Annotated in this window: 50 protein-coding genes (1 of these 50 only partly in view); 23 read left to right on the top strand and 27 right to left on the bottom strand. The window is 64.6% G+C overall.

The genetic code is table 11. The features are described 5' to 3' along the window. Positions 1 to 2,584, top strand: partial view of an aminopeptidase N gene (gene pepN / locus J4D28_RS19765; RefSeq protein WP_103330969.1) — the 3' portion only. The gene continues 74 nt to the left of window position 1, outside the view; only the last 2,584 of its 2,658 coding nucleotides appear in the window; its start codon lies off the left edge, out of view; its stop codon occupies positions 2,582 to 2,584. 28 nt (positions 2,585 to 2,612) lie between these two features. On the opposite strand, the gene J4D28_RS19760 is transcribed toward pepN, so the two are convergent. Next, positions 2,613 to 4,265, bottom strand: coding sequence for a SulP family inorganic anion transporter (locus J4D28_RS19760; protein WP_038632067.1), 1,653 nt, complete (start codon positions 4,263 to 4,265; stop codon positions 2,613 to 2,615). A gap of 387 nt (positions 4,266 to 4,652) precedes the next feature. On the opposite strand from J4D28_RS19760, the gene J4D28_RS19755 reads away from it, so the two are divergent. The 8 genes from J4D28_RS19755 (at position 4,653) to J4D28_RS19725 (ending at position 11,117) form a co-directional block, all read left to right on the top strand. Beyond that, positions 4,653 to 5,702, top strand: coding sequence for a YCF48-related protein (locus J4D28_RS19755; protein WP_053268911.1), 1,050 nt, complete (start codon positions 4,653 to 4,655; stop codon positions 5,700 to 5,702). 47 nt (positions 5,703 to 5,749) lie between these two features. Then, on the top strand, positions 5,750 to 8,125 hold the full coding sequence (locus J4D28_RS19750) for an RND family transporter (RefSeq protein ID WP_028682268.1): 2,376 nt from the start codon (positions 5,750 to 5,752) through the stop codon (positions 8,123 to 8,125). Positions 8,126 to 8,403: 278 nt separating this feature from the next. Beyond that, the gene (locus tag J4D28_RS19745; RefSeq protein WP_016704661.1) at positions 8,404 to 8,697 is read left to right on the top strand and encodes a DUF5629 family protein; all 294 of its coding nucleotides are present in this window, start codon (positions 8,404 to 8,406) and stop codon (positions 8,695 to 8,697) included. Beyond that, entirely contained in the window at positions 8,684 to 9,856 is a 1,173-nt protein-coding gene (locus tag J4D28_RS19740) for a lactonase family protein (protein WP_009048726.1), read from the top strand. The genes J4D28_RS19745 and J4D28_RS19740 overlap by 14 nt, the downstream gene beginning before the upstream one ends. A gap of 167 nt (positions 9,857 to 10,023) precedes the next feature. Next, positions 10,024 to 10,203: a hypothetical protein gene (locus J4D28_RS19735; RefSeq protein ID WP_007923220.1), complete on the top strand. Its 180-nt coding sequence runs from the start codon at positions 10,024 to 10,026 to the stop codon at positions 10,201 to 10,203. Positions 10,204 to 10,415: 212 nt separating this feature from the next. Next, positions 10,416 to 10,541: a hypothetical protein gene (locus J4D28_RS30470; protein ID WP_256587583.1), complete on the top strand. Its 126-nt coding sequence runs from the start codon at positions 10,416 to 10,418 to the stop codon at positions 10,539 to 10,541. Between the two features lie 115 nt (positions 10,542 to 10,656). Then, positions 10,657 to 10,863, top strand: coding sequence for a hypothetical protein (locus tag J4D28_RS19730; RefSeq protein ID WP_009048729.1), 207 nt, complete (start codon positions 10,657 to 10,659; stop codon positions 10,861 to 10,863). Continuing rightward, the gene (locus J4D28_RS19725) at positions 10,860 to 11,117 is read left to right on the top strand and encodes a hypothetical protein (protein ID WP_038632071.1); all 258 of its coding nucleotides are present in this window, start codon (positions 10,860 to 10,862) and stop codon (positions 11,115 to 11,117) included. Before J4D28_RS19730 ends, J4D28_RS19725 begins: the two co-directional genes overlap by 4 nt. Positions 11,118 to 11,260: 143 nt before the next feature. Here J4D28_RS19725 and J4D28_RS19720 read toward each other — a convergent pair whose 3' ends face one another. From J4D28_RS19720 to J4D28_RS19690, 7 genes are all read right to left on the bottom strand, one after another. Next, a complete protein-coding gene (locus J4D28_RS19720) occupies positions 11,261 to 11,860 on the bottom strand; it encodes a glutathione S-transferase (RefSeq protein ID WP_038632073.1) in 600 nt (199 codons plus the stop codon). After that, the gene (locus tag J4D28_RS19715) at positions 11,857 to 15,498 is read right to left on the bottom strand and encodes an AAA family ATPase (protein WP_103330970.1); all 3,642 of its coding nucleotides are present in this window, start codon (positions 15,496 to 15,498) and stop codon (positions 11,857 to 11,859) included. The genes J4D28_RS19720 and J4D28_RS19715 overlap by 4 nt, the downstream gene beginning before the upstream one ends. After that, positions 15,495 to 16,739 carry an exonuclease SbcCD subunit D C-terminal domain-containing protein gene (locus tag J4D28_RS19710; RefSeq protein WP_038632077.1) on the bottom strand — a complete coding sequence of 415 codons (1,245 nt, stop codon included), beginning with the start codon at positions 16,737 to 16,739 and terminating at the stop codon, positions 15,495 to 15,497. Before J4D28_RS19710 ends, J4D28_RS19715 begins: the two co-directional genes overlap by 4 nt. Positions 16,740 to 17,057: 318 nt before the next feature. Next, complete coding sequence (locus J4D28_RS19705; RefSeq protein WP_038636559.1) at positions 17,058 to 17,975, bottom strand: AraC family transcriptional regulator; 918 nt, start codon at positions 17,973 to 17,975, stop codon at positions 17,058 to 17,060. An 82-nt stretch (positions 17,976 to 18,057) separates the two neighbouring features. Next, positions 18,058 to 18,315: an Atu4866 domain-containing protein gene (locus tag J4D28_RS19700; RefSeq protein ID WP_031286649.1), complete on the bottom strand. Its 258-nt coding sequence runs from the start codon at positions 18,313 to 18,315 to the stop codon at positions 18,058 to 18,060. A gap of 23 nt (positions 18,316 to 18,338) precedes the next feature. Continuing rightward, positions 18,339 to 18,629, bottom strand: a complete 291-nt coding sequence (locus tag J4D28_RS19695) for a hypothetical protein (RefSeq protein ID WP_080710531.1) — start codon at positions 18,627 to 18,629, stop codon at positions 18,339 to 18,341. A gap of 177 nt (positions 18,630 to 18,806) precedes the next feature. Next, a complete protein-coding gene (locus tag J4D28_RS19690) occupies positions 18,807 to 19,571 on the bottom strand; it encodes an SDR family NAD(P)-dependent oxidoreductase (RefSeq protein WP_038632080.1) in 765 nt (254 codons plus the stop codon). Between the two features lie 297 nt (positions 19,572 to 19,868). Here J4D28_RS19690 and J4D28_RS19685 point away from each other — a divergent pair, with 297 nt between their 5' ends. Together J4D28_RS19685 and J4D28_RS19680 are read left to right on the top strand one after the other, a co-directional pair. After that, complete coding sequence (locus J4D28_RS19685; RefSeq protein WP_038636564.1) at positions 19,869 to 20,813, top strand: AraC family transcriptional regulator; 945 nt, start codon at positions 19,869 to 19,871, stop codon at positions 20,811 to 20,813. Between the two features lie 182 nt (positions 20,814 to 20,995). Further along, the gene (locus J4D28_RS19680; RefSeq protein ID WP_038632082.1) at positions 20,996 to 21,730 is read left to right on the top strand and encodes an SDR family oxidoreductase; all 735 of its coding nucleotides are present in this window, start codon (positions 20,996 to 20,998) and stop codon (positions 21,728 to 21,730) included. Positions 21,731 to 21,841: 111 nt separating this feature from the next. Here J4D28_RS19680 and J4D28_RS19675 read toward each other — a convergent pair whose 3' ends face one another. The 12 genes from J4D28_RS19675 to J4D28_RS19620 all read right to left on the bottom strand — a co-directional run bounded on the left by J4D28_RS19675 (position 21,842) and on the right by J4D28_RS19620 (position 34,619). Next, positions 21,842 to 22,264, bottom strand: coding sequence for a hypothetical protein (locus J4D28_RS19675; RefSeq protein ID WP_053268915.1), 423 nt, complete (start codon positions 22,262 to 22,264; stop codon positions 21,842 to 21,844). 123 nt (positions 22,265 to 22,387) lie between these two features. Further along, positions 22,388 to 24,037, bottom strand: coding sequence for a BatD family protein (locus tag J4D28_RS19670; RefSeq protein WP_101282350.1), 1,650 nt, complete (start codon positions 24,035 to 24,037; stop codon positions 22,388 to 22,390). After that, entirely contained in the window at positions 24,034 to 25,794 is a 1,761-nt protein-coding gene (locus tag J4D28_RS19665; protein WP_103330971.1) for a VWA domain-containing protein, read from the bottom strand. The genes J4D28_RS19670 and J4D28_RS19665 overlap by 4 nt, the downstream gene beginning before the upstream one ends. Further along, positions 25,791 to 26,867: a VWA domain-containing protein gene (locus J4D28_RS19660; RefSeq protein ID WP_101282351.1), complete on the bottom strand. Its 1,077-nt coding sequence runs from the start codon at positions 26,865 to 26,867 to the stop codon at positions 25,791 to 25,793. Before J4D28_RS19660 ends, J4D28_RS19665 begins: the two co-directional genes overlap by 4 nt. Next, positions 26,860 to 27,354, bottom strand: coding sequence for a DUF4381 domain-containing protein (locus J4D28_RS19655; protein WP_009048743.1), 495 nt, complete (start codon positions 27,352 to 27,354; stop codon positions 26,860 to 26,862). The genes J4D28_RS19660 and J4D28_RS19655 overlap by 8 nt, the downstream gene beginning before the upstream one ends. Continuing rightward, on the bottom strand, positions 27,351 to 28,295 hold the full coding sequence (locus tag J4D28_RS19650; protein ID WP_009048744.1) for a DUF58 domain-containing protein: 945 nt from the start codon (positions 28,293 to 28,295) through the stop codon (positions 27,351 to 27,353). The genes J4D28_RS19655 and J4D28_RS19650 overlap by 4 nt, the downstream gene beginning before the upstream one ends. Before the next feature lie 5 nt (positions 28,296 to 28,300). Continuing rightward, complete coding sequence (locus J4D28_RS19645; RefSeq protein WP_009048745.1) at positions 28,301 to 29,260, bottom strand: MoxR family ATPase; 960 nt, start codon at positions 29,258 to 29,260, stop codon at positions 28,301 to 28,303. Positions 29,261 to 29,482: 222 nt separating this feature from the next. Next, on the bottom strand, positions 29,483 to 30,175 hold the full coding sequence (locus tag J4D28_RS19640; RefSeq protein WP_256587584.1) for a formyl transferase: 693 nt from the start codon (positions 30,173 to 30,175) through the stop codon (positions 29,483 to 29,485). Between the two features lie 534 nt (positions 30,176 to 30,709). Continuing rightward, positions 30,710 to 32,050, bottom strand: a complete 1,341-nt coding sequence (locus tag J4D28_RS19635; protein WP_038632093.1) for an MFS transporter — start codon at positions 32,048 to 32,050, stop codon at positions 30,710 to 30,712. A gap of 63 nt (positions 32,051 to 32,113) precedes the next feature. Further along, positions 32,114 to 33,307 carry an L-2-hydroxyglutarate oxidase gene (gene lhgO, locus J4D28_RS19630; protein WP_028682261.1) on the bottom strand — a complete coding sequence of 398 codons (1,194 nt, stop codon included), beginning with the start codon at positions 33,305 to 33,307 and terminating at the stop codon, positions 32,114 to 32,116. A gap of 113 nt (positions 33,308 to 33,420) precedes the next feature. After that, positions 33,421 to 34,131, bottom strand: a complete 711-nt coding sequence (locus J4D28_RS19625; RefSeq protein ID WP_009048748.1) for a FadR/GntR family transcriptional regulator — start codon at positions 34,129 to 34,131, stop codon at positions 33,421 to 33,423. A gap of 134 nt (positions 34,132 to 34,265) precedes the next feature. Next, positions 34,266 to 34,619: a hypothetical protein gene (locus J4D28_RS19620; protein ID WP_009048749.1), complete on the bottom strand. Its 354-nt coding sequence runs from the start codon at positions 34,617 to 34,619 to the stop codon at positions 34,266 to 34,268. 508 nt (positions 34,620 to 35,127) lie between these two features. Here J4D28_RS19620 and J4D28_RS19615 point away from each other — a divergent pair. Then, positions 35,128 to 39,999 (top strand): NAD-glutamate dehydrogenase, encoded by a 4,872-nt coding sequence (locus tag J4D28_RS19615; RefSeq protein ID WP_103330973.1) that lies wholly within the window; start codon positions 35,128 to 35,130, stop codon positions 39,997 to 39,999. Between the two features lie 295 nt (positions 40,000 to 40,294). Here J4D28_RS19615 and J4D28_RS19610 read toward each other — a convergent pair whose 3' ends face one another. From J4D28_RS19610 to J4D28_RS19600, 3 genes are all read right to left on the bottom strand, one after another. Continuing rightward, a complete protein-coding gene (locus tag J4D28_RS19610) occupies positions 40,295 to 40,717 on the bottom strand; it encodes a cupin domain-containing protein (protein ID WP_103330974.1) in 423 nt (140 codons plus the stop codon). Between the two features lie 97 nt (positions 40,718 to 40,814). Then, complete coding sequence (locus J4D28_RS19605; protein WP_009048752.1) at positions 40,815 to 41,096, bottom strand: putative quinol monooxygenase; 282 nt, start codon at positions 41,094 to 41,096, stop codon at positions 40,815 to 40,817. 181 nt (positions 41,097 to 41,277) lie between these two features. Further along, positions 41,278 to 42,711 carry a PLP-dependent aminotransferase family protein gene (locus J4D28_RS19600; RefSeq protein ID WP_103330975.1) on the bottom strand — a complete coding sequence of 478 codons (1,434 nt, stop codon included), beginning with the start codon at positions 42,709 to 42,711 and terminating at the stop codon, positions 41,278 to 41,280. A 329-nt stretch (positions 42,712 to 43,040) separates the two neighbouring features. On the opposite strand from J4D28_RS19600, the gene J4D28_RS19595 reads away from it, so the two are divergent. Beyond that, positions 43,041 to 43,481 (top strand): carboxymuconolactone decarboxylase family protein, encoded by a 441-nt coding sequence (locus J4D28_RS19595; protein ID WP_103330976.1) that lies wholly within the window; start codon positions 43,041 to 43,043, stop codon positions 43,479 to 43,481. A gap of 36 nt (positions 43,482 to 43,517) precedes the next feature. Beyond that, positions 43,518 to 44,147, top strand: coding sequence for an FMN-dependent NADH-azoreductase (locus tag J4D28_RS19590; protein ID WP_103330977.1), 630 nt, complete (start codon positions 43,518 to 43,520; stop codon positions 44,145 to 44,147). A gap of 119 nt (positions 44,148 to 44,266) precedes the next feature. Here J4D28_RS19590 and J4D28_RS19585 read toward each other — a convergent pair whose 3' ends face one another. Further along, complete coding sequence (locus J4D28_RS19585) at positions 44,267 to 44,614, bottom strand: hypothetical protein (RefSeq protein ID WP_038632110.1); 348 nt, start codon at positions 44,612 to 44,614, stop codon at positions 44,267 to 44,269. 281 nt (positions 44,615 to 44,895) lie between these two features. Between J4D28_RS19585 and J4D28_RS19580 the strand changes: the two genes are divergently transcribed. Genes J4D28_RS19580 through J4D28_RS19570 form a run of 3 tightly spaced genes read left to right on the top strand, consistent with a single transcriptional unit; the run spans position 44,896 to position 47,042 of the window. Next, positions 44,896 to 45,510: an STN domain-containing protein gene (locus J4D28_RS19580; protein ID WP_080684176.1), complete on the top strand. Its 615-nt coding sequence runs from the start codon at positions 44,896 to 44,898 to the stop codon at positions 45,508 to 45,510. Then, positions 45,507 to 46,052: an RNA polymerase sigma factor gene (locus J4D28_RS19575; protein WP_009048758.1), complete on the top strand. Its 546-nt coding sequence runs from the start codon at positions 45,507 to 45,509 to the stop codon at positions 46,050 to 46,052. Before J4D28_RS19580 ends, J4D28_RS19575 begins: the two co-directional genes overlap by 4 nt. Positions 46,053 to 46,091: 39 nt before the next feature. Beyond that, entirely contained in the window at positions 46,092 to 47,042 is a 951-nt protein-coding gene (locus J4D28_RS19570) for a FecR domain-containing protein (RefSeq protein ID WP_016704691.1), read from the top strand. Positions 47,043 to 47,240: 198 nt separating this feature from the next. Here J4D28_RS19570 and J4D28_RS19565 read toward each other — a convergent pair whose 3' ends face one another. Both J4D28_RS19565 and gspH read right to left on the bottom strand, forming a co-directional pair. After that, positions 47,241 to 47,864 (bottom strand): type II secretion system protein J, encoded by a 624-nt coding sequence (locus tag J4D28_RS19565; protein WP_103330978.1) that lies wholly within the window; start codon positions 47,862 to 47,864, stop codon positions 47,241 to 47,243. Then, entirely contained in the window at positions 47,861 to 48,322 is a 462-nt protein-coding gene (gene gspH, locus J4D28_RS19560) for a type II secretion system minor pseudopilin GspH (protein ID WP_063430399.1), read from the bottom strand. The genes J4D28_RS19565 and gspH overlap by 4 nt, the downstream gene beginning before the upstream one ends. Before the next feature lie 108 nt (positions 48,323 to 48,430). Here gspH and J4D28_RS19555 point away from each other — a divergent pair, with 108 nt between their 5' ends. Next, positions 48,431 to 48,862, top strand: a complete 432-nt coding sequence (locus J4D28_RS19555; protein ID WP_009048762.1) for a type II secretion system protein N — start codon at positions 48,431 to 48,433, stop codon at positions 48,860 to 48,862. A gap of 177 nt (positions 48,863 to 49,039) precedes the next feature. Here the strand turns inward: J4D28_RS19555 and gspI are convergent, their stop codons facing one another. Continuing rightward, the gene (gene gspI, locus J4D28_RS19550) at positions 49,040 to 49,468 is read right to left on the bottom strand and encodes a type II secretion system minor pseudopilin GspI (RefSeq protein WP_103330979.1); all 429 of its coding nucleotides are present in this window, start codon (positions 49,466 to 49,468) and stop codon (positions 49,040 to 49,042) included. A 148-nt stretch (positions 49,469 to 49,616) separates the two neighbouring features. Here gspI and gspG point away from each other — a divergent pair, with 148 nt between their 5' ends. Genes gspG through gspD form a run of 5 tightly spaced genes read left to right on the top strand, consistent with a single transcriptional unit; the run spans position 49,617 to position 55,254 of the window. Continuing rightward, complete coding sequence (gene gspG / locus J4D28_RS19545; protein ID WP_009048764.1) at positions 49,617 to 50,096, top strand: type II secretion system major pseudopilin GspG; 480 nt, start codon at positions 49,617 to 49,619, stop codon at positions 50,094 to 50,096. 8 nt (positions 50,097 to 50,104) lie between these two features. Then, on the top strand, positions 50,105 to 51,088 hold the full coding sequence (gene gspK / locus J4D28_RS19540; RefSeq protein ID WP_016704696.1) for a type II secretion system minor pseudopilin GspK: 984 nt from the start codon (positions 50,105 to 50,107) through the stop codon (positions 51,086 to 51,088). After that, positions 51,085 to 52,278: a type II secretion system protein GspL gene (gene gspL, locus J4D28_RS19535; RefSeq protein WP_103330980.1), complete on the top strand. Its 1,194-nt coding sequence runs from the start codon at positions 51,085 to 51,087 to the stop codon at positions 52,276 to 52,278. The genes gspK and gspL overlap by 4 nt, the downstream gene beginning before the upstream one ends. Next, the gene (gspM, locus tag J4D28_RS19530) at positions 52,271 to 52,837 is read left to right on the top strand and encodes a type II secretion system protein GspM (RefSeq protein ID WP_053268930.1); all 567 of its coding nucleotides are present in this window, start codon (positions 52,271 to 52,273) and stop codon (positions 52,835 to 52,837) included. Before gspL ends, gspM begins: the two co-directional genes overlap by 8 nt. Further along, positions 52,834 to 55,254, top strand: a complete 2,421-nt coding sequence (gspD, locus tag J4D28_RS19525) for a type II secretion system secretin GspD (protein ID WP_103330981.1) — start codon at positions 52,834 to 52,836, stop codon at positions 55,252 to 55,254. The genes gspM and gspD overlap by 4 nt, the downstream gene beginning before the upstream one ends. Positions 55,255 to 56,322: the final 1,068 nt, after the last annotated feature.

Raw genomic sequence — 56,322 nt, 5'->3', positions numbered from 1 at the left:
CCTGACCTTCGAGTTGTTCGAGGACCACAGCCTGGTCCATGCGCAACTGGTGATGCGCCGCAACCCAGTGCATGGCGGTGGCCTGCCGCCGCTGGTGCTCGACGGCCAGCAGCTGGAACTGCTGTCGGTGTCCCTGGGCGACCGCGAGCTGACGGCCGCGGATTACCAGCTGAATGCCAACCACCTGACCCTGCAGCCGACCAGCGAATCCTTCACAGTCGACACCAGCGTCAAGATCCACCCGGAAAGCAACACCGCCCTGGAAGGCCTGTACAAGTCCAGCGGCATGTTCTGCACCCAGTGCGAGGCCGAGGGCTTTCGCAAGATCACGTACTACCTCGACCGCCCGGACGTGATGAGCAAGTTCACCACCACAGTGGTCGCCGAGCAGCACAGCTATCCGGTGCTGTTGTCCAACGGCAACCCGATCGCCAGTGGGCCGGGCGAAGACGGCCGGCACTGGGCGACCTGGGAAGACCCGTTCATGAAACCGGCCTACCTGTTCGCCCTGGTGGCGGGCGATCTGTGGTGTGTCGAGGACAGCTTCACCACCATGAACCAGCGCGAGGTCGCGCTGCGCATCTACGTCGAGCCGGAAAACATCGACAAGTGCCAGCACGCCATGACCAGCCTGAAGAAGTCCATGCGCTGGGATGAACAGACCTATGGCCGTGAGTACGACCTGGACATCTTCATGATCGTCGCGGTCAACGACTTCAACATGGGCGCCATGGAAAACAAGGGCCTCAACATCTTCAACTCCAGCGCCGTGCTGGCCCGCGCCGAGACCGCCACCGACGCCGCGCACCAGCGGGTCGAGGCGATCGTCGCCCACGAATACTTCCACAACTGGTCGGGCAACCGCGTGACCTGCCGCGACTGGTTCCAGCTGTCGCTCAAGGAAGGCTTCACGGTATTCCGCGATGCCGGTTTCTCCTCGGACATGAACTCGCGCACGGTCAAGCGCATCCAGGACGTGGCCTACCTGCGCACCCACCAGTTCGCCGAAGACGCCGGCCCCATGGCTCACGCCGTGCGCCCGGAAAGTTTTATCGAGATCTCCAACTTCTACACCCTGACCGTGTACGAGAAGGGCTCGGAAGTGGTCGGCATGATCCGCACCCTGGTGGGCGCCGAAGGCTTCCGCAAGGGCAGCGACCTGTACTTCGAGCGCCACGACGGCCAGGCCGTGACCTGCGACGATTTCGTCAAGGCCATGGAAGACGCCAACGGCATCGACCTCGCCCAGTTCAAGCGCTGGTACAGCCAGGCCGGCACCCCGCGCCTGGCGGTCAGCGAAGCCTATGACGCGGCGGCGAAGACCTACAGCCTGACCTTCCGCCAGAGCTGCCCGCAAACCCCGGACAAGGTGGAAAAGCTGCCGTTCGTGATTCCGGTCGAGCTGGGCCTGCTGGACGCCAAGGGCGCGGCCATTGCCCTGCGCCTGGCCGGCGAAGCCGCCGCGCAAGGCACTTCGCGGGTGATCTCGGTGACCGAGGCCGAGCAGACCTTCACCTTCGTCGACATCGCCGAACAGCCGCTGCCGTCCTTGCTGCGCGGCTTCTCGGCGCCGGTGAAGCTGAGCTTCCCGTACAACCGCGACCAGCTGATGTTCCTCATGCAGCACGACAGCGACGGCTTCAACCGTTGGGACGCCGGCCAGCAACTGGCGGTGCAGGTGCTGCAAGACCTGATTGCCCAGCACCAGCAGGGCCAGGCACTGGTGCTGGACCAGCGTCTGGTCACCGCGCTGGCGACGCTGCTGGCCGATGACAGCCTGGACCAGGCCATGGTCGCGGAAATGCTCTCGCTGCCGGGCGAGGCCTACCTGACCGAGATCAGCGAAGTGGCGGATGTCGAGGCCATTCATGCGGCGCGCGAGTTCGCTCGCCAGCAATTGGCCGATAGCCTGTTCGACGCGCTGTGGAAGCGTTACCAGGCCAATCGCGAGGTCTCCAGGAGCACCGACTATGTCGCCGAGTCCGCGCACTTCGCCCGTCGCGCCCTGCAAAACATCGCGCTGTCGTACCTGATGCTCACCGAGAAGCCGCAAGTGCTGGCGGCGGCCATCGAGCAGTTCGACGCCGCCGACAACATGACCGAGCGCCTGACAGCGCTGGCGGTGCTGGTCAACTCGCCGTTCGAGGCCGAGAAGGCCAAGGCCCTGGCGGTGTTCGCCGAGCACTTCAAGGACAATGCCCTGGTCATGGACCAGTGGTTCAGCGTCCAGGCCGGCAGCACGCTGCCGGGCGGGCTGGAGCGGGTCAAGGCGCTGATGCAGCACCCGGCGTTCAACATCAAGAACCCGAACAAGGTGCGCGCCCTGATCGGCGCCTTCGCCGGCCAGAACCTGACCAACTTCCACGCCGCGGACGGCTCCGGCTACCGTTTCCTGGCCGACCTGGTGATCCAGCTCAACGGCTTCAACCCGCAGATCGCCTCGCGGCAACTGGCGCCGCTGACCCGCTGGCGCAAATACGACAGCGCCCGCCAGGCGCTGATGAAAGGCGAGCTGGAACGCATCCGCGCCTCCGGCGAGCTGTCCAGCGATGTGTTCGAAGTGGTCAGCAAAAGCCTGGCCTGACCCTTGTAGGAGCGGCCGGTCGACGCTCCTACAGGGGAGTGGAGCTGTCCGGCTCGCTCTGCAAGGCGTCAGGCAGATCCCGGTGATAGTTCTGCGCGCCGATGGCGTGCAGGATGCCGACCCGTTCAAGCTTGGTGTGGACCTTGAGGTTGGCTTCGCACAGCTTCACCACAATCCCGCGCTTGTGCAGTTGGCCTATCACTTCCTCCAGCATCTGCAAGCCCGTGATGTCCATGAAAGGCACGTGTCTCAGGCGAATGATCAGCACCTGCGGGTCGCTGTGGGTCTGCGCCAGCGCGCGCTCGAAAGTCTCCGCGGCACCGAAGAACAGCGGCCCCTCGATGGTGTAGATCAGCACGCCCGGTGGCAGATGCAATTGGCCGTTGCCGTGCAGCTCGTGTTGCAGGTCCTGCTCCACCACCTGTTGCACCTCCACCGAGGAGGCCATGCGCCGCAGGAAGTGCAGCATCGCCAGGATCACCCCGATATTCACCGCGATCACCAGATCGCTGAACACCGTGAGGACAAAGGTAGCCAGCAGAATCGCCACGTCCGCCCGGGGCGCCCGTTGCACCATGCGCTTGAAGTGGTGCAGTTCGCTCATGTTGTAGGCCACCACGAACAGGATCGCCGCCAGGGCGCACAGCGGGATATTGGCCGCCAGTGGCGCGAGAAACAGGATGATCAGCACCAGGACCAGCGCGTGGATGATGCCCGCCAGCGGGCTGCTGCCGCCGTTGCGGATATTGGTTGCGGTGCGGGCAATCGCGCCGGTGGCGGCGAATCCGCCGAACAGCGGGGTGGCCAGGTTGGCGATGCCCTGGCCGATCAGTTCCTGGTTGGAGTCGTGGCGGGTGCCGGCCATGCCGTCGGCCACCACCGCCGACAACAGCGACTCGATGGCGCCGAGCATGGCGATGGCGAAGGCCGGACCGATCAGGTCCAGCACTCGCGGCAGGCTGATTTCAGGCAGCTGCAACGCCGGCAACCCCTGGGGAATACCGCCGAAGGCGCTGCCGATGGTGGCCACGCCGTCGAACTGGAACAGGGACTGCAGGGCCGTGGCCAGGGTCATGGCGACCAGGGGCGCCGGCAGGCGTTTGAGCTGCGCGATCCTCGGCACGCCCCACAACAGCGCCAGGCTGAGCAGGGCCAGCAAGGTGGTGGCCAGGTGCAGGTCGGGCAGGGCTTGCAGCAGGTGCCAGAGCTTCTGGTGGAAGTACTCGCCGCCGACGGCGGGCAGGCCGAAGAAGTCCTTCCACTGGCTGACCCAGATGATCACCCCGATCCCGGCGGTAAAGCCGAGTATCACCGGGTCCGGGATGAACTTGATCAGCGCCCCGAGGCGACTGATGCCCAGCAGGAACAGGATGATCCCGGCCATCATGGTCGCCAGTTGCAGGCCGTCGACCCCGTACTTGGCAGTGACCCCGGCCAGAATCACGATAAAGGCCCCGGTGGGACCGGCGATCTGCAAGCGGCTGCCGCCGAACAGCGACACCAGCAGGCCGCCGACGATGGCGGTGTAGATCCCCTGTTCGGGCTTGACCCCGGAGGCGATGGCGAAGGCCATGGCCAGGGGCAGCGCCACCACGCCGACAATCACCCCGGACACCAGGTTGCGGGCCCAGTGCGCGCGTCCCAGCAATCCGGCTTTCCACGCCTCGCGTATGGCAATCATGGCTCACTCCCGACATCCGACTCGCAGATCACGCTGCTCATCATAGCCAAAGCCAGGAGGCGCGGCCCATGGCCTGAGTCAGTCTTTGCGCGGCTATCGGCTGCAGCCACTGGGATCGAGGAGTGCAGTCCGCGGCGTTGGTGTTCTTGCCTCAGCTACGCTTCGTACACCACCCCCAGTATCGACTGAGCAGTCAGGTTCCAGGCTGGGGCGATGGTTAACAAAAGATAACGTGGCGTCGATTGTCAGACGTTTCGAAAGCCCGATAGGATAGGTCAGCTTCCGAAGGGGCTCTAGATTGCAGGTTTCAGGACATTGTCCTAACCGCCCCGAACGGCGCCCTGTAAAGGTTGAACGACCTAACAATAATAAATGGGGGAGAGGTCTATGAGTGAGCCTGTCATGGGTGTGAGTTCCTGCCGCCCGCCGGCCTTGCGCAGATTTGCGTTGCTGGCTACAGCGCTCTCGCTGTTGGGGGTCGCCCTGTTGTCGGCCCCGGTCCAGGCCGCCGCGTCCGCGGCGGACACTGTCTATTCCACCGAATCGGCCAAGGCCAGCAAGGGCCTGATGCTCGATGTCGTGCATGCCGGTCCGCGCCTGGTCGCCGTCGGCGATCGCGGGCACATTCTCTATTCCGACGATCAGGGCCAGACCTGGACCCAGGCCAAGGTGCCGACCCGGCAGCTGCTGACCGCGGTGTATTTCGTCGATGCCAAGCACGGTTGGGCCGTCGGCCACGATGCCCAGGTGCTCGCCAGCGAAGACGGTGGCCTGACCTGGACCAAGCAATTCGAAGACCTCAAGCGTGAAGCACCGCTGCTGGACGTGTGGTTCCAGGACACCAGCAACGGCTTTGCCGTGGGCGCCTACGGCGCGCTGCTGGCCACCACCGACGGCGGTAAAACCTGGGAAGACGCCAGCGACCGCCTGGACAACGAAGACCAGTACCACCTCAACGCCATCGCTGCGGTGAAGGATTCCGGCCTGTTCATCGTCGGCGAGCAGGGCAGCATGTTCCGCTCCGCCGACTGGGGACAAACCTGGGAACGCCTCGAAGGCCCTTATGAAGGTTCGTTCTTCGGCGTGATCGGCACCGCCCAGCCCGCCACGCTGCTGGCCTACGGCCTGCGCGGCAACCTCTATCGCTCCACCGACTTCGGCAGCACCTGGGAGCAGGTCGAACTCAAGGCCGCCCGCGGCAGCCTGGAGTTCGGCCTGTCCGGCGCCACGCTGCTGGACGACGGTTCGCTGGTGATCGTCGGCAACGGCGGCAGCGTGGTGCGCAGCACCGACAACGGCGTGACCTTCAGCGTCTACAACCGTCCGGACCGGATCTCCCTGGCAGCGGTGACGGCAGCCGGCAATGGCAACCTGATTCTGGCGGGGCAGGGCGGTGTGCGCTCGACCTCGTCGAATGGCGCCGATCTCGGAAAATAATCAGGGCAAGCAAGCCGGGCCAATAATAAGAAGGCGGGAACACTTCCATGAGCAGTCATCAAACCGACAAGGCGACGTTTCTCGAGCGTCTGATTTTCAACAACCGCCCGGCAGTGATCGTCATCTGCCTGCTGGTCAGCGTTTTCCTGTTCTGGCAGGCCACGCTGATCAAGCCGTCCACCAGCTTCGAAAAAATGATCCCGCTCGAGCATCCCTTCATCGAGAAGATGATGGAGCATCGCAACGACCTGGCGAACCTGGGCAACACCGTGCGCATCTCGGTGGAGGCCAAGGACGGTGACATCTTCACCAAGGACTACATGGAGACACTGCGGCAGATCCACGACGAGGTGTTCTACATCTCCGGCGTCGACCGCTCGGGCCTCAAGTCGCTGTGGAGCCCCAGCGTGCGCTGGACCGAGGTGACGGAGGAAGGCTTCGCCGGCGGCGAAGTGATCCCGCAGAGCTACAACGGCTCGGCCGACAGCCTCGATCTGCTGCGCAACAACGTGCTCAAGTCGGGCCAGGTCGGGCGCCTGGTGGCCAACGACTTCAAGTCGAGCATCGTCGACATTCCGCTGCTGGAGTCCTACCCGGACCCGCAGGACCAGGGCAAGCTGCTGGCCCTGGACTACCAGAAGTTCTCCCATGAGCTTGAAGAAAAGATCCGCGACAAGTTCGAGGCGCAGAACCCCAATGTGAAGATCCACATCGTCGGTTTCGCCAAGAAGGTCGGCGACCTGATCGACGGCCTGATCATGGTGGTGATGTTCTTCGGCGTCGCCTTCCTGATCACCCTGGTGCTGCTGTACTGGTTCACCTGGTGCATCCGCAGCACCATCGCCGTGCTCATCACCACCCTGGTGGCGGTGGTCTGGCAACTGGGCCTGATGCACGCCGTGGGCTTCGGCCTCGACCCCTATTCGATGCTGGTGCCGTTCCTGATCTTCGCCATCGGCATTTCCCACGGCGTGCAGAAAATCAACGGTATCGCCCTGCAATCCAGCGGTGCCGACAACGCCCTGACCGCGGCCCGGCGTACCTTCCGCCAGCTGTTCCTGCCGGGGATGATCGCGATCCTCGCCGACGCCGTGGGCTTCATCACCCTGCTGATCATCGACATCGGGGTGATTCGCGAGCTGGCCATCGGCGCGTCCATCGGCGTGGCGGTGATCGTATTCACCAACCTGATCCTGCTGCCGGTGGCGATTTCCTATGTCGGCATCAGCAAGCGCGCAATCGAGCGCAGCAAGAGGGACGCTACCCGCGAGCATCCGTTCTGGCGCCTGCTGTCGAACTTCGCCAGCCCGAAAGTCGCCCCGGTGTCGATCTTCCTGGCCCTGCTGGCCTTCGGTGGCGGCCTCTGGTACAGCCAGAACCTGAAGATCGGCGACCTCGACCAGGGCGCGCCGGAGCTGCGTCCGGACTCGCGCTACAACAAGGACAACAACTTCATCATCAACAACTATTCCACCAGTTCCGACGTGCTGGTGGTGATGGTCAAGACCGCCTCCGAAGGCTGCTCGCGCTACGAAGCCATGGCGCCGATCGATGAGCTGATGTGGAAGATGCAGAACACCGAGGGCGTGCAATCGGCGATTTCCCTGGTGACCGTGTCCAAGCAGATGATCAAGGGCATGAACGAGGGCAACCTGAAATGGGAAACCCTGTCGCGCAACCCGGATGTGCTGAACAACTCCATCGCCCGTGCCGATGGCCTGTACAACAACAATTGCTCGCTGGCGCCGGTGCTGATCTTCCTCAACGACCACAAGGCCGAGACCCTCGACCGCGCGGTGCATGCGGTGCAGGAGTTCGCCAAGGAACACAACAAGGACGGCCTGGAGTTCCTGCTGGCGGCGGGTAACGCCGGGATCGAGGCGGCCACCAACGAAGTGATCAAGCGCTCGGAACTGACCATCCTGGTACTGGTGTACATCTGCGTGGCGGTGATGTGCATGATCACCTTCCGCTCCTGGGCGGCGACCCTGTGCATCGTGTTGCCGCTGGTGCTGACCTCGGTGCTGGGCAACGCGCTGATGGCGTTCATGGGCATCGGCGTCAAGGTCGCGACCTTGCCGGTGGTGGCGCTCGGGGTGGGGATCGGCGTGGACTACGGGATCTACATCTACAGCCGCCTGGAAAGTTTCCTGCGTGCCGGCCTGCCGTTGCAGGAGGCCTACTACCAGACCCTGAAATCCACCGGCAAGGCGGTGCTGTTCACTGGCCTGTGCCTGGCCATCGGCGTCGCCACCTGGATCTTCTCGGCCATCAAGTTCCAGGCCGACATGGGCCTGATGCTGACCTTCATGCTCCTGTGGAACATGTTCGGCGCGTTGTGGCTGCTGCCGGCGCTGGCGCGATTCCTGATCAAGCCGGAAAAACTGGCGGGGCAGAAGGGCCACTCGCTGTTCGCCCACTAATCCCCTAAGCTCCAAGCAAAACCGCGACCCAGGTCGCGGTTTTTTATTGCCCGGCCAGACACCACCGGCCCCTGTAGCCGCTGCCGAGCCCGCGAGGCTGCGATCGACCGGCACGCTCGCAGCGGTGTTCCTGGTGCAGGAGGGCCTTCGGCCCTGGCGCAGCTGCGCCAGCGGCTACAGAATTTGTAGCAATGGTTCGTGCGAACTTTGCAATGCCACTACAGCCGCGCCGCGCCGGACCCGCTATCATGGCCGCTTTCCATTGCTGACTGACGACTATGACTGCCGCTACAGACACTTTGCTGACTGCCCTCCAAGCCTGCGACATGCTGGAAATCGACGGGCTGCATGCCTTCGACTTCACCCTTGACGACCAACAGCTGCTGATCGAATGCATGGACGGCCGTGCGGCCAAGCGCTGGAGTTTCAGCCTGGCCCAGGTCAACGCCGCGACCTTCGACGACACCCTGCAAAGCTGGACCATCGTCGGCGACTCCGGTGAGCACCGCCTGGTGTGCATGAGTGCTTTCAGTGCCCGTAACGATGAGGAGGATGAACATGAGGATGCGTAACTTCTGGCCACTGCTGATGGCTGGCAGTATCGGCGCCATGGCCGTGCAGGCCGCGCCGGTCGAGACCCAGGAACTGCTGGTCGGTTCCTACACCCAGGGCCAGAGCGAAGGCATCTACCGCCTCAAGTTCGACGGTCGCACCGGCAAGATCGAGGCCAAGCCGCTGCAGGTGGTCAAGAGCGCCAACCCGTCCTGGCTGACCCTGTCCAAGGACCAGAAGCAGCTGTTCGTGGTCAATGAGAACGGGCCTGGGCAAGCCGACCCGATCGGCCGGGTCAGCAGCTTCAGCATCGAAGCCAAGAGCCGCAAGCTGAACCCGATCAACCAGGTGCAGAGCCTGGGCAACGAGCCGACGCACTCGAGCCTGAGCGGCGATGGTCGCTACCTGTTCGTCAGCAACTACTCGGTGGTTGCGGATCCGGGCGGCAGCCTCGCGGTGTTGCCGGTCGGTACCGATGGCAAGCTGTCGCCGGTGGTCCAGCTCAGCAGCCACCCAGGCAGCCGGGTCAACCCCGAGCGCCAGGTGGCGGCCCACGTGCATTCGGTGGTGTCGTCGCCGGACGGCCAGTTCGTGTTCGCCAGCGACCTGGGCGCGGACAAGGTCTTCGTCTACCGCTACGACCCCAAGGCCAACGCCGAACGCCCACTGACCGCGGCCGAGCCGGCGTTCGTCGAGCTGCCGCCGGGCAGCGGCCCGCGCCACCTGCTGTTCAGCGCCGATGGCAAGCACGCCTACCTGACCCTGGAAATGAGCGCCCAGGTGGCGGTGTTCGACTACCAGGACGGCAAGCTGACCCAGAAGCAGATCCTCGACTTGACCAGCGGCGGCAAGGACAAGAAGGCGGCGGGTGCGCTGCATGCTTCCAAGGACGGCAAGTACCTGTACGTGAGCAACCGCGGCACGGCCAATCAGTTGCTGGTGTTCGCCATCGACGAAGCCACCGGCCAGCTCAAGGAGATCCAGCGGCGTTCGGTGGAGGGCGATCACCCGCGTGAGTTCAGCCTCGATCCGAGCAACAAGTACGTGCTGATCGGCAACCAGAAGAGCAACGAAATCGTGGTGATCGAGCGCGACGCCAAGACCGGTTTCCTCGGCAAGACCGTGCAGAAACTGCCGTTCGATTCACCCAGCGATATCAAATTCCTGGTGCGTCAATAGGCCGCAGGCCCCGGTTGACGGGGCCTGCGCCTTTCTATTAATGACGCTGATATCTGCTACTGCTGGAAAAAATTTCAACCCGCCAACCCTCGGGCGTAGTTTTGCTTCACGGCCCGGCGCATCAAGGCTTCCGGGCAAACAAGCCGACTGCATACGAGGGTTACCCAATGAACTTCAATCTCTTCTCCGTGATCGCCGCTTCCGCCATCTCCGCTACCGTGGCCCTGCCAGCCAGCGCCAACGTGGAAATCAGCGAGAAAAAATCCGCGACCAACACCTACACCCAGAAATACCTGCAACAGAGCGCCAACTTCTACGCCGCGCTGGATCACAAGATCCAACACTGAAATTCCCCGCACCGCCCAGGTATGCAGGAGCGAAGTCACTGGCTTCCCTGAATGGACTCGTTCATCCGGTGGATCAGCAGTGATGTCGCTCCTGCATTACCTGTATGCGACGTTTTCCCCCATGCCAGGCAAATTAGCTTGGTAATGTCATATCGCCATATGTTTAAATTTGACGCTAATTAATTGACTCCTCCTTTCCAAGGATCGACAGCATGGCGATGCGTCTGGCAGTGGTTCTTCTGTTCCTCTATTCCACCCCGATTCTCTCGGCTGCCCAGCCCATTGAAGGCGAGCCGGAAACCTCCCGCGAGCGAATGCTGACCCTGCTTGAGGATTGATTGGCCGCGGACCAACGATCAATCCAACTGATGGTGACTATGCACCGAGGTTGTTTCTGCGGCGGGCGTTTTTAACGGATTCTGTGGGCACTGAAACATGCCCACGGAGACCACCATGGCCCACTCGATCCTCACCTCTGCCAAGCGCGGCGCCTATGTCGCCATTGGCCTGTACCTGGCCATGGTCCTCCTGGTCAGCCTCTCGGCCCAGACCCCGTCGACGGTGCAACCGCCGATCCAGGTCGCTTACCCGGCCATCCAGTTCGAACACCGCGCGCAAGCCGCCGAACAGGTTCCTGATGCGGGAGTGGCGCTGCTATGAAAGGACGCAGGTTCTGGGTCATTGCCGTCCTGGCGTTCATGACCAATGGCGCTTCCTTGCTGGGGATCGGGCAGGGCTCGGCGGGCTCGCTGGCCCGGGCCATCGAATGCAATCACAACATCGCCCACAACATTGAAACCGCCAAGGCCCAGGGCCTGCTGGCCGGCAACCCGCCAGCCAAACCCAGGGCCGCGTTCTTCGGCCCGTTCAGCGTCGATTGCTCGGCGTTGCAGATGTGCAGTGTGCTGAGTTGAACGCAACACAGTCTTCTGTAGGAGCTGCCGGTCGACGCTCGATTGCTCGCGATCGCTGCGCAGCAGCGCTCTATCCATCGCATCGCGTTATCGTTGCGGATTTATCGCGAGCAAGCTTCGCTCCTACATAACAGGTGTCAGGCTCAGGCCTTGGCCATGACCGCGACAAACAGCTCCGACTCCAGGAACCGCTGCAACCAGCGCTGCAAATGCCGGTAAGGCGTCTGCGCAAACCACTCGCGATCGACATGGGCGAACTGCCGCACGAAAGGCGCCAGGGCCATGTCCGCCAGGCTCGGGTGATCTGCCAGCAGGTAATCGTGCTGGCTCAACAGTTCATCCAGCTGCCGTAGAAATACTTCCCCCTGACTGCGGTAATGCTCCATCGGCTGTTCGGGGTAACGCTCGGCGTATTTGTAGCGATTGAGGTGCAGCTTGAACACTTGGTCGTTTTCCGCGATCAGCGCCTCGATCCGTTGCTGCGCCGGCCCATCGTCCTTCAGCAGCCAATCCTGCGGATCGTGCTGGGCCAGGGCCCAGCGCATGATGTCCAGGCTTTCGTCGATCACCCGTCCGTCAGCGTTGAGCACCGGCACCGTGCCCTTGGGCGACAGCGCCAGCATCTCGGCCGGCTTGGCCTTGAGGTTGACCTCGACTATCTCCAGCGGCACTCCGCTGTAGCGCAGCGCGAGGCGGGCGCGCATGGCGTAGGGGCAGCGGCGGAACGAATACAAAGTATTCATTTCACCTCCAGGGTGCTCAGGCCATTGCCTTGGCGCCGTACCTGGATCTGCACCGGAATCCGCTCGTGCATTTCCTGCACATGGGAAATCACCGCCACCTTGCGGCCCTGGGCCTGCAAGCCGTCGAGGGCGTCCATCGCCAGTTGCAGGGATTCCGGATCGAGGCTGCCGAAGCCTTCGTCGATAAACAGCGACTCGATCTTCAGCGTGCTGGAGGCCATGGACGCCAGGCCCAGGGCCAGCGCCAGGGACACCAGGAAGGTCTCGCCGCCGGACAGGGAGTGCACCGAGCGCAGCTCATCGCCCATTTCCGTGTCCATCACCAGCAGGCCGAGCATGCTGCCGCCGCGCTTGAGGCGATAGCGCCGCACCAGCTGGCGCAGTTGCGCGTTGGCGTGATGCACCAGCAGATCGAGGTTGTAGGCCTGGGCGATCTTGCGGAAGGTGTCGCCGCTGGCCGAGCCGATCAAGGCATTGAGCCGCGCCCAGCGTTGCCATTCGGCGTAGGCCTGGGCGATCTGCTCGCCCAGCGCCTGGTTGGCGTCTTGCCGGCGCTGGTCCTCGGTCTGCTGGGCGCGCAGTTCGGCGCTCAGCTGTTCGCTGGCGGCCAGCTGGCTGTGCAGTTCACTCAGGGCGCTGGCCAGTTGTTCGGCGTCGAGCTGGCCGTCGTGCTGGGCCTGATGGCTGTGCAGGCGTTGCTCGCGTTCGGTGACCAGGACCTTGGCCTGTTCCACCGCCTTTTCGCGCTCTTGCAGTTGTTGGCGCAACGCGGCGACCTGCTGGTCGTCGAGGCTGAGCAACTGTTCCAGGCCGCCGTCGTCCAGCTCCGGGTGCTGCTGGCGCCAGTCGGCGATCTTGCTGCCCAGCGCCTGCTGTTCGGCTTCCAGGGCCAGCAGGCGTTCCTCCTTGCCTTGCAGTTCCGCGCCCAGTTGCACCAGCAGGCTGCGGACCTCCTGCAACTGCTGGTTGGCCTGCACATCGGCGGCGCGCGCCTGTTCCACGGCCTGTTCCAGATGCTGCTGCCACTGCTCGGCACTGGCGTGTTCGCCCAGCAGTTGCGCGAGCTTGTTGCGGGCGGCCTGCTGTTGCTCGGCCAGGGTATTGAACTGCTCCTGGGCGGCTTGCAGTTGCTGCACGCGGGTCTGCTGGCGGTCCTGTTCCTTGTCCAGGGCCAGCTGGCGCTGTTGTTGTTCCTGCTGTTCTTCCTTCTGCTGGTCGAGCTGTTCCAGGCGCTGCATGACCTGCTGGTCGATCTGCATAAAGGTCGCGGCCGGGTCGCTGCGCAGGGCTTCGAGGGTATCGGCCGGCAGCAGGGTGGCGAAGGCCGACAGCTCTTCCTCCAGGCGCTGGCGATCCGCGCCCAGCTGCTGTTGCTGCTGGGTCAGCTGTTGCGTGGCTTCCTGGCTGGCCTCGACCGCCGCTTGCAGTTGCTGTTGCAGGCGCCCGGCATCCTTTTGCAGTTTCAGCAGGGCGCCTTGGCGCTGTTCGTCCTGCTGGATGCTTTGGTTCAGCTGGCTCAGTTGCTGGTTCAGCCAGGCGTCGCGCTTGCCGGCGTCCTGGTCGAGCAGCGCCGCCGACAGCGGATGGGCTTCGATACTCGGCGCCAGGGCCTGCTGCTGGCTTGCCAGTTGCTCCTGTTGCTGGAGGAATTCCTTTTGCTGGGCGATCAGGCCGCCGACCTGGCTGCGCAGTTCGGCGAGCTTTTCCTTGAGTTCATCCACCGCCTTGCGCGCGTTGGCTTCTTCGCTTTCGTCGTGGCGACCCAGGCTCTGCAACAGCGCCTCGGGCTGATGGTAGGGGTGCTCGTGGCTGCCGCAGACCGGGCAGGGCTGGTCGTCCTGCAACTGCTCGCGCAGCTCTTCGACACTGGCGCTACGCGCCAGGCGCTGGCGTTCCAGCAGTTGCTGGGTCACCGTCAGGGTCTGTTCGGCGATCGTCAGTTCGGCCTTGCTCTGCAAGCCGATCCGGTTCAGTTCTTCGCGCTGGCGTGCGGCGGTCTGCAGCTTGTCCGCCAGTTCCGCGCCGCGCTTGTCCAGTTCCTGCTGGCTGGCCCACAGCCGCGCCAGTTCTTCGAAGGCGCGCTGTTGCTTGCGGTTGTCCTGCAGCAGGTCGCTGAGGATCTGCAACTGTTCGGCCACCGCATGGGGCTCGGCGCCGGCCTCGCTGTACAGCACTTGCAGCTCATCGCGTTGTGCGGCCAACTGCTGCGCCGCGCTGGCGGCCCGTTGTTGCAGGCCGGGCAGTTCTTCCTGGCCCTTGTTCAGCCGGTTGCCAGCCAGCATCAGCTGTTGCAGGCGATCGCGGTAGGCATTCCAAGCATCGCTCAGCGGCGCCAGATGGGTGCTGTGTTCCAGCTGTTCGGCAATCCGCTGCAGGCGTTCGCCCACCAGGCGCTGCTGTTCGAGCATGGCCTGGGTCGCCTGCTGGCCTTGTTCGCTGGCCTGTTGCAGTTTGTCCTTGAGCTCGCCGGCTTCGCCGCAGGTCTTGCCCAGGTGGGCGAGGGTGCTTTGCTCGGCAAAGGCCTCGCGCAGCAGCGGGGCGCCGGCGCTTTGCTGTTCCTGGGCGGCGAGCAACGCGGCCTGGGCCGTGCTCAGTTGTTGCTCCAGTTCGCCCTGGCGTTTTTGCTCTGCGCCTTGTTGCTGGCGCTGTTGCCGGATCTGCTCGCGCAGCGGCGTCAGTTGCTGGTTCAGTTCCACCTGCCGGGCGAACTGATGGCGTTGCGGCGCCAGCTGTTCCAGGCGGGTCAGCCTGGTCCGCTCGCTGCCCAGGCCTTCCCAGGTCGTTTGCGCCTGTTGCAGTTGCTCGGCGGCGCTCCGCTGCTGGTCCTGCAGCTGCTGCAGTTCCTTGAGCCAGGCGTGTTGCAGCTCCAGTTGCTTGAGCTGCGCCTGCTGGGCCTTGAGCTGCTGCTGGGCGGCGTCGAAGCGCTGGTCCAGCTCGGCGCGGGCCTCGGGCTCCAGCGGGGTGATGCCGCTGGCCTGGGCCTTGAGGGTCTTGTGCTGTTCCTCGGCTTCCTTGCTCTTGCTGTAGGCGCGCCGCCCGAGCTGGCTGTAGATCGAGGTGTTGGTGAGCTTTTCCAGCAGCTCGCTGCGTTCCTTGTCGTCGGCCTTGAGGAAGGCGCTGAACTCGCTCTGGGCCAGCATCACCGCGCGGGTGAACTGCTCGAAGTTGAGCCCCAGCTTGGCTTCGATCAACTGCTCGTAGTCGCGCTTCTGGCTGGCCAGCAGTTGATTGCTGTCCAGGTCGTGCAGGCTCTGCTTGCTGGCCTGCAGCTTGCCGTTGGCCTTGTCCCGGGCGCGGTTGGTTTCCCAGCGGGCGCGGTAGCGATGGCCGTCGATGCCGACGAAGTCGACCTCGGCGTAACCGCTGCCGGTGCCACGGCGCAGCAGGGTGCGCGGGTCGCTGGTGAGCATTTCGCTGTCCACCTCCGGCACCTTGGTTTCGCGGCCGATATTGTTCAGCCGCGGCACCGCGCCGAACAGCGCCAGGCACAGCGCATCGAGCAGGGTGCTCTTGCCGGCGCCAGTGGGCCCGGTGATGGCGAACAGCCCGGCGCTGGCCAGGGGTTCGGCGCTGAAGTCGATTTCAAAGGGGCCGGCCAGGGAGGCCAGGTTCTTCAGGCGGATGGCAAGAATCTTCATGGCTGCTCCTCCTCGTGCTGCACTTCCTGGAGCAGTTGCGCGAAGTCCTTGAGGGTCTGTTCGTCCACCTCGCTGCCGTAGCTGTCCAGCCAGGCGCGGCTGAACAGGTCCTGCGGGCTGAGCTGGTCCAGCTCCACCAGTTGCGCGGCGCCGTCGTCGCCCTCGCGTCCACCATTGCCGGCGTATTCGGCGGCAATCCGCACCAGGCGCACGGCCTTGCCCTGCAGGGCGCTTTCCACTTGCTGGCGCAGGTCTGGTTGCGGCTCGTCCAGGCGCACCCGTACTTCCAGCCAGGGCTGGCGCTGCTCTTCGGCCAACAGGTCGATGTCCGGCAGTTCTTCCAGTTGCAGCAGGATCTCCGCCAGTGGCGCCGGGCCCAGGCGTTGCAGGTTGACCGCCCGCGGGATCAGCCGCGGCTCGACGCTGACCAGGGTTTCGCCGTCGAGCTGGATATCGAGGATCTGGTGCTGGTAGTCGATCTCCGAGAACGACAGCGGAATCGGCGAGCCGCTGTAGCGGATGCGTTCCTCGCCGTTGACCTTCTGCGGCTTGTGCAGATGCCCCAGGGCCACGTAGCTGATGCTCGGGCCGAACAGACTGGCGGGCAGGGCCTCGGCATTGCCGATGATCAGGCTGCGCTCGGAGTCTTCCGACACCGAACCGCCGGCCATGTGCGCGTGACTGATGGCGACCAGCGCCTGGCCTGGCTGACGTTTGGCGTTGGCCGCGGCGATCAGCCACTCATGCACCTGGCCGATACCGCGCAGGTAATCGTCGCCCAGGTGCGGGCCGGTGACTTCCGCCGGCCGCAGGAACGGCAGCGCCAGGCACCAGCCGGCAATCGCGCCGCTGGCATCGGGCAACGGCAGCAGCAGACGCTCGCTGTCCAGCTGCCCGTCGTCCAGCCACAGCACCCGGCCCAGGGCATGGGTGCGCAGACGCCGCATCAAGGGCGCCGGCAACTCGATGCGCGAACCGGAGTCATGGTTGCCGGCGATCATCACAATGGTCAGGCCGGGCTGCTGTTCATGGGCACTGACAATAAAGTCGTACAGCCGCTCCTGGGCTTTGACCGGCGGATTGACCGTGTCAAAGATATCGCCAGCGATCAGCAGTACGTCAGGGCTGTGCAGCGCCAGCTGGCGCAACAGCCATTCAAGAAAGCAAGCATGCTCGAAATCGCGTTCCTGGCCATGGAGGTTCTGCCCCAGGTGCCAGTCGGAGGTGTGAAACAGACGCAAGGCAAACTCCGCAAACAATCAGGTGAGCCGCAGGGAAGAGGAGAGCGGCGTGAGGGGGGAGAGTTTAATGGTAAATCGGGTGTGGGGCTTGGTTGGATGTGTAGATGGAAGCTGTAGAAGAGGCTGCTTTTGACTCGATGTAGTCATTCGTCGCGGGCTGCTATCGGCCATTTACTGCCATTCGGGACCGGCAGCAATCGGCCAAATACTGCCATTAGTGAAAGTGGGCTATTCGGTGAATTGGGTTCCAGGGCAACAGCTACTCAGCCCTGAGGATACGAGTAGAACCGCATCAGCCGTAGACCGTCCAGTAGCCTTTCATGCAGGGCGACGAACTCGACTGGTATCTCTGGATGGCGGACACCCGAACTGGCGACTGTACTCTCGGCTGAATTGCGATGGGCTTTCGTAGCCCACTCGATAACATGCACTCGCCACATCCAGCCCTTCGCCGAGTATCAGTCGGCGGGCTTCCTGCAGACGAAGTTGTTTCTGATACTGCAGCGGACTCATCGCGGTCACTGCCTTGAAGTGGTGATGCAAAGTAGAACTGCCCAAATTGGCTACCCGTGCAAGTTCTTCGATGCGCAAGGGGTGGGTGTAATGGTTGTTCAACCAATCGATTGCCCGCGTCACCCGCCGCATTTGTGAATCACCGAGGGCAAGCTCATACAGGCGGCTACCGTGCACGCCTCGCAGGAGGCGGTAATACAACTCCCGCAGGGCGAGCGGAGCCAGCATGCCGATGTCCTTCGGCGTCTCCAGCAGACGTACCAGCCTAAGCATTGTTTCCAGCAGGGGAACATCGACTTTCTCAAGGAAAAGGCCACGCTCCGGTTCGTCCGGGACGCCCGTCGGGGGAGCATCGGCAATGACCTGGGCAATTTCCGTGGCCTCGAAATCAAGACGGATACACAGGTAAGGCGCCTCCGGGCTGGCCATCAGCACGCGACCGGAAACTGGAAGTGTCACCGATACCACCAGGTAACTGAGCGGGTCGTACAGATAATGGTCGTCACCCACGCCGATTTCTTTTTGTCCTTGCACGATCAGGCAAAGTGCCGGCTTGTGGACGGTATGGATAAGCTCCGAGGGGGCGTCAAAACGAATGACATGCAGGGGCGCTATGGCGGTCTCATAGATCCCGGGTGTCGTAAACCGTTGCGTCAGTAAGCGAACCAGTTCGTCACGGTATATGGCTGTGTTCTGAAGGATGAAAGCATCGCTCTGTTCCATTTCAAGGCTCTCACACGTATTCATGAGCATCTGCCTGGTGGCTGTCCAGGCAGACCATATTCACCCGACATCATCAAATTGCTCATTGCCGATAGAGGATCATGCCGGCGTGATACAGCACATCGTCATGAAAGTGCCCATCGGCGGTGAAGCCGCTATCGTCCCAGTACTGGATGTAGTCACCCACTATTTCGTAGCGGCCTTGATAGGCGCTCTTATTTTTACCACGGGCCTCGTCGTAACGCCCAGTTGCCAGAAGCTCGTGACGGATGAATCCATCAGCGGTTACCCACATACCTGCGTAACGATGATCGGGAGTGGCTCGTTTAGCATTTTTCATAGGGCTTCTCCTCGATTGCATGCTTAGCCGATACGACCCAGGGCAGTTTGGCTTGAGCCGTCTTCGGCAACGCGAAAACCCGGTGTGCGGTCACTGCCGCCCTCACTTACGCGCATGCCGGGAGTGTGGTCCGAGCCACCCTCGGCAACCCTGAACCCGGGTGTGCGGTCACTGCCACCTTCAGTCACCCGCATGCCGGGAGTTCGGTCGGCCCCGTCTGCGGCCAGGTAAAGGCTGGTGGAGGAGAGATTGACCGCGCAAGCAACGATCGCGCTCATAGCCAGTGAAATGGAAAGCCGGTTTGCGTTTTTCATTGTTCAGTCCTCATCGATGTTGTTCAGCTGAATGGCCTGCCATGGCCTGTTTCTGCATCTGTTGCGTGTTTTCAGATTACGTAGCCGAGCGGAGGGGGGTTAGGTCGAAACTGTCGCAGATTTGCCTGATCCTCTCGGGCTTGCCGAGAATGCCCGGCGGCGCCTTCCAGCGGAGGCTCACCCGGCCGTGACGGTCATGCCTCCGTCTGCCATGACCACCGAACCGACCAGGAAGCTGGCACGATCCGAGGCGATGAACGCGACCACTTCAGCAATTTCTTCCGGCCGTGCGGCGCGGCCGATCGGCGCGGCTTCGCCATGTTTGGCGAGAAAAGCAGGGCCATCGTCGACCACATTGTTGAGGATGTTGGTCACCACATCCCCAACACCGACAGCATTGACGCGGATGCCGTGGGCGATGACCTCAAGCGCAAGGGTTCGCGTCAGTTGGGCAAGCGCACCTTTGGAGGCGGTGTAGGCGGAAATAGTGGGGAAGGCGAAGTAGGAGGCATAGGACGCGATGTTGACGATCGAGCCGGATTTATTTGGCATCATCGCTTTGACCGCTTCCCGGCTATGCAGAAATGCCGCTGTAGCATTGACCGCCTGAATGCGCTCCCAATCTTCGCGGGTCATGTCGATGACCAGTTTGTTGATGATGATGCCGGCGTTATTGACCAGGATGTCCAGCCGACCGAATTGCTCGACGGCCAATGCGACCGCACGCTCGGCGGCACCGTCCTGAGTGATGTCGGCCACCAGTGGTACCAGGCCGGGGCAGGCCAGCGCCTCCACCTCAGGGTTTATATCTTCGGCGATGACCTTGGCGCCGCGGGCGTGCAGCAACAGTGCGATTGCCTTGCCGATGCCACTGGCCGCGCCAGTGACCAAGGCGACTTTACCTGCCACTTCGTTTGGCATGCTGTTCTTGATATCGGTCATGATTTTCTCCAGCGTTGTGATCGAGTAGGGGGTGAGCCGTGTCGGCACCTGCAAGGCGCTGTCATCGGCGACGGGCCTACTGTCTCGCAGCGAGGCGAAGTCGGCTTTCGTGGGCTTGCCCAGGCTGTCGGGATTTTGCGCCGAATGTTAAGTGAGGAAGGTTCGGCGCTCGGTTCAACGAGCGGGAAAAGCTCGATATCATCGATCCGGTCTCATCGCGCAGAGGTCGGGCAAGCGCCTGGAGAGTGGTTGAAGCCTGTCTGACTTTGCACAGTCGAGTATGAAAAGGACATGTTCATGGCGAATACCGGGTTAACGTCCCTCGAACAGATGTCGACATTCTCGCCAGGCTTGCGCATCACCGGGGAGTCGATGCGTGAATACCTGCCAGGCGAGCCGCAGGCTTTACCGCAGTGCCCGGAAATCAAGGACATTGTGATTCAGCTGTTTACCCATCGCAGCGTCATTGAGCCCATTCTCGTGCCTGCGGTGGTGGAACCGCTGGTCGTCCTGGTTCTGGCGGGGGCGGCGAGGGTGGAGGAGCGCGTACTGGGTGGGGAGTGGGAAGCGGCAGAGGTCAGCGCCGGCGATTTTTTTCTCACCAGTTCTGATGAGCCGTATGAAATGCGGTGGCAGACTCACGGGGGTGACACCTTCGAAGTCATGCACCTTTATCTGGGGTTACCGCTGATCGAGCAAGCGTCACGGGAGCTGTTGGGTGAGCACGCCGGGCCAGTGCGTTTGCGCGATGTTTCAGGGGCACGGGACGGGCGCGTCGCGTCTGTCATGGAGCAGTTGCGCACCGAACTGGTTGTAGAGCGCTCGCCCAGCTCCCTTTTCGTCCGTTCTCTGGCACAGGCGCTGGCCGTACATCTGGTGCGCAGCTATCTCGCCGATATCCAGCCTGGGCGTCGGGTCAACGCCTTGCAAGCGTACAAGCTGCGCAAAGTGACTGACGCCATGAGTGAGCATCTAGGCGCTGAGTTCAGCTTGGCGAGGCTGGCCAGGCTTGCCGAGCTGAGTGAGTACCACTTCAGCCGCATGTTCAAGCGTGCGACGGGACTGTCGCCCTCCCAGTACTTTATCCGCTTGCGCATAGTTCGCGCGCGGCAGCTGTTGCTCGAGACCCGGCGTAGCGTCATCGACGTCGGGCTGGAGGTCGGCTACTCAAGCCCCAGTCACTTCTCCCAGGTGTTTCGTCGCGAGGTGGGCGTAACGCCCAGTAAGTTCCGAGGTGCATGAGTGTCTTTCCGTGACAGGTTTTGCGGGTGATGCACACAGACACGAATAGGCAAAAGGTGCGCAGGTTTTGGCACGCGTCGACCAGGCCAGTGCCCTTAACCTTTCCGACGTACCCCGCAGCAACATCCGCGTTATCAGCGGTTGGAGCTGAAACTTCAATGCATACAGCAGGAGCTACGGATATGTCGAACATCAAAAACAAAGTCGTACTGATTACCGGGGCAAGCAGTGGTATTGGCGAAGCGGCGGCCAGGCTGATCGCCGCCAAAGGTGCCCGTGTGGTACTCGGTGCCCGCCGTACCGAGCGTCTGGAAAAACTTGTGAGCGAGATCCAGGCCGAAGGTGGCTCGGCAAGTGCCTGCGCACTGGACGTTACGGATCTGGAGTCCATGCATGCGTTCGTGGCGTTCGCCAAGGCGCAACATGGCAAAGTTGATGTGATCATCAACAACGCGGGCGTGATGCCCCTGTCTCCCTTGGCCTCGTTAAAGGTCAACGAGTGGAACCAGATGCTCGATGTCAACGTTCGCGGGGTGCTGCACGGTATTGCCGCCGTCTTGCCGGGCATGGAGGCGCAAGGGTCCGGTCAAGTCATCAATATTTCGTCGATCGGCGGCCTTGCGGTCTCTCCGACAGCCGCGGTGTACTGCGCGACAAAATTCGCAGTCAGGGCAATCTCAGATGGCCTGCGGCAGGAAACGGACAAGATCCGGGTCACCGTGGTGTGCCCGGGTGTCGTCGAATCTGAACTGGCCGATACGATTTCCGATGAGGTGGCGCGAGAGGAAATGAAAGCCTTCCGTCGTGTGGCGCTCAACGCAGACGCTATTGCACGAGCGCTCGCCTATGCCATCGAACAGCCCGACGATGTTGATGTAAGTGAGATTGTGGTTCGTCCGACTGCCAGCCCACACTGAGCAGTCTTGAGTGGAAGGCGTGCTTTGGTTCCGAGGCAGTTGTTCATGAACGGCTGCTTTTGTCCGAATGCTGCAAGTCGCGGATGGCAGCTAATGCCGAAAGCAGATACGTCAGCGAAGTGTCGATTTCCCATCGTCAGGCTTACCCGATATCGGGTAAGCCCGCGCCAGCCATCTCAGGTACATCTTTTCAACCAGGCTCCCGCACCACAGCCAGGCGGCACCCAATCCGCGTTGTTCATACTGTTCGAACAGTTCAAAGCGCTCCAGACGCAACCCAGTAGTGCGCAGCGCTGGGGAGTCGGGCAGGGCCAGGCGGGACAGCCTGGCATCGAGCTCTCGATAGGGCTGACCCGACTGAATAAGCCATCCCAACTCAGTCTGCTCGGCATTGCAGAACAACAACTGGCAATCAGCCTTCAGTTCATGATCGAGAATCGAGTTCAGCTGCTCTCGCAGGTGAGTGGTTGGCTGGAGGGTGCCGCCACTCAAGTGGGTGACGAGCAGAAATCGGGCGCTGGAGGTGATGATCAAAATTCGTGGCCTGCCTCGGCGGGGGAGAGTGGGGATTAGCTCACTCTCGGCCCGTGCTGAGGAATGGGAGAATTCTGAAATGGGGTGCAGAAACCGCAGCGCAAGGCTGTGCGGTTTCCTCGGTTATTTCGGGTACAGCGGCGGCAGGCTGCTGGTGTCGGCCAGCGGGGTCTGTACGTGTTCGGCGATCGGGATGGTGCGGATTGCGCGCCACAGTTCTTCGCCTTGCCAGTAGTGGCCGGTTTCGCTGTAGAGCGCGCCGTTGAGGCCGTCCAGGGCATCGGACAGGGGTACGAAGCGCGCGGCCATGTCGGCCAGGGTTTCCGGTTGCTGGCGGGCCCAGGCGTCCAGGGCCTGGCGGGTGGCCTGCGGGTCGTTGGCCAGGCTGGCGCGCTTGAGGTCGTCGAGCAGGGTGCGCGGGCTGGGGCCGGTCTGCGCGGCGCGCAGGATCGCCGGCTGCCAGCGCGCCCGCCACCAGAGGCCGAAGCCCAGCAGAGTGGTGCAGGCGAGGAGCAGGGTGCTGAGTTTCCAGGCCCAGAGCGTGGTGCTGTCGTCACTGACGCCGGCTGGCGTCGCGCCGGCCGGGGTGTCCACCACCAGGCTTGGGTTGTTCGCCACTTGCAGGGTACGCGCCGGCAGGCTGCTGCGTTCCAGGTGGTCCTCATGGGTGTTCCACCAGACCACTTCCAGCGCCGGCAGGTCGATGCTGCCGCTGCGGTTCGGCACCAGGGCCTGGCTGTCTTCGCGGCTGCCGATCAGCCCGCGGTCGCTGACCTGATTGCTCAGTTGCGGCTGGTCCGGATAGCTGCGCAGGCCATTGGCCTCGGTCACCGGCAAGGGTGGCAGCTGCGAGCTGGACAGGCCTTCGGCCTTGAGGGTCAGGCTGCGGGTCAGCGAGTCGCCGACCTGGCTGTGATCCGGCTCGGGGTTCCAGCTTTCGCTCAGGCTCAGGCTGCGGGCCGGCAGCCAGGGCGCGTCGGCCGGGTATTCGACCGGCTTGGCCTTGACCGTCAACGGCATCTGCGCCGAGCTCACGTGCACCAGCTTGCCCGGTTTCAGGCCCTGGGGCGCAGGGGCCTGGGTGTTCGCGGCATCGGCCAGGGTGGCGCTGAAGATCAGCTCGGGAATGTTCAGCACGCCGCTGTGCTGGGGGAAGATTGCGTAACGGATCTCGATCACGCCGTGGCGCACACCGTTGATGACCTTTTCATAGGTGCGCGACTCGCCGAGCTGTTCGACCCGGGCATCGTCGATTTGCAACGGCGTCAGGCTGCTGTCGTCGTACAGCGACACCGAGTGATAGATGTGCAGGGTCAGCACCGCCTGGGCCTGCACGTAGACGCTGTCCTGGTCGAGGCTGGCGTCGATGAACACCGGTTCCAGCGGCGCGCTGTCGCTGCGGCTTGCGCTTTGCAGCACTTGCAGGGTGATCGGCTGGCTCTGTACTTCGCCCAGTTGCAGGGCCGGGATCACCACGGTGCCGGTGGTCTTGGGCAGCAGGGTGATGATCCAGCGGGTGATGGCGCGGTTTTCGCCGTTGAGGCTGGTCAACTGGTTGACCTGGCGCGTGCCCTGGACCTCGAACTGCGCTTGCAGCGGCGTCAGGTCGGGTTTGCCGAACAGCGTGACATTGTTGGATTCCAGGGTCAGCTCGACGGTTTCCCCGGAGTTCACGCGGCTGCGGTCGACACTGGCGACCAGCCCCTCGGCCCGGACCGCGAAGGCGCCGAGCGTCAATACCAGCGTGAGTAGGAGGGTGGTGAAGCGGGTCATCGAATTTTTCCCTGATCCTGATGTTGTTGCTGTTCGTACCAGAACTTGCGGCGCAGCAGCTCGCCCGGATCGTCCGGAATCTGCCGCAGCCATTGTTCCAATGCCTGACGGTGTTCACCGTCGAAATTGTCCTGGGCATCGCGCAGCGGCGGCGTGGTGGTCTGTTCGTCGCCCAGCTCGCTGCCGGGAATCGCATCGTTGCCCGGGGTGGCGACCTCGTCGTCCGTCGACTCGTCGGCGGTGGTCGGGTGGCTGTTCTCCGGTGGCTGCTGGCCCGGGGTGACCGGTGCCTGGGTTGCCGCGCCGGCTTGTGGCGGCTGATGGGTTTCGTCGTTGTCCTGGCTTTCGCCCTTGGCCGGTTCTTCCGCGGGTGCGGGCTCGGTTTCCTGCAACAGGCGTTCGACCAGGGCCTTGTTCTTTTGCGCGGCCGAAAGCTCCGGTTGCAGCTCCAGGGCCTGCTCGTAGGCATCCAGCGCGGCTTCCAGCTCGCCGCTCTTGGCCAGGGCGTTGCCACGATTGTAGTGGGCGCGGGCGTCGTTGCCTTCGGCAAAGCGCTGAGCGGCAGCGGCGTAGTTGCCGGCCTCGTACAAGGCCACCCCTTGCCACTGCGGGTCCTCGAAATGCTGCGCCGCCTCACCGGGCCGCTTCTGCTCCAGCAGGCGCTGGCCCTGCTGGTCGGGGCGCAGCCACAGGTCGTTGAACTCGAAGGCGTAGCTGGGCTGCGGCACGGCGAACAGCAGCAGCGGCAGGCAGAACAGCCAGCCGCGGCGCCCGGCGCAGGCGGCCAGCAGCAACAAGGGCAGCAGCAGCCAGTAACCCTGGTCGGCCCAGGTGTCCAGGCGCAGGGTCTGGCCGTCGCTGCGCAGGTTCTGCGGGCCGCTGAGCAGGCCCAGGCCGCGCAGGTCGTTATCGTCCAGGCGCGCCGGGCGATAACGGCCGCCGACCTCGCCGATAAAGCGCTTCAGGCTCGGGCTGTCGAGGCGCGACATCAGAATCGCCCCCTGTTCGTCCTTGAGAAAGCTGCCGTCTTCCTGGGCCACCGGCGAGCCCTGGCGGCTGCCGACCCCGAGCATCAACAGTTGCGGCGCCTGGCCGCCGAGGGCCTGGCGGATGCCTTGGCGTTCCTGCTCGCTGAGGGACGAGCCGATCAGCAGGATCCGGCCCTGGCCCAGCGCGCCCTGGTCCAGCAGCTTCAAGGCCTTGAGCAGCGCCAGGTCGGCGCGGTGCCCGGGTTGGGGCATGATCGATGGCTTGAGGGCTTCCAGCAGGTTGCGGCTGGTGGCCAGGTCATCCGACAGCGGCACCAGGGTGTGGGCGCTGCCGGCATAGACCACGATTGCCGTCTGCGCATCGCTGCGCACCTGCAACAGGTCCAGCAGCTTGCGCCGGGCCTGCTCCAGGCGATTGGGCGGGACGTCGCCGGCGAGCATTTCCGGGGTCAGTTCCAGCAACACCACCAGCGGGTCGGCCGGCTTCTGGCTGGTCTGTTCCACCCGTTGCCAGCCGGGGCCGAGCAGGGCCAGCACGGCGAGGATCCAGGTCAGGCCGAGGGCGACCCACGGCAGCTTGCTTTCGCGGCCGTTGCCACCGCTGAGCAGGGCGGCGTGAAAGGCCGGCGGCAGGATCATCTGCCAGCGCCCGGCGCGTTTCTGCCGGTGCCAGAGTTGCCACAGCAGCCAGCCGAGCAGCGGCAACAGCAGCAGCCACCAGGGACGGAACCAGTGGGGCCAGAGTTCGGCCCAGAACGGCGCGCTCATCGACGCCTCCGCAGGCGCAGGCGTTTGAGCCGTTCGCGCCAGTCTGGCAAAGGTTGCAGAAAACGCTCGCGAGTGAAGAAACGGTGCAGCGGATGGTCCGGCCAGCGCTCGCGCACCACCAGCAGGATGCTCAGCAACAGCGCCCCGGCCAGTGGCCAGCTGTACAGCGCTTGCGCCGAACGGGCCTGGGTCGGTTGCTGGGTCACCGGTTCCAGTTGGTCGAGGGTGTCCTTGATCGCTTGCAGTTCCTGGCCGTCACGGGCGCGGAAGTAGCGCCCGCCGGTGGCAGCAGCGATGGCCTTGAGCGCCGGTTCGTCCAGGTCCAGGCTCGGGTTGAGGCCGAGGAAACCCAGGGTAGCGCTTTGCTCCGGGTCGGCGCCGATGCCGATCGGGTAGATCTTCACGCCTTCTTCGGCGGCCAGGCGGGCGGCGGTCAGCGGGTCGATTTCGCCGCCGTTGTTGGCGCCGTCGGTGACCAGGATCAGCACCCGGCTCTGCGCCGGCCGCTGGCGCAGGCGCTTGAGCGCCAGGCCGATGGCGTCGCCGATGGCGGTGTTCTTGCCGGCGATGCCGATCTTCGCTTCGTCCAGCCACACGCGCACGGTGTGTCGGTCGAAGGTCAGCGGCGCTTGCAGGTAGGCCTTGCTGCCGAACAGGATCAGCCCGACGCGGTCGCCTTCGCGGCTTTCCAGGAAGTCGCCGAGCAGGTGCTGGACCAGGTTCAGGCGGCTGACGTCTTCGTCCTGCCACTGCATGTCGGGGAAGTCCATGGAGCCGGAGACATCCACCGCCACCAGCAGGTCGCGGCCGCTGGCGGCCACGGGCAGCGGCTCGCCCAGCCACTGCGGGCGAGCGGCGGCCACCAGCAGCAACAGCCACAACAGGATGAAGGGGGCCTGCTGGCGCCAGGTCGGCAGGTTGGCCCGGGCGCGGCGCTTGGCCAGGCCTTCCAGGTCGCTGAGGAAGCTGACCTTGAGCGCCGGTTCGCCGCTATCGGCCACCGGCAGCAGCACCCGCAGCAGCCAGGGCAGCGGCAGCAGGGCGAAGATCCACGGCCAGGCGAACTCAAACATGTTTGCGAATCCAGATTTCCACCGCCTGGGTCAGGCCGGCGATGGCCTTGTCGTCGAGCTTGCACTCGGGCTTGTAGGCGCCTTCCACCAGGACCATCCAGCGCGTGAGGCCGGCCGCCGGGCAGCGGTTGTCGAGGAACGCCAGCCACTTGCGGCCGTTGAGGGTGTGGCTCTGGCTGTAGGGGTAATGGTTGCGGCACAGGCGCTTGAGCAAACCGTTGAGCTGTTGCAGCCAGGCACCGGCGGGCGCGCCGTCGTAGGGCTTGGGCAGCAGCGCCAGTTCGGCGAGGGCGGCCAGGCGCACCGGGTCCAGCGGTTGTTCGGTGCGGGGCAGGGCGGGCTGGCGTGGCCAGAAGCGCTTGAGCCGCCACAGTCCGAAACCGAGCAACGGCAGCAACACCAGCAACAGCCACCAGCCCGGCGCCGGCGGCCACAGGCCGATGGCGGGCGGGGCGATCAAGGGTTGCAACTGGTCGAGGCTGCTCATCGGGTTTTCCCCGGGCGTTGCGGGTTCAGGTACTCGCGCAGTTGCTCGACCATTTCGCTCTGGGTGCTCAGGGGCATCAGCAGCACCCGCAGCTTCTGCGCCAGCAGTTCCCAGCGGGCGATGCGTGCTTCGCCCTGCGCCCGATAGGCCTGGCGCAGTTCGTAGTTGAGGGTGTCCAGCTCCAGCTGCGCACCACGCTCGGCAAAGCGCAGCAGGCCGGCGGCGGGCAGGGCGTGGTCCAGCGGGTCGGACAGCGGCATCAGCAGCAGGTCGCAATGCCGCGACAGCAGGCTCAGTTGCTGCTCGGCGGCGTCGCTCAGGGCGCGCTCGTCGCAGATCACGATCACCAGGCTGCCCGGGCGCAGCACTTCGCGGCCACGGCGCAGGGCGGTGCCGAGGGCGTCGCGCTCGGGTTCGGTTTCGCTGTGCAGCGACTGGTTGACCCGCACCAGGCGGTTGAGCAGTTGCAGCAGGCTCTGTTTGCTGCGCCGTGGCTTGATCTCGTAGTGGTCGTCGTCGCCGAACACCAGGCCGCCGACCCGGTCGTTGTGGCCCAGGGCGGCCCAGCCGATCAGGCTCGCGGCCTGGGCGGCGAGCACCGACTTGAACATCAGCCCGGAGCCGAAGAACAGCCGCCGGCTCTGCTCGACCATGATGAAGATCGGCCGTTCGCGTTCTTCGTGGAACAGCTTGGTGTGCGGCTCCTGGGTGCGCGCGGTGACGCGCCAGTCGATGGTGCGCACGTCGTCGCCGGCCTGATAGACCCGCACCTGGTCGAAGTCGACGCCGCGGCCGCGCAGCTTGGAGTGGTGCAGGCCGACCAGCGGGCTGCGCTGGCTCGGCGTGGAAAACAGCTGCACTTCGCGCACGCGATGGCGCATCTCGATCAGCTCGGCGAGGCTGACGCGGATGCCCGGGGCATCGACTGAGCTGGCGTTCATCGGGGTCAAGCGACGGCTACGACGTCGAGAATCCGCTGGACCACCCGGTCCTGGTCGATGCCGGCGGCTTCTGCTTCGAAGGACAGAATGATGCGGTGGCGCAACACGTCGAACAGCACGGCCTGGATGTCCTCGGGGCTGACGAAGTCGCGCCCGGCCAGCCAGGCGTGGGCCCGGGCGCAGCGGTCGAGGGCGATGGAGCCCCGCGGGCTGGCGCCATAGGCGATCCATTCGGCCATCTCCGGGTCGAACTTGGCCGGGGTGCGGGTGGCCATCACCAGTTGCACCAGGTATTCCTCCACGGCGTCGGCCATGTACAGGCCGAGGATTTCCTTGCGCGCGGCGAAGATCGCCTGCTGGCTGATGCGGCGCTCGGGCTTGGTTTCGCCGTTCAGCGCTTCGCCACGGGCCTGTTGCAGGATGCGCCGTTCGACGGTGGCATCGGGGAAACCGATTTTCACGTGCATCAGGAAACGGTCGAGCTGGGCTTCGGGCAGCGGGTAGGTGCCTTCCTGCTCGATCGGGTTCTGCGTGGCCATCACCAGGAACAGCGGCGACAGCTCATAGGTGCTGCGACCGACGCTGACCTGGCGCTCGCCCATGGCTTCGAGCAAGGCCGACTGGACCTTGGCCGGGGCGCGGTTGATTTCGTCGGCCAGCACCAGGTTGTGGAAGATCGGCCCTTGCTGGAACACGAAGCTGCCGGTTTCCGGGCGATAGATTTCGGTGCCGGTGATGTCGGCCGGCAGCAGGTCGGGGGTGAACTGGATGCGATGGAACTGCGCTTCGATGCCTTCCGCCAACTCTTTGATGGCCTTGGTCTTGGCCAGGCCCGGGGCGCCCTCGACCAGCATGTGGCCGTCGGCGAGCAGGGCGATGAGCAAGCGCTCGATGAGTTTTTCCTGGCCGAGAATCTGCGTTGAAAGAAAGGTTCGCAGCGCGAGTAGCGCTTCACGATGTTCCATCGATGACTGTTCCTGCAGAGGGTGACCGAAGGCGTTCGAATAACGCCAGGGCTGGGGGCGTTACTTTAATCTATCCGGGCCCCTGGCGACTAACGGCACCTGGCAAATTTCTGTAAATAATGGGTAATTGCGTTGAGCGACGCCAACCTTTTGCGGCGTCGTTTTGAGCATTTTCAATGCCCCAGCAACAAGGCCTCGGCAAGCCTTGCCGCCGTCCAGCGCTCAAGGAGCGCTTATGCGCAACGGAAATCCGTACGATTCGAAAAGATCCCAGACGTCCTCGCGATCGAAGAGCCGCCACCCCAGTGTCGTGAACCGCATCAGGTCATCCTCGTCGGGAAAGGAGTAGTAGGCCCCGGCAGATGGATCCTGGGGCGTCCCCGTCATGGGCTCACCGCGCTCCAAGCGCCTGATTGCGTTCATGATGAGACCCGCGCCTGGTTGATAAAGTGAAAGGATGTGCCACAGCAAGGAGCGCTCCTTTTCGACGGCCACACGCGCAGTGTCAATGATGCGACCCACATCAATGCCGGGACTGTCGATCCAGTGGAGAGTGCAACCGATCTCCGGGTCCCCGTTCAGCAGCGCCCGGAAGGTCGCGAGGACACCTCGATATTGAGGCAAGAGGCCAGAGTGCAGATTGAGGACGCCGCGTGGCGCAATGGCCAAGGCTTCATTCTTCAGGATTTGACCAAAGCGGATGGAGATGAACAGATCCGCTCCCGCATCCTGCAGCATTTGCAGGCCCGCAGGATCCCTCAAGCTGGGCAATACCTGCACAGGAACCCCAAAGCGTTGCTGCAGTTCTGCAAAACCGAGTCGATGCCCGCTGCTGACCGGGTCGCTCGATCCGCTTAACCCAGGGGGCAAGGCATTGAAGAGGTCCTGCTCGATCAATGCCAGTTGTCCGAGCATGGGTGGCACCTTCCTGCCCGATCCCACTCTCTCCGAGAGGAAGATTCCCACTGTGCTCTGGTGAATCTCAGGCAACAGGAAATTGAGCGTGAGATTGCTCTCCACGTCCCGGTTCACCAGAAAAGCGATTCGCAACTTCAGACCTCCTCTGTCAGACCTGCCTTGAGAGGCAGCAACGGCCGATCCAACACAAGCGGATCGATCCCATTCCCATTGTTTTGCCACGGCGTATGGACGCAAGGCCCGATCTGCTCGATCAATTCCGGCATCAGGCCTAGCATAGTTGCTCTTTCGTCATTGCTACGTCCCCCAGCGGCTCCTGGCCGTTCTCTGCCGATCATGGTTACAACGCGTGCTGGTGAAATCCGATGCAAATGACCGGTCAGGTCGGATGCAAATGGTGCTCAAGTGGCGTGCAATTGCGCAAATAACCGGTAAGGGTCCGCAACGCCGGGACCTGTTGTGAGGATCGGGGGAAGGGGATGGCAGCGGGTGCCTGACGCGCCGCCAGCACGGCGCGTCAGTGGGTTGTGCTCAGTTCTTGAAGCTGGAGTGCTTGCGGCCCTGGTCGCACAGGGCGAAGACCACCACCATCACCGCCGAGACCGCCAGGATCAGCGCCACGCCGTCGGTCGAGTGAGTGGCCGAGTTGGCGACCAGGGCCAGCCCGCCGAGGGGGGCCAGGCCGCCGGCGATGGCAGTGCCGATTTCCCGGCCGGTACCGAAGCCGGAGGAGCGGGTCTGGGTCGGGAACTGGCGGCTGAGGAACGAGCCCTGGGGGGCGAACATCATCGGCGCCAATACCCCGGTGCCGATGGCGATGGCCAGGTAGATCATCAGCGGCTCGCCGGTATTGAGCAGGCTCAGGAACGGATAGGCGAACAGCACCGAGCACAGGCCGCCGAGCATCAGCACCTTCTTGCTGCTCCACTTGTCGCAGAGCCAGCCGAAGCAGGGCACGGCAACGATCGCCACCAGGCTGGCGATGGTCACCGACAGTGAAGTGACATGGGCTTCGACGCCTTTGTACTGGGTCAGGTAGGCCAGGGAAAAGGTCTTGAAGATGTAGCTCAGGGCGTTGTAGCCGATGGCCACGAACAGCACCACGGCCAGGCCCTTGAGGTCGTTCTTGAACAGCAGCTTGAGGGGCGAGGCCTGGGCCTTGGCGTTGTGTTTGTCCTGTTCCTTGTCCAGCTTCTCGAACTGCGGGGTTTCCGGAATGCTGCGGCGTACCCACAGGCCGACGCCGACCAGGGCGATGCTGCAGACGAACGGAATGCGCCAGCCGCCGGAGAGCAGGAACTCGTTGCCGTTCATGGTCAGCAGGTAGACGGTCAGCGACGACAGCAGCAGGCCCAGGTTCAGGCCCAGCGCTGGCCAGGCACCCTGGCTGCCGCGCTTGCCTTCGCTGGCGTGCTCGTAGGAGGTCACCGCCGCCCCGGACAGTTCGGCGCCAGCACCCAGGCCCTGGATGATCCGCACCAGCACCAGGATGATCGGTGCCCAGATGCCGATCGAGGCATAGCTGGGAATCAGGCCGATCAGGGTGGTGCACACGCCCATCATGCAGAAGGTGATCACCAATACCTGTTTGCGCCCGAACCTGTCGCCCAGGTAGCCGAACAGGATGCCGCCGAAGGGACGGGCGATAAAACCGATGGCAAAGGTGGAGAACGCCAGCAGCGAGGCGACTTTCGGGTTGCTGGGGTCGAAGAAGATTTTCGAGAAGACGATGGCCGCCATGGTGGCGTACAGATAGAAGTCGTACCACTCCAGCATCGAACCGAAGATGGTCGCCGCCGCCACCTTGCGCAGGCGTTTCTGTTTTTGTTGCGGCGTTTCGCATGCGGCCGGGGCCGCCTCATGTACTGACATCTGAGGATTCCTTGTTGTTTGTAGTTATTTTCAAGCGGGCGCCAGGCACCCGTGCAGCGGGGATCAACGGGCTTTGCGGATTCTCTCGGCAATCATCTGGCCAATGGGGATGGCCGAGGTCGCGGCCGGCGAGGGGGCGTTGCAGACGTGAACCATGCGCGGGGTTTCGGCGAACAGGAAGTCGTGCACCAGGGTGCCGTCGCGCATCACCGCCTGGGCGCGAATCCCGGCCTCATAAGGCAGCAGGTCGTCGACTTCCAGGGACGGGCAGTATTTGCGGCACTGTTCCAGGTAGCCGCGCTTGAACAGCGAGTTCTTCATCTCCGTGGTGCCGGAACCGAGATTGTTCCAGATGGTTTTCCAGAAGCCGGGGAAGGTCGCGTACTCGGCCACGTCGCGCCAGTTGATGGAGAACTTGCGATAGTTCTCGCGGCCCAGGCCGAGCACGGCGTTGGGGCCGACGGTGACGCTGCCGTCGATCATCCGGGTCAGGTGCACGCCGAGAAACGGCAGCTCCGGATCGGGGATCGGGTAGATCAGGTGATTGACGATGTTGTTCTTCGCCGCCGGCAGGCGGAAGTACTCGCCACGGAACGGGACTATCTGGTGGTCGATTTTGACCCCGGCCAGGGCCGCCAGGCGATCCGATTGCAGGCCGGCGCAGGCCACCAGCTGGCGGGCGCTCCAGACCTTGTCGTCGCTGCTGATGGTGACTTTGTCGGCGGTTTCGACGATGGCGCGCACCCTGGTTTGCAGCTGCACTTCGCCGCCGGCCTTCTGGATGACCCGGGCCATGGCTTCGCACACCTGCTTGTAGTCGACGATGCCGGTGGCATCGAGGAACAGGCCGCCGAGGCCGACGATGTTCGGTTCGCGCCGCTGCAGTTCTTTCGCATCCAGCTGTTCGACCTTCAGGCCGTTCTGCTGCGAGCGCTCGTACAAGGCGTGCATGCGCTCGACTTCCAGCGGCGTGGAGGCCACCAGCAGCTTGCCGCAGACCTCGAACTTGATTTGGTGCTGGGTGCAGAAATCCTTGGTCGCCTGGGCGCCGCGCTTGCACAGGTCGGCCTTGAGGCTGCCCGGGGCATAGTAGATGCCGGCGTGGATCACCCCGCTGTTGTGGCCGGTCTGGTGCCGGGCCAGGACGTTTTCCTTTTCCAGAATCAGCAGCGAGGCGCCGGGCTGGCGTTCGAGCAGCGCCATGGCGGTGGCGAGGCCAACGATGCCGCCGCCGATGATGCAGTAGTCGTAGATCATGCAGATGTCACCTTGGTTATTCTTGTTTGAGTCTGATCATCAGGTTGTCAGACAAAGCTAGGCAAACAAAAGACGCCGCACGGCAGCGTCCGCCAGACAGTGGTTTCAGGGATTCAATCGATACTCGGCAGGTCGATTTTCAAGCGTTTGGCCGCGGCCCGCAGGTGCTCTTCGGCGCAGGCGGCGGCCTGCTGCCGGTCACCGGCGGCGATGGCTTCGTACAGTGCCTGGTGTTCGCGGCCGGCATCGGCGGAGCCGCCGACCGAATGGGCCGCCGAGTTTTCCCAGGCGGTGCGCCGCGCTTCGGCCAACTGGCCACGGAGAAAATCATGGAAGGCGACGAAGTAGTGGTTCTTGCTGGCGTCGGCGATGGCCCGGTGGAACTCCACGTCGGCCAGGGCCGCCGCGGCCAGATCGCTGCGCTGGTCGTGCATTTCCTGCAGGGCAGTGCGCATGCGTTGCAGGTCGGCTTCGTCGCGGCGCTGGGCGGCGATGGAGGCGGCTTGGGTCTCGATCCACAGGCGCATTTCGAACATCTGCACCAGGTCGGGCTTGCGTCCCTTCTGGCTGGGGAAACGGAACACGCTGCCGCTGGGGTTCTGCGAAATGAACGAGCCCAGCCCGCGGCGGCTGACCAGGATGCCATCGGCCTTGAGTTGCGCCACGGCCTCGCGCACCACCGAGCGGCTGACGTTCAGTTGCTCGGTCAATTGCTGTTCGGTCGGCAGGCGCGATTCGGCGGTCAGGCGACCGGCGTCGATTTCCTTGCGGATGGCGTTGACCACTCGTTCGACCAGGGTGTCGGGGCGCTGGAGCTGAAGCATGGAGGAGGTGGCTCGTAAGTCAGGTTGTCAGACAATGCCGGGGCGCCGGTTTCTTGTCAAGAAACCAGTCGCTTGCTCACAGCGGATTGAATCAGGGCTCGTTGATCGACGCTCGTAGGATCAAAGCTCGTAGGTCAAAGCTCGCTGATATAGGTGCCGGTGCCCTTGAGGATGTTCTGCAGGGTTTGCTCGACTTCCGCCAGGTCCGCCGCCGCGGTGTTGTGCTTGATCTCCAGATGGTCGCTGCCATTGAGCGCGTCGGCGTCGGTCGCGGCGATTTCGATCAGCAGGCGGGTCGGGCCCAGGGTGACTTTCACCCCGTCCAGGGTCGAGGGTTCGCCGTCTAGGGTGATTTCCAGTTCGTCCTCATCCGGGTAGCGGGTCATCAGGAACATCTCGCCCTGGTTGCTGTGGCAGCAGAGCATGGCCATGTTGTCTTCTTCGTCGTCGCACGGGTTGGCGATCAGGTGGGCGGTGGTCATTTGCATGGGGCGAGTCCTGGGTCTGGCTCCGTGGGGGAGCGGGGCGAACAAAGTGCAATTCTGCCAGCCCGGGGGAATTTCTGCTGCTTTGTGTGTCAGAGAACAGGTCACGCCGGCGTCGCTGCAATGGTCCGTTTCTGGCACGACAGTCCCGTAAAGCCTCGGCGCGGCCGCTGTTTTGCCCGGCGACTGCTAGTGTTGTTCAAGGCCTGGCCCGCCAGTTGCCTGCCAATGACCGAATATGTCGCAGCACCGCAAGCAGCGGGCTTGCCGCACTCGTTAAGCTGCGCAACGGATGAGCACCTGTAAAGGCATTGCCCGGCGCACCTGGGCAGTCGTTTTTGCAGATGCCCCTCCGGGAACGGTGAATGTGACCTGAGCGTCTCGTACAGCTTCACCACCCTGTCATCCTGCGACCTCTGCCCGAGATCCAGGAGCAGGATGACCGACACCCCCGCAAGGGGGATTGCATGCGACGCTTTCATCAATAACAAGCCCAAGCGGAGTACCACAGATGGCGTTCTTCACCGCAGCCAGCAAGGCCGACTTCCAGCACCAACTGCAAGCGGCACTGGCGCAGCACATCAGTGAACAGGCACTGCCACAAGTGGCGCTGTTCGCTGAACAATTCTTCGGCATCATTTCTCTGGACGAACTCACCCAGCGTCGGCTGTCCGACCTGGCGGGCTGCACCCTTTCTGCCTGGCGCCTGCTTGAGCGCTTCGACCACGCGCAACCGCAAGTGCGCGTCTACAACCCCGATTACGAACGTCATGGCTGGCAGTCGACCCACACCGCGGTCGAAGTGCTGCACCATGACCTGCCGTTCCTGGTGGACTCGGTCCGCACCGAGTTGAACCGCCGCGGCTACAGCATCCACACCCTGCAGACCACCGTGCTGAGCGTGCGTCGCGGGAGCAAGAACGAGCTGCTGGAAATCCTGCCCAAGGGCACCCAGGGCGAAGGCATCCTGCAAGAATCGCTGATGTACCTGGAGATCGACCGCTGCGCCAACACCGCCGAGCTCAATGTGCTGAGCAAGGAACTGGAGCAGGTGCTCGGCGAAGTGCGCGTCGCCGTCGCCGATTTCGAGCCGATGAAAGCCAAGGTCCAGGAACTGATCGATGGCATCGGCAACAGCCAGTTCGAGATCGACGCCGATGAAAAGGGCGAGATCAAGAGCTTCCTGGAATGGCTGGTGGGCAACCACTTCACCTTCCTCGGCTACGAAGAGTTCGTGGTGCGCGAAGACCAGCACGGCGGCCATATCGAGTACGACCAGGACTCCTTCCTCGGCCTGACCAAGCTGCTGCGCGCCGGCCTCACCGTCGACGACCTGCGCATCGAAGACTACGCCGTGAATTACCTGCGCGAACCGACGCCGCTGTCGTTCGCCAAGGCCGCGCACCCAAGCCGCGTGCACCGTCCGGCCTACCCGGACTACGTGTCGATCCGCCAGATCGATGCCGACGGCAATGTGATCAAGGAATGCCGCTTCATGGGCCTGTACACCTCGTCGGTGTACGGCGAAAGCGTGCGGGTGATTCCTTATATCCGCCGCAAGGTGGAAATCATCGAACAGCGTTCCGGCTTCCAGGCCAAGGCGCACCTGGGCAAGGAACTGGCCCAGGTCCTCGAAGTGCTGCCCCGCGACGACCTGTTCCAGACCCCGGTCGACGAGCTGTTCAACACCGTGATGTCGATCGTGCAGATCCAGGAACGCAACAAGATCCGCGTGTTCCTGCGCAAGGACCCCTACGGTCGTTTCTGCTACTGCCTGGCCTATGTGCCGCGCGACATCTATTCCACCGAAGTGCGGCAGAAGATCCAGCAGGTGCTGATGGATCGCCTGAAGGCCACCGACTGCGAGTTCTGGACCTTCTTCTCCGAGTCCGTGCTGGCGCGCGTGCAACTGATCCTGCGGGTCGACCCGAAGAACCGCATCGACATCGACCCGCTGCTGCTGGAAAAAGAAGTGGTGCAGGCCTGCCGCAGCTGGCAGGACGACTACGCCGCCCTGACCGTCGAAAGCTTCGGCGAAGCCCACGGCACCAACGTCCTGGCCGACTTCCCGAAAGGCTTCCCGGCCGGCTACCGCGAGCGCTTCGCCGCGCATTCGGCGGTGGTCGACATGCAGCACCTGTTGAGCCTGTCCGAGGCCAACCCGCTGGTGATGAGCTTCTACCAGCCGCTGACCCAGTCCACCAGCCAGCCGCTGCTGCACTGCAAGCTGTACCACGCCGATACCCCGCTGGCGCTGTCCGACGTGCTGCCGATCCTGGAAAACCTCGGCCTGCGCGTGCTCGGCGAGTTCCCGTATCGCCTGCGTCACGCCAGCGGCCGTGAGTTCTGGATCCACGACTTCGCCTTCACCGCGGCCGAAGGCCTGAACCTGGATATCCAGCAGCTCAACGACACCCTGCAGGATGCCTTCGTCCACATCGTCCGTGGCGATGCCGAGAACGATGCGTTCAACCGCCTGGTGCTGACCGCCGGCCTGCCATGGCGCGACGTCGCGCTGCTGCGTGCCTACGCCCGTTACCTGAAGCAGATCCGCCTGGGCTTCGACCTGGGTTACATCGCCAGCACCCTGAACAACCACACCGATATCGCCCGCGAGCTGACCCGGTTGTTCAAGACCCGCTTCTACCTGGCGCGCAAGCTCACCGGCGATGACCTGGAAGACAAGCAGCAACGCCTGGAGCACGCGATCCTCACCGCCCTGGACGATGTCCAGGTGCTCAACGAAGACCGCATCCTGCGTCGCTACCTGGACCTGATCAAGGCCACCCTGCGGACCAACTTCTACCAGACCGACGCCAACGGTCATAACAAGTCGTACTTCAGCTTCAAGTTCAACCCGCACCTGATTCCAGAGCTGCCCAAGCCGGTGCCGAAGTTCGAGATCTTCGTCTACTCGCCGCGTGTCGAAGGCGTGCACCTGCGCTTCGGCAACGTCGCTCGCGGCGGCCTGCGCTGGTCCGACCGTGAAGAAGACTTCCGTACCGAAGTCCTCGGCCTGGTAAAAGCCCAGCAAGTGAAGAACTCGGTGATCGTGCCGGTGGGCGCCAAGGGCGGCTTCCTGCCGCGTCGCCTGCCACTGGGCGGCAGCCGGGACGAGATCGCGGCCGAGGGCATCGCCTGCTACCGCATTTTCATCTCCGGCCTGCTGGACATCACCGACAACCTGAAGGACGGCGTCCTGGTGCCGCCGGCCAACGTGGTGCGTCACGACGACGATGACCCGTACCTGGTGGTGGCGGCGGACAAGGGCACTGCGACCTTCTCCGACATCGCCAACGGCATCGCCATCGACTACGGCTTCTGGCTGGGCGACGCGTTCGCTTCCGGCGGTTCCGCCGGCTACGACCACAAGAAGATGGGCATCACCGCCAAGGGCGCGTGGGTCGGCGTGCAGCGCCACTTCCGCGAGCGCGGCATCAATGTCCAGCAAGACAGCATCACCGTGGTAGGCGTCGGCGACATGGCCGGCGACGTGTTCGGCAACGGCTTGCTGATGTCCGACAAGCTGCAACTGGTCGCGGCCTTCAACCACCTGCATATCTTCATCGATCCGAATCCGGATCCGGCCACCAGCTTCGCTGAACGCCAGCGCCTGTTCGACCTGCCGCGTTCGGCCTGGAGCGACTACGACACCAGCATCATGTCCGAAGGCGGCGGCATCTTCTCGCGCAGCGCGAAGAGCATCGCCATCTCGCCGCAGATGAAAGAACGCTTCGACATCCAGGCCGACAAGCTGACCCCGACCGAGCTGCTCAACGCCTTGCTCAAGGCGCCGGTGGACCTGTTGTGGAACGGCGGTATCGGTACTTATGTGAAAGCCAGCAGCGAAAGCCACGCCGATGTCGGCGACAAGGCCAACGATGCGCTGCGGGTCAACGGCAACGAGCTGCGCTGCAAGGTGGTGGGCGAGGGCGGCAACCTCGGCATGACCCAGCTGGGGCGTGTGGAGTTCGGCCTCAATGGCGGCGGTTCCAACACCGACTTCATCGACAACGCCGGTGGCGTGGACTGCTCCGACCACGAAGTGAACATCAAGATCCTGCTCAACGAAGTGGTGCATGCCGGCGACATGACCGACAAGCAACGCAACCAGTTGCTGGCGAGCATGACCGACGAAGTCGGTGGCCTGGTGTTGGGCAACAACTACAAGCAGACCCAGGCCCTGTCCCTGGCGGCCCGTCGCGCCTTCGCGCGGATCGCCGAGTACAAGCGCCTGATGAGCGACCTGGAAGGCCGTGGCAAGCTGGACCGCGCCATCGAGTTCCTGCCGTCGGAAGAGCAGCTCAACGAGCGCGTCGCCGCCGGCCACGGGTTGACCCGTCCGGAACTGTCGGTGCTGATCTCCTACAGCAAGATCGACCTCAAGGAGCAGTTGCTCAATTCCCTGGTACCGGACGACGACTACCTGACCCGCGACATGGAAACCGCGTTCCCGCCGACCCTGGTCAGCAAGTTCGCCGAAGCCATGCGCCGTCACCGCCTCAAGCGCGAGATCGTCAGCACCCAGATCGCCAACGACCTGGTCAACCACATGGGCATCACCTTCGTGCAGCGCCTGAAGGAGTCCACTGGCATGAGCCCGGCCAACGTGGCGGGTGCCTATGTGATTGTGCGTGACATCTTCCATCTCCCGCACTGGTTCCGCCAGATCGAAGCCCTGGACCACCAGGTCTCGGCCCAGGTGCAGCTGGAGCTGATGGACGAGCTGATGCGCCTTGGCCGTCGCGCCACCCGCTGGTTCCTGCGCAGCCGTCGCAACGAGCAGGATGCCGCGCGTGACGTCGCGCACTTCGGTCCGCACCTGGCGGCGTTGGGCCTCAAGCTCGACGAACTGCTGGAAGGCCCGACCCGTGAAGGCTGGCAGACCCGCTACACCGCCTACGTCGAAGCCGGCGTGCCTGAGCTGTTGGCGCGCATGGTGGCAGGTACCACCCACCTGTACACCCTGTTGCCGATCATCGAGGCCGCGGATGTCACCGGGCACGACGCCGCCGATGTGGCCAAGGCCTACTTTGCCGTGGGCAGCGCCCTGGACCTGCCGTGGTACCTGCAGCAGATCAGCGATCTGCCGGTGGCCAACAACTGGCAGGCCCAGGCACGCGAAGCCTTCCGCGACGACGTGGACTGGCAGCAGCGGGCGATCACCATCTCGGTCCTGCAAATGGCCGACGCGCCAGAAGACATGGAAGCCCGCGTGGCCCTGTGGCTGGAGCAGAACCAGAGCATGGTCGAGCGCTGGCGCGCGATGCTGGTGGAAATCCGTGCCGCCAGCGGCACCGACTACGCCATGTACGCGGTGGCCAACCGCGAACTGCTGGACCTGGCCATGAGCGGTCAATCGGGCCTTGTAGCGGCGGCCTGATCGAGCGGTAAATGAAAAGCCCCGTATCGCGAGATACGGGGCTTTTTTATGGTCTCGCGAAATGTTGTAGCCGCTGCCGCAGGCTAGGATCGAGCGGAACGCTCGCAAGGGGCTCAAGGTCCTGCAGCAGCGGCTACAAAAAAACGCGGCTTCTGTAGGAGCGAAGCTTGCTCGCGATCCGCGCAGCGGCCAGACGCCTTTTTATCGGCTTGGCCTTGTGCTGTTTGTACTGAGGTCATCGCGGGCAAGCCTCGCTCCTACAGAAAAAAATGTACTCCGCACAGCGGCCAGGCGCTTACTGCTGCAACGGCGTCAGCACCTCATCCTTGGTGTCCTTGAGCACGAACACCAGCAGCCTGGCTGGTTTGCTGGTGCTGGCGTTGGCCGACACCGGGTGCTGCGAGCCGGCCGGTTCGTACCAGGATTCGCCCGCCTTGTAGGTGATGGCCGGCTCGTCGTTGACCCGCGAGGTGATCTCGCCTTCGAGCACATAGGCCAGGGCCGCGCCCTTGTGCATGTGCGGCACCGTGGCCTGGCCCGGCGCGTAGTCGACAGTGAGCATCAGCGCGGTCTTGCCCGGCAGGTTGCTCAGGGCATGCTCCTGGAGGATCTTGAGTTTCTCCTGGCCGTACTCCGGCTCATGGGCGGCGGCGCCCAGGGAGGTGAGCAGGGTCAGGCCGGCGAGGGCGCAGGTCAGGGCAGCGAGGGTCTTCTTCATGGTCGGTTTCTCCGGTGCGAAAGGGGCCGACTCAAGGTAAGCCCGCTGGCGCGACCGGCCTATAACCAATCCCGGCAAAGAAGCGCAGACCAATGCCTCAGTGTTCGAAGTCGAGGGCGCAGGCCAGGCGGCTGGCCAGCAGGTCGATGAAGCCCTGGGCCGCCGGCAGATGGAAATGCGCCTGCATCTCGGCCACCGAGCGCCACTGGCCGCGCACGGTCCAATGCCGGGGATCCTCGACGCTGCGGCGAGCGGTGTACTCCAGGCAACCGGGGGCCTCGCGCAGGGCGGCGAGGAGTGTTGTCAAATGCTGGTCAAGTTCATCCGAACGGCCTTGGGCGGCTCGGATCTGCACGATATTGATGGCTGGACTGGACATCTCGAACCCCCCACGACCTGTAGCCGCTGCCGCAGGCTGCGATCGGCTTGGGCGGCACTGCGACGTAGCAGGTGCAGGGGCTCAAGATCGCAGTTGCAGTCACGGCGTTTGCTGGAGGCTCAGAATAAGGCCAGGAGATTGCAACGAAAATAACCAATCCCCGGGAAAAGCCCGGGGCCAATCAGGCAATCTGTTGCAGGATGTCACGGACCTTGTCCAGGGCCGGGTCGATGTCCAGGGTCTCGATGGCGCCAAAGCCGATGAACAGCCCGTCCCTGGCCGGCTCCTGATCATAGAAGCCGTGCAGCGGGTAGAGCCCGACCTCGACCTTCTTCGCCAGCTCCAGCAGCAGCGGGATGTTCACCGGCACCTTGCACAGTGCCGCCATGTGGAAGCCGGCGGTGGACGGCACCGCTTGCAGCCAGGGCGAGAGGTCGCCGTTCAGGCGCCGCAGGATGCGCTCGCGGCGCCCGGCGTACACCGTGTGGCAGCGGCGGATGTGCTTGAGCAGGTAACCCTCGGCGATGAACTTGGCCAGCGCCCATTGCGGCAGGGTCGAGGTGTGACAGTCGGTGAGGCGCTTGGCCTTGATCACCGCGCCGAGAATCGCCGGCGGCAGTACCGCATAGCCCAGGCGCAGCTGCGGCAGCATGGTCTTGGAGAAGGTCCCGACATAGGCCACCACGCCACGTTTATCCAGGCTTTGCAGGGAGTCGGTGGGCCGCCCCTCGTAGCGGAACTCGCTGTCGTAATCGTCCTCGATGACAATCGCCCCCAGCTGCCGCGCCCGCTCCAGCAGGGCCTCGCGTCGGGCCTGGCTCATGGGCATGCCCAGCGGGAACTGGTGGGACGGGGTGACGTAGATCAGCCGCACGCCGTCGGGAATCCGCTCGACCTGGATGCCCTCATCATCCACCGGCACGCCGATCACCGTCGCGCCCTGGGCGCTGAACAGCAGGCGCGCCGGGGTGTAGCCGGGGTCTTCCATGGCCACCAGGCTGCCGGGTTCCAGCACCACCCGGGCGATCAGGTCCAGGGCCTGTTGCGCGCCGTTGCAGACCACGATGTCGGCGTCGCTGCAAACCACGCCGCGGGAGAACGACACATGCCCGGCAATCGCGCTGCGCAGCGCCGGCAGGCCTTCCGGCTGGCTGTAGAAACCGCCGCTCTGGGCGATCCGCCGCAAAGCGTCCTGGGTGCAGCGCCGCCATTCTTCCTGGGGGAACTGATTGCGGCTGGTGGCGCCGCCGATGAACTCGTAGCGCGAGGTGCCTTCCAGGGTCGGGTGGCGCAGGGGCGAGGGCAGCTCGCGCCATTTTTCCAGGCTCTGCGCGCAGGCCAGGTCGGCGGCGCTCTGCTTGGCTTCGACCTTCACCGGGCGGGCATTGACGAAGGTGCCGCGGCCGATCCTGCCGATCAGGAAGTTCTCGTAGGTCAGCAGGCTGTAGGTGTCCGACACCGTCTTGCGCGAGATTCCCAGTTGCTCGGCCAGCAGGCGGCTCGGCGGCAACTGGGCGCCCGCCGCCAGTCGCCCGGATTCGATGGCGGCGCGCAGTTGCCGATACAGCTGGTCGGCCAGGTCCTTGCGCCCGTTGATGACGACATGCAGTTCCATCGATGACATTCCAAAACGATCAGTGCCCGCCAGATTACCCGCCCGGCCGGGTTTGGTGTAGCGGGCCTGGTATCGGGATTGGCCTGAGATCCTGGCGCGTACTGCGTACGCGATCGCAGCCTTCGGCAGCGGCTACAGGGTGCGACGCTGCCTTCGGACCGGGCGGTGTAGCCGCTGCCGCAGGCTGCGATAAGCCCGCAGGGCTTCGGCGGGATCAAGTCCGACACAGGTCCGGTGGACTGCCGATAAACCCGCGGATTGGCTATAGGGACAGCCCAGCACGGCCCTTAGGCTAGGAAGAACACAAACGCACGCTTACGGTGACCCCGATGGAACCCCGCCTGGACTACTACAGCGCCTCGCCGGAAGCCCTCAAGGGCCTGTTGATGCTCGAGGCAGAAACCTTCGGCCTGTCCATCGAGAAGCCGCTGCTGGAGCTGATCAAGATCCGCGTCTCGCAACTCAACCACTGCGCGTTCTGCACCGACATGCACGCGGTGCAGGCGCGCCAGAACGGCGAGAGCGAGCGGCGCCTGTACGCCCTGAGCGTATGGTGCGACTCGGGGTTGTTCAGCCCGCGGGAACGCTCGGCCCTGGCCTGGAGCGAGTCGGTGACCCTGTTGTCCGACCCTGCGGTGCCGGATGAATTGTTCCAGGCGGTGCGCGGCGAATTCAGCGAGCGCGAGCTGGTCGACCTGACCGTCGCGGTGGCCGCCATCAACTGCTGGAACCGCCTCGCCGTGGCGTTCCGCCAACAGCCCAGCGTTTAGCCCAGATATCTTTCAACCCAAGCAAGGTAATGCTCAATGAAACTGCTGCACGTCGATGCCAGCTCCAAAGGTGAACGCTCCAACTCCCGGGCCCTGGGCCGCTACTTCATCGAACGGCTGCAAGGCCAGGGCGTCGACCTGGAGATCGACTACCTGGACCTGGCGGTGGATACGCCGCCCCACGTCAGCGAGGCCTTCGCCATCGCCACCTACACCGCTCCCGAGGCCCGCACGCCGCAGATGCGCCAGACCCTGGCGGCCTCGGATGCCCTGTGCCAGCGGGTGATGGACGCCGATGCCTGCCTGTTCGCCATGCCGATGTACAACTGGTCGATGCCCTCGACCTTCAAGGCCTTTATCGACAGCATCACCCGCACCGAGCTGACCTACCTCAATACCCCGGACGGCATCGTCGGCCAGCTGACCCGGCAGAAGGTGCTGTTCCTCACCAGCCGTGGCGCCGACCTGCGCCCGGGCAATCCCATGGCCTGGATGGACGCGTTGACCCCGGCGCTGAAGGCCGCCTTTGCCTTTATCGGTGTGCAGAACCCAGTGTTCGTCGATGCCCAGCCGCTGCAATTCGCCAACCCCGAAGCCCGCGAGCAAGCCCTGGAACGGGCAAGAGCGGAGCTGGAGATGGTGGCGCGGCAGTGGGCGGGGGTGTAACCGCAGCAACGACGGCTGCGCCGTCTATCGCGAGCAAGCTTCGCTCCTACAGAGGCTGATGGTGCCCCCGTAGGAGCGAGGCTTGCCCGCGATAGGGCCCGAAAGGCCAGCGCAAAAACCTAAGGCCGCTGCGGCTTCACCGAAGTGCCGAAGGTATTGCCCATCCGCGTGCTGGTGGCCGCCGGGGTGGACAGGCCCATCTGGTTTGGCGGGCGCTTGTGGATCGGCACCTGCATGGCTTCCTGGTTCTTCTGCTCGGCCTTGGCGCCGTCGGGGTTGTTGCCCATCTGCTTGCTCAGGCAGCCGTAGTCCGGGGCCTTGTAGCCCCCCACGCTGACGTCGATGCAACCCTCTGTGGGCGCTTTGCCAGGCGCCGCGGCGGGCGCCTCGACCGGCGTAGCGGCGTGGCCGGCCAGCGGCAGGGTGCCGAGCATCAGGCTGGCGACAAGGGTGCAAAGCTGTTTCATCGGGGGCCTCCTGGCGGGCCCGGGAGGGGCCGTTGCGGTCCTTGAGTGTAGAGCAAGGCGGGTGGCGAAAAAGTGATGGTTTTTTTGCGGGTGCCGTAACACCAGATTCATAAACTGGCCTCAGGATGACGGTTTTCAGGGACAGGTCAGCCGTGCAGCGACGCCGAGCAAAGGTCGGGTATCGGTCTTTCTTTCACGCGAGGTTCGCGCGCAGGGGGCTTGCGCTGCTGCTGGCGCTGGCTGCCTGCGGCGGGTTGTGGGCGGCGCCATCTGCGCCGCCGATGGTGGATTCGCACCGGCTGCTGGACCTGAACATCGCCGCGCAAGACCTGGCCGAAGCGCTGGAACTGTTCAGCCGCTCGACCGGGATGGCGGTGCTGGTGGATCGCGAGCTGACCCGAGGGCGCCGCTCGGTACGGGTCCAGGGGCGCTACAGCGCCCGGGATGCCCTGAGTCGCCTGCTGACAGGAAGTGGTTTGATGGCCCGTTACGCCCGTTCCGATGCCTTTACCCTGCAAGTCGCCCAGCTCAGCGATGCGCCTGCCCCCAAGGGCGCGGGCGGCAACGCCGGGACCTGGGCCAGCGACAGTTTCGCCAGTGCCCTGCAACGCGCGGTGGAGGCCGGCCTGTGCCGTTCGGAACTGACCCGGCCGGGTCGCTATCGCGCGGTGCTGCAACTGTGGATCGACCGTGGCGGGCATATCGAGCACAGCCGCCTGGTCACCACCACCGGCGATCTGCGGCGCGACGAGGCGCTGGTGCAGAGCCTGAGCGAGACCTGGGTCGAGCGGCCCGCACCGAGTTCGCTGCGCCAGCCAGTGACCTTGCTTCTGATACCCGACAGCGCAGGAAAACGCATGGATTGCAGACAACGCCAAGGAGCCTCCGGGGCATGAAGAATACCGGGCACAGTGCGATGGTCAGGCTGTTCCTGACCTCCTACGACGACTTCAAGGTGCGTCTGCGCCGGCGCCTGGGCTCGGAAGACCTGGCCAACGATGTGCTGCACGAAACCTACCTGCGGGTCGACCGCATGGAAGAGCCGCCGAACCTGGCCCAGCCCAATGCCTACCTCTATCGCATGGCCCTGAACATCGCCGCCGACCGCCGCCAGGCCGATGCCCGGCTGCTCACCGGCAGCGAGGTCGAGGAGCTGTTGCAGATCAGCGACGAAGCCCTGGACCCGTCGCGGGTGGTGGGCGGGCAGAAGGAAATCCAGTCGCTGCTCAAGGCGCTCTACGAACTGCCGGCGCGCCGGCGCAAGATCTTTATCGCCGCGCGCCTGGAGGAGGCGCCGCACCTGGAAATCTCCCAGCGCTTCGGCATTTCGACACGGATGGTCGAGAAGGAAATCAAGGCGGCCCTGGGCCACTGCGCTTCGCGCCTTGAAAGAAAAGTGATTCAGCGGTTCGGTCCCGGCGCCGGAAAACCGTCCTAGTCACTAAAGGCCCCGATTAATCCGTGAGTACCCGCACGCTTGAACATCTTTAGCATCTCCACTTCTCGGGCGACACCGGACCACCGGCTGCGCAACGAGGCCCAGGACTGGCTGCTCCTGCTGACCTCGGGGCGGGCCACCGCGGCCGACGCCCGGGCCTTGCAGCAGTGGTGCGCGCAGAGCCCGCAGCATGCCGAGGCCTTCGAGCAGGCCAAGTTGCTGTGGCACAGCCTGAAACCGGCCGCCGAACAATGCCAGCAGCAGGCCCAGCCGCGGCGCTTCGGGCGCCGGGCCTTTCTCGGTGGGGCGCTGGCGGCCTCGGTGGCGCTGGTGGCGGTGCGGGTCTCGGTGCCGGGCGGTTTTGCCGGGCTGAGCGCCGACTACCGCACCGAAGTCGGCGAGCAGCGCCGGGTCGAACTGGAAGACGGGCTGAGCCTGGAACTCAACACCCAGACCCGCATCAGCCGGCGCGAGCTGGCGCAAGGCGGGCAGGGCATCGAACTGCTCGAAGGCGAGGTCGAGGTGTCGAGCCAGGGCGCGCTACCGGTGCGGGTCCAGGCCGGCAACGGCTGGCTGAGCGCTTCCCAGGCTCGTTTCAATGTGCGCAATATCAACCACAGCGTCTGCGTGACCTGCATCGATGGCGCGCTGCAGGTCGAGGTCGCGGGCCGGCTGATCCGCCTGGACAGCGGTCGCCAGCTGACCTACGACAGCCGCCAGGTCGGCGAGCCGACGGCCGTGGACCCGACGGCGGTGATCGCCTGGCGTGAGCAGGTGCTGGTGTTCGACAACGCCACCCTCAATACGGTGATCGACGAGATCAACCGCTACCGCCCGGGCATGCTGGTGCTGCTCAACGCCGAGCTGGGCAAGCGCAAGGTGCAGGCGCGTTTCAATCTCAACCAGCTGGCCGGCGTGGCCCTGCTGATCCGCGACGCCTACGGCGCCAAATGCACTGAGTTGCCGGGCGGCGTGGTGTTGTTGAGTTGAAGCACAAAACCGGTAGGCGCGACGCTGGCTCGCGATAGCGTCCGTTCCGGCCAACCGCGTTGCCTGGATCGCGGGCAAGCCTCGCTCCTACAGAATCGCCGTCGACCCGTAGCCGCTGCATTAACTGCTTTGCCGCTGTAGCCGTTGTAGCCGCTACGCTCCGCAGCGGCTACAACGGCATCCAGCCTGATGCGGCAATCACTCCAACGGCCCCAGCACCTGGCGATAACGTTCTTCGCCTTGGGGTGTTTGCCGCACCAGGCGGATTTCCAGGCCCGGTGGGTTTTCCTTGCGGTTGCCGCTGAGCTGGCGCCAGCCCTTGTCCCGATCCCAGACCCGCAGCTGCAAGTCGCTGACATGCTCCAGCACCGCCACGGCGTTTTTCGGCGCGGGCAGCGGGTAACGGTCGCGGGCCGGCGCCGCTGCGCGGTACAGGGTGTCGCCCTTGAGCCACCAGCGCACCCGTTGCAGGCCGTCGCCGGGCGTCGCCGCGGTGCGGATCACATCCAGGCGGAAGGTGCCGCTGTCGGCGCTGCGCACGGTCAGGGCCGCCGGCACATCGCTGGCTTCGGCGTCGCTTCCCGCCGGCACCGGCTCCATCAATTCCACGCTGGCCCGCAGCGCCACGTCCCGTTCCAGCTGGTGCAGGGTGCGCAGCAGCTCCTCGGTCTGCTCGCTGCTGGCCTGCAAATGGCTGTCGGCCCGGCTGACGCTGTCCAGCCCGCGCCAGGCGATCACGCTGACCACCGCCATCAGCAGGATCGCTACCATCACCTCGATCAGGGTAAAGCCGCCTTGCCGCTGGTTGATCCGGGTCCTCATGGCAGCGCCACCACCCGCACCACGCCGGTGGCGGTGCGTTGCACCGTCAGGCTGTGCCGGCCGTCGGACAGTTGCACCTGCAGCGGCGCGTCTATCCATTCGGCGTTGAGCACCAGCCGCGGGCCGGGCTCGATGCGCACTTTGATCGACGGGCTTTCCCAGGGCCGCGGGCGCAGCTGCGGGTCGTCCTTGAACTGGTCGAGGCCGCGGCCGTCGTCGCTGGGCCGGCTGAAGGCGAAGCCCTTGGCATCCGCCCGCCAGCTGATGGGCCGACCATCCACGCGCGCCTCGGCCTGGGCCACCTGGAGCAACTGGGCCAGGCGCTCGGCGTCCTTGCGCAGGCCCTGCAGCGGGTCGGGGCGGATGCTCAGGCTGATGGCGGCGCTGGCGATCCCGATGATCACCAGCACCACCATCAGCTCGATCAGGGTGAAGCCCTGTTGTCGGGATGGGGTCATGGGGCGCGCCTCCTGTGCGTCGCTTTTCATCCTGCCCGGTGAATGTGAAATAAAAACGTGACCATTGCGCGCTAGGCTGCGAAGACGGACAAACAGGAGGTCCTTGCCATGGCATTCGTCCATCGATTTTCCCCGCCGCAGCTGGTGCAGTCCGTGGCCCTGCTGGCGATCGTGGCCGGGGTGGCGACCTGGTCGTCGCTGCTGCTGACCCCCGCCGAGTCGCGCACCCCGCAGGCGCCGCCGCAAGCCCTGGCCGCCCAGGCCCAGAGCCCGGCGCAGCAGTGGTTTTCCAACCAGCCGCTGGCGCTGGACATCAAGGTCACCGGGTTGATGGCCAGCCCTCGCGGCGCGGTGGCGATTCTCAGCCTCAACGACGCGCCGCCGCGCAGCTTCCTGGTGGGCGAGCGCCTGGCCCAGGGCGTGCAGCTGGTGGCCATCGAAGGCGACGGGGTGGTGATCGAACGCGGCGGCGAGCGCTCGCGGCTGGATGTCAGCAAGTTGCCGGAGAGTCCGGCGTTGCCGGTGCTGATCCGCCAGTGACGACCCTGTCGAAAAGTGCCTGGTTAAACAGATTCCTGATAGTAGCGGGGCCCTTGTAGGAGCGAGCTTGCTCGCGATGGACGTTAACGATAACGCGTGTGGATTGGATGAACGCGGCGCTCTCAGGTCCATCGCGAGCAATCGAGCGTCGACCGGCTGCTCCTACAGGGTTAATCCTTAACGATTGGGGTTCTTCGGCACCCGCGCGACCAGGGTGTCCAGGCGCGCCAGGGGCGGGGCCTCGCGGCTGCGGTCGAGGACCAGCACGCTGACCCGGGACAGCCGCGGATCGGGGCTGGGGGCGATGTTCTGCTCGCAGCGCAGCTTGAGCCGGCCCTGGTCGCACTCGATGTTCTTGGTCCCGGGCGGCAGGCGGCCTTCCAGGCGCAGTTCCGCCAGGCGCGACTGGGCCGCCAGCAGGGCGATGGATCTATCCCGCAGCAAACCGTTGCTCTGGGTCATCAACCCGGCCACGCGGATCGCCGCCGACATGGCCACGGCGATGATCGCCAGCGCCACCAGCACCTCGATCAGGGTGAAACCCCGTTGTTTAGTGGCTGGCCGTCTGGCGGATCGTTTGGGTAGTGGCTGGCGTGGCCCCGGCATGGACGTCTCGTGGCGCAAAGGAAGGTTTTCAGCCTAACCGGCAAATTTGACCGATTGGCTACGGAGGCTCCCGAGCAACGTCAATATCACTGACATATTTTCTTGTAACACTGCCCGACGAATCGAAATCAAGCCAAGGAACGTCGAGATGGATGTCGTGCGCTTCACGTCACACCCCCAGCCTCATCTTCAGCCCCGCCGCCAGCCCCGTCGCCCGCGCGGCCAGGGCGGTTTCACCCTGATCGAGATCATGGTGGTTGTGGTCATTCTCGGGATCCTGGCCGCGATGGTGGTGCCTAAGGTGCTCGACCGTCCGGACCAGGCCCGGGCCACCGCGGCCAAGCAGGACATTGGCGGGCTGATGCAGGCCCTCAAGCTCTATCGCCTCGACCACGGCACCTACCCGAGCATGAACCAGGGCCTGAAAGTGCTGGTGGAACGCCCGGCGGACGCCAAGAACAGCAACTGGCGCTCCTACCTGGAACGCCTGCCCAACGACCCTTGGGGCCGTCCTTACCATTACCTGAACCCGGGGGCCAACGGCGAAGTGGATGTGTTCTCCCTGGGGGCCGACGGCCAGCCAGACGGTGACGGCGTGAATGCCGATATCGGCTCCTGGCAGCTGTAAGCGCCGCCATGACAGCCCGTTCGCCGACAGCGGCGAAACAGCGTGGCATGGCCATTATCAGCGCCTTGTTGATCGCCGCCGTGGTGGCGGTGATCGCCGGCGGCATGCTGACCCGCCAGACTCTGTTCACCCGTGGATTGGAAAGCGAGCAGTTGCGAGTCCAGGGTAGCTGGCAGCTGCAGGGCGGCATGGAAGTCAGCCGCCAGCGCCTGTGGGAAGACCGCCAGCGCGACGTGCTGACCCGCCTCGACCAGAACTGGGCGCGGCCGATCCAGCTCGCGGCCCTGGGCCCGGGCGCCGGGCCGTTCGAAGGTCGGCTGGAGGACGAGCAGAGCAAGTTCAACCTGCGCAACCTGCTGGCCAACGATCGCCTCGACCCGTTGCAGATAGAGAATTTCCAGCGCCTGTGCGAGCTGCTCGGGGTCAACGCGACCCTGGGCCAGCGCATCAGCCAGCGGGTGATCGCCTCCTACCCACGCCTGTTGAGCCCGGAAGGCACAGCGGCGCCGGCCAATAGTGGTTTTCGGAGCGGCCGCGACACCTCGCCCGAGGCTGCGCGCAAACCGCTGCTGGCCAAGCAGCCGATGCTGCGCAGCCTAGACGACCTGCTGGGGGTCAATGGCGTCGATGAAAAGCTGCTGGCGCGCCTGGAACCCTTTGTCACCATCCTGCCGGCCAATACCTGGGTCAACGGCAATACCGCCAGCGCCGAAGTGCTCGCCGCGACTGTGCCAGGGCTGGCGCTGCCGCGGGCCAAGGCGCTGATCGCCGAACGCGACAGCGGCCAGTGGTTCATCAATCAGGGCGACTTTATCAACCGCCTGCGCATGCCGCAGGTACCGGCGGACGCGGTGCGGGTCGGCATCACCAGCGAGTGGTTCCGCCTGCAAGGCCAGGCCCGCGGCGAGCGGCGCCGGGTCAAGCTGCTGGCCTTGCTGCACCGCAGCGAAGACAACATGCCGCGGGTGATCTGGTCGCGGGTGGGCGTATGAGCCGCTTGCGCGTCAGCCTGCCGCCCTTGCACACACTGACGGCCGAGAGCCGGGTGAGCTTTGCCCGGCTCCAGGTTAAGGAAGGCCAGGTCCAGGAAGCCGGCGAAGCCAGCCTGATGCAGTTGGGGCAGGTGCCCAAGGCGCCGGCCGTGGAGTGTTTCCTGCACCCCGAGGACAGCCTGCTGGCGAGCATAGAGCTGCCGGCCCTGGCGCCGGCCAAGGTCAGCGCGGCGGTGGCCTGCGCCGCCCAGGCGCTGATTCTCGGCCACAGCGACAGCCTGTACGTGGCCCACAGCCCGCGCGACAGCGACGGTCAGGTGCACATCAGCTGGTTGCCACGCGAAGCGCTGGCGCGGCTGGGCCAGGTGCTGGAGCAGGCCGGCCTGAAACTGCGCGGCCTGTACCCGGCGCCCTATGCCTTGCCGGTGCCGGCGGCGGGCCAGTTGACCGCCGGCCTGCAAGACCAGCACCTGTTGCTGCGCCACAGCCCGCAGCAGGGCAGTGTGCAGCCGCTGCCGGAAGACGCCTTGCAGGCGTTGCTGGCCAACGGCGCCGGGTTGCAATGGGTGGGCGAGGCGGCCCCGCAAGGGGCGCTGGAGCAACTGCCGGACAGCTGTCGCTGGACCGGCCAGGCACCCGCCTGGGGCCTGCATGGTGGGGTGCAGAACAACAGCGCTCGCCAACAGGGCTGGGGCCGTGCCGCGGCGCTGTGCGCGGTGGCGCTGATGGTCTGGACCCTGGGCCTGAACCTCTACGCCGCGCGCCAGGCGGCCCAGGGCCAGCAGCTCAAGGCGCAGATGAGCCAACGGGTGCAGCAGGTGTTCCCGGAATTGCCGGTGATCCTCAACCCCCTGCAACAGGCGCGTCAGCAACTGGCGGCGCGCCAGAGCGGGGCCAGCGGCGACGCCCCGCAAAGCTTCAACAGCCTGGTGCAGCAGGCGAGCAACGCCATGCCTTTCGTGATCGGTGGGGTCGAGCAACTGAATTACCAGAACGGCGAGTTGCAGCTGAGCCTGCTCAGCGACACCCGCGTCCCCGCACCCGACAGCGGCTGGCAGGGCCTGCTGACCCAGGCCGGGCTCGAAGCCAGCCCCGGCGACCAGGGCTGGACCCTGCGTGCGGCCACAGGCATGGCGACCGGCGCGGTGCCGATGGAAGCCGACGACAGCGAGGAAGACGAGGATGAATAAGCTGAACCTCAGCCATTACCGCCAGCGCTGGCAGCGCCAGGCCGCCCAGGCACAGCTGTACTGGAACGGCCTGGCCCTGCGCGAGAAACGCCTGCTGGCCGGCGCGGCGGCGGTACTGGGCGGCCTGCTGGTGTGGTTGGTGCTGATCGAGCCGGCGCTGAAAAAGATCGATTACTGGCAGGCCGAGATCCCCAAGCTGCGCTCCCAGTCCGAAGCCCTGGAGCTGGTGCTGCACCAGGCCGGCGGGCCCCGTGGCGGCGAGGCGGGGCAGAGCCTGGAGCAGTCCTTGCGCCAGACCCTGGATGCCGCCGGCCTGCAGGGGCTGTACCAGTTGCAGCTGGCGGGCGAGGGCGAGTCCCAGGCCTGGCACTTGAGTTTTCAAGAGGCCCCGGCGGATGCCGTGGTCGGTTGGCTGCTGGGCAATCCCCGGCAGTTTTCCCTGGAAGTGGTAGAGGCCCGCCTGCAACGCGCAGGGGCGGCCGACATCGATGGCACGGCAGGCAAACTGTCCGGAACCGTTCGCATGGATCAGGCGCTTGGCGCTAAGGAAGCTTCATGAAGTGGTCAGGTTCTTTTTACGCCCGCCAATCGCGCAAGGCGCTGCCCTTGCTCCTGCTGGGGCCGCTGGCCCTGGCGCTGGCGGCGTGCAGTAACAACAAGGAGCCACAGCCACCGTTGCTGGTGGACAGCGAACTGGGGCGGCCCCTGGGCGAGACCAATCGCAGTGGCGGCGACGTGGTGGCCGAGCGGGAGAGGGCCCAGGCGCAACAGACCCAGCGTCCCAAATACCAGCATCCGATCAGCCGTGCGGGACGCGCCCCCGGTGCTCCCGCGGCCAGCAGCACGGTGGTGCGCAATCCCCTGGGCGACCAGCCGGTGCGCCTGAACTTCGTCGACGTCGATATCCAGGCCGTGGTCCGGGCCCTGGCACGTTCCACCGGCCAGCAGTTCCTGGTGGACCCGCGGGTAAAGGGCAACCTGACCCTGGTCAGCGAAGGCGAAGTGCCGGCCCACCAGGCCTACGACATGCTGCTGGCGGCCCTGCGCATGCAGGGCTTCAGCGTGGTGGATGTCGGCGGCGTGGCCCAGGTGGTGCCGGAAGCCGACGCCAAGCTGCTCGGCGGGCCGATCTACAACGCCGGCAAGCCGTCGGCCAACGGCATGCTGACCCGCACCTTCCGGCTGCAGTACGAAAACGCGGTGAACCTGATCCCGGTGCTGCGCCCGATCGTGTCGCCGAACAACCCGATCAACGCCTACCCGGGCAACAACAGCATCGTCATCACCGACTACGCCGAGAACCTCACCCGGGTGGCGCAGATCATCGAAGGCATCGACATCCCCAGTGCCCTGGACACCGACGTGGTGCCGGTGCAGAACGGCATCGCCGTGGACATCGCCGGCATGGTCTCCGAACTGCTGGAAACCCAGGGCGCCGACCCGACCCAGAAGGTCAGCGTGGTCGGCGACCCGCGTTCCAACTCGATCATCATCCGTACCGGCAGCCCCGAGCGCACCGAGCTGGCGCGCAACCTGATCTACAAGCTGGACAATGCCCAGAGCAACCCGAGCAACCTGCACGTGGTGTACCTGCGCAACGCCCAGGCCGGCAAGCTGGCCCAGGCCCTGCGCGGCCTGCTCACCGGCGAGAGCGACAGCGGCACCGGCGACAACGCACGGGCCATGCTCGGCAGCATGGGCGGCATGAGCCAGGGCGGCAGTTCCAGCAGCGGCCAGAGCGGCAGCACCAGTTCCACCAGTGGCAGCTCCAGCCTCAGCGGCGGCAGCTCCGGCAGCGGTTATGCCCAGGGCGGCAGCTCCAGTAGCCAGGGCGGCACCCAGGCGTCCGACCAGAACACCGCCTTCAGCGCCGGCGGCGTGACCATCCAGGCCGATGCCACCACCAACACCTTGCTGATTTCCGCGCCGGAACCGCTGTACCGCAACCTGCGGGAAGTCATCGACATGCTCGACCAGCGCCGCGCCCAGGTGGTGATCGAGAGCCTGATCGTCGAAGTCAACGAAGACGACGCCGCCGAATTCGGCGTGCAGTGGCAGACCGGCAACCTGGGGGGCAGCGGCGTCATCGGCGGCGCCAACCTGGGCGGCAGCGGCCTCAACCTCAATGGCAAGACCAGCGTCGACGTGCTGCCCCAGGGCCTCAACGTCGGCCTGGTCAACGGCACCGTGGACATCCCCGGGATCGGCAAGATCCTCGACCTCAAGGTGCTGGCCCGGGCCCTGAGGAGCAAGGGCGGGAACAACGTGCTGTCGACCCCGAACCTGCTGACCCTGGACAACGAAGCGGCGAGCATCTTCGTCGGCCAGACCATTCCCTTCGTCACCGGCAGCTACGTTACCGGCGGTGGCGGCAACAGCAATAACCCGTTCCAGACCGTACAGCGCGAAGAGGTGGGCCTGAAGCTGAATGTGCGGCCACAGATTTCCGAAGGTGGCACGGTCAAGCTCGACATCTATCAGGAGGTCAGCAGCGTCGACCAGCGCGCCTCGGTGCAGGCCGGCACCGTGACCAACAAACGGGCGATCGACACCAGCATCCTGCTCGACGACGGCCAGATCATGGTCCTCGGCGGCCTGCTGCAGGATGGCTATAGCCAGAGCAACAACGCGGTGCCGTGGCTGTCGACCCTTCCCGGGATCGGCGCGCTGTTTCGTAACGAAAGCCGCTCGACCAACAAGACCAACCTGATGGTGTTCCTACGCCCCTACATCATTCGCGACAGCGCCGCGGGGCGCAGCATCACCCTCAACCGCTACGACTTCATGCGCCGCGCCCAGGGCGGCCTGCAGCCGGACCGCAGTTGGGCCATGCCGGACATGCAGGCGCCGCAACTGCCGACGGCGGAGCAGGGGGTGCCGGGTGGGCCGGGTGTTGTGCCGGTGTCGTCGCCAGTGCCGGGGGCGGGCTCCGGGCAGGTGCCGAGGGCGAGGATCAGGGCGGTGCCGGTGCAATGAGTTCGCATGTTGCGTTTACACGCCCGGCGTCTGGTGCGCTGGGTGATGGGGTACATATCCGTTGCTGCGGTCACGGCGGCTTAGGGTTCCGCCCTTACGGCGGGTCACTTTGGAAGAGCGCCAAAGTAACCAAAGCGCTTCGCCCCTCCATTCGGTGCCTCGCTAAGGCTCGGCATGCCCTCACTCCGGCATTGCTCCGGGGGCCCGCCGCCACAGGCCATCCATGGCCTGGGGCGGCTAGCGCGGCATCCCTGCCGCGCTACCCCCTGCGCAACGCCTGCGTTCGGCCTCTGGGAAAGGGGCGGGTAGATCAAGAGCGAGAGCCACAGCAAAAGCAAGAGCTAAGCGCGTTTTACGCGCTTCTTGTAGCCGCTGCCGAAGGCTGCGATCGGGCGCGCAGCGCACGCCAAACCAGACGGCGCGGTGTATCAGGCAGATCGAGGCGCATGGTTTTGCGTCTGCTTCGCAGCCGATCGCAGCCTGCGGCAGCGGCTACAGAAATCAGCGCCAAATCCAGGCCGACCGGCAGGTCGCCTCGCATTGCTTTTGATTTTCTTGCCCCGTCGGAAGGTGGAGTAGAGATTCTGCGCAATGGGCAACTCGACAAGGATGCCGAATTAGCCACCCCAGGCCGTGGATGGCCTGCAGCAGCTACAGGGATCAGCGCCAAATCCAGGCCGGCCGGTAGGCCGCCTCGCATTGCTTTTGGTTTTCTTGCCCCGTCGGGAGGCCGAGTGGAGGTTCTGCGCAGTGGGCAACTCGGCAGGGATGCCGAGTTAGTCACCCCAGGCCGCGGATGGCCTACGGCGGCTACAGGGAACGTGTTCTCAGACAGGCCGACCGGCAGGTCGCCTCGCATTGCTTTTGATTTTCTTGCCCCGTCGGGAGGCCGAGTGGAGGTTCTGCGCAGTGGGCAACTCGGCAGGGATGCCGAGTTAGCCGCCCCAGGCCGTGGATGGCCTGCAGCGGCTACAGGGAACGTGTTCTCAGACAGGCCGACCGGCAGGTCGCCTCGCGTTGTTTTTGATTTTCTTGCCCCGTCGGGAGGCCGAGTGGAGGTTCTGCGCA

Origin of the sequence: Pseudomonas sp. GW531-T4, assembly GCF_017349615.1 — a bacterium.
GTDB classification, from domain to species: domain Bacteria; phylum Pseudomonadota; class Gammaproteobacteria; order Pseudomonadales; family Pseudomonadaceae; genus Aquipseudomonas; species Aquipseudomonas chlororaphis_I.
This window is presented reverse-complemented; position numbering and strand designations above follow the sequence as displayed.

Coding starts and splice junctions, on each gene's coding strand:
- J4D28_RS19690 (WP_038632080.1), bottom strand. CDS start 19,571: ATGACCGATATCAAGAACAGCATGCCAAACGAAGTGGCAGGTAAAGTC.
- J4D28_RS19665 (WP_103330971.1), bottom strand. CDS start 25,794: ATGAGCGCGCCGTTCTGGGCCGAACTCTGGCCCCACTGGTTCCGTCCC.
- J4D28_RS19655 (WP_009048743.1), bottom strand. CDS start 27,354: ATGAGCAGCCTCGACCAGTTGCAACCCTTGATCGCCCCGCCCGCCATC.
- J4D28_RS19705 (WP_038636559.1), bottom strand. CDS start 17,975: ATGGAACAGAGCGATGCTTTCATCCTTCAGAACACAGCCATATACCGT.
- J4D28_RS19615 (WP_103330973.1), top strand. CDS start 35,128: ATGGCGTTCTTCACCGCAGCCAGCAAGGCCGACTTCCAGCACCAACTG.
- J4D28_RS19740 (WP_009048726.1), top strand. CDS start 8,684: ATGAGGATGCGTAACTTCTGGCCACTGCTGATGGCTGGCAGTATCGGC.
- gspL (WP_103330980.1), top strand. CDS start 51,085: ATGAGCCGCTTGCGCGTCAGCCTGCCGCCCTTGCACACACTGACGGCC.
- J4D28_RS30470 (WP_256587583.1), top strand. CDS start 10,416: ATGGCGATGCGTCTGGCAGTGGTTCTTCTGTTCCTCTATTCCACCCCG.
- J4D28_RS19590 (WP_103330977.1), top strand. CDS start 43,518: ATGAAACTGCTGCACGTCGATGCCAGCTCCAAAGGTGAACGCTCCAAC.
- J4D28_RS19750 (WP_028682268.1), top strand. CDS start 5,750: ATGAGCAGTCATCAAACCGACAAGGCGACGTTTCTCGAGCGTCTGATT.
- J4D28_RS19720 (WP_038632073.1), bottom strand. CDS start 11,860: ATGAATACTTTGTATTCGTTCCGCCGCTGCCCCTACGCCATGCGCGCC.
- J4D28_RS19725 (WP_038632071.1), top strand. CDS start 10,860: ATGAAAGGACGCAGGTTCTGGGTCATTGCCGTCCTGGCGTTCATGACC.
- J4D28_RS19735 (WP_007923220.1), top strand. CDS start 10,024: ATGAACTTCAATCTCTTCTCCGTGATCGCCGCTTCCGCCATCTCCGCT.
- J4D28_RS19645 (WP_009048745.1), bottom strand. CDS start 29,260: ATGGAACATCGTGAAGCGCTACTCGCGCTGCGAACCTTTCTTTCAACG.
- J4D28_RS19760 (WP_038632067.1), bottom strand. CDS start 4,265: ATGATTGCCATACGCGAGGCGTGGAAAGCCGGATTGCTGGGACGCGCG.
- J4D28_RS19695 (WP_080710531.1), bottom strand. CDS start 18,629: ATGAAAAACGCAAACCGGCTTTCCATTTCACTGGCTATGAGCGCGATC.
- J4D28_RS19565 (WP_103330978.1), bottom strand. CDS start 47,864: ATGAGGACCCGGATCAACCAGCGGCAAGGCGGCTTTACCCTGATCGAG.
- J4D28_RS19605 (WP_009048752.1), bottom strand. CDS start 41,096: ATGTCCAGTCCAGCCATCAATATCGTGCAGATCCGAGCCGCCCAAGGC.
- J4D28_RS19585 (WP_038632110.1), bottom strand. CDS start 44,614: ATGAAACAGCTTTGCACCCTTGTCGCCAGCCTGATGCTCGGCACCCTG.
- J4D28_RS19670 (WP_101282350.1), bottom strand. CDS start 24,037: ATGACCCGCTTCACCACCCTCCTACTCACGCTGGTATTGACGCTCGGC.
- J4D28_RS19575 (WP_009048758.1), top strand. CDS start 45,507: ATGAAGAATACCGGGCACAGTGCGATGGTCAGGCTGTTCCTGACCTCC.
- J4D28_RS19715 (WP_103330970.1), bottom strand. CDS start 15,498: ATGAAGATTCTTGCCATCCGCCTGAAGAACCTGGCCTCCCTGGCCGGC.
- J4D28_RS19745 (WP_016704661.1), top strand. CDS start 8,404: ATGACTGCCGCTACAGACACTTTGCTGACTGCCCTCCAAGCCTGCGAC.
- lhgO (WP_028682261.1), bottom strand. CDS start 33,307: ATGATCTACGACTACTGCATCATCGGCGGCGGCATCGTTGGCCTCGCC.
- J4D28_RS19640 (WP_256587584.1), bottom strand. CDS start 30,175: ATGCTCGGACAACTGGCATTGATCGAGCAGGACCTCTTCAATGCCTTG.
- gspD (WP_103330981.1), top strand. CDS start 52,834: ATGAAGTGGTCAGGTTCTTTTTACGCCCGCCAATCGCGCAAGGCGCTG.
- J4D28_RS19660 (WP_101282351.1), bottom strand. CDS start 26,867: ATGTTTGAGTTCGCCTGGCCGTGGATCTTCGCCCTGCTGCCGCTGCCC.
- J4D28_RS19555 (WP_009048762.1), top strand. CDS start 48,431: ATGGCATTCGTCCATCGATTTTCCCCGCCGCAGCTGGTGCAGTCCGTG.
- J4D28_RS19680 (WP_038632082.1), top strand. CDS start 20,996: ATGTCGAACATCAAAAACAAAGTCGTACTGATTACCGGGGCAAGCAGT.
- J4D28_RS19610 (WP_103330974.1), bottom strand. CDS start 40,717: ATGAAGAAGACCCTCGCTGCCCTGACCTGCGCCCTCGCCGGCCTGACC.
- J4D28_RS19700 (WP_031286649.1), bottom strand. CDS start 18,315: ATGAAAAATGCTAAACGAGCCACTCCCGATCATCGTTACGCAGGTATG.
- J4D28_RS19635 (WP_038632093.1), bottom strand. CDS start 32,050: ATGTCAGTACATGAGGCGGCCCCGGCCGCATGCGAAACGCCGCAACAA.
- gspG (WP_009048764.1), top strand. CDS start 49,617: ATGGATGTCGTGCGCTTCACGTCACACCCCCAGCCTCATCTTCAGCCC.
- J4D28_RS19580 (WP_080684176.1), top strand. CDS start 44,896: ATGGTGGATTCGCACCGGCTGCTGGACCTGAACATCGCCGCGCAAGAC.
- J4D28_RS19595 (WP_103330976.1), top strand. CDS start 43,041: ATGGAACCCCGCCTGGACTACTACAGCGCCTCGCCGGAAGCCCTCAAG.
- J4D28_RS19730 (WP_009048729.1), top strand. CDS start 10,657: ATGGCCCACTCGATCCTCACCTCTGCCAAGCGCGGCGCCTATGTCGCC.
- gspH (WP_063430399.1), bottom strand. CDS start 48,322: ATGACCCCATCCCGACAACAGGGCTTCACCCTGATCGAGCTGATGGTG.
- J4D28_RS19620 (WP_009048749.1), bottom strand. CDS start 34,619: ATGCAAATGACCACCGCCCACCTGATCGCCAACCCGTGCGACGACGAA.
- J4D28_RS19650 (WP_009048744.1), bottom strand. CDS start 28,295: ATGAACGCCAGCTCAGTCGATGCCCCGGGCATCCGCGTCAGCCTCGCC.
- J4D28_RS19755 (WP_053268911.1), top strand. CDS start 4,653: ATGAGTGAGCCTGTCATGGGTGTGAGTTCCTGCCGCCCGCCGGCCTTG.
- J4D28_RS19685 (WP_038636564.1), top strand. CDS start 19,869: ATGGCGAATACCGGGTTAACGTCCCTCGAACAGATGTCGACATTCTCG.
- J4D28_RS19625 (WP_009048748.1), bottom strand. CDS start 34,131: ATGCTTCAGCTCCAGCGCCCCGACACCCTGGTCGAACGAGTGGTCAAC.
- gspM (WP_053268930.1), top strand. CDS start 52,271: ATGAATAAGCTGAACCTCAGCCATTACCGCCAGCGCTGGCAGCGCCAG.
- gspK (WP_016704696.1), top strand. CDS start 50,105: ATGACAGCCCGTTCGCCGACAGCGGCGAAACAGCGTGGCATGGCCATT.
- gspI (WP_103330979.1), bottom strand. CDS start 49,468: ATGCCGGGGCCACGCCAGCCACTACCCAAACGATCCGCCAGACGGCCA.
- J4D28_RS19600 (WP_103330975.1), bottom strand. CDS start 42,711: ATGGAACTGCATGTCGTCATCAACGGGCGCAAGGACCTGGCCGACCAG.